Raw genomic sequence first — 44,808 nt, forward strand, 5'->3', positions numbered from 1 at the left:
GTGGTCTTCAGGCACCGGTTGGTGTGCGGCGAGGTGAGCGGTGGGGGTGAGTGGGCGTGGGGGTTGATGGGTCAGTGCGGGGCGGGGGGGGGAGGCACCAGCGTGGGCGTCGCCGACAACATCGGCAGGATCGATTTTGTACAACCAATCGGCGAATGCACATCACAAAATTGCGGAGGTTCTGTTAGCCACGGTGACTGCTTGGGGTGGAAGCCGGCTTGTCTGTTTACGAGCCAGAGCTGCTTAAAGCAGATGGCGTCATGCCGCCTCACGACAGGTACACACGTAGAACTATCCGAGGAAGTCAGTTCGGCCTTAAGTCGTGCCGCGCGGCCGGGCCGGATTTCCGACGACGGTCACTCCAGCGGGCACATCGTGGGTTACGACTGCCCCCGCACCGATGATGGCATCGTCCCCCACCGTGATCCCAGGCAGGATCAGTGCGCCACCTCCAATCCAGACGTTTGCCCCGATGGTGATTGGCCGTCCACTTTCGACCCCGGCGCGACGAAGTGCAGGATCACGCGGATGGTCGGCAGTGAGAAACTGCACGCCAGGTCCGACCTGCGTCAGCGCGCCTATCGTGACGGGCGCGACATCGAGGATCACACAGTTAAAGTTCAAGAACGCTCCGTCGCCGATGGAGATGTGCTGCCCATAGTCGCAGTGAAAAGGTGGACGCACCACCGCGTCCTCACCGACACAAGCGAAGAGTTCGCGCAACATCACCCGCCGCTCGGCCGGTGATGCCGCGAGGGTCGCGTTGTACCGAACCATCCATTCCCGAGCACGCTGAGCCTCCATCCTCAATTCCGGGTCGCCCGGCCGGTAAACTTCGCCTGCGAGCATCTTTTGCTTCTCGGTTCTCACGATCCTTCAATCTCCACGTTGGGTGCGATATCTGCCCACTCTCAGGCGGTGATATGTACACGCCAGCATGGCCGCTTTCGGGAAGCCCCGAGAACCTTCCGCATGCCCGGCATGGGTCGGAAGCGGGAAGGCCTTTCGGGGTAAATTTCTGTCAGGCCGCTTTCGCATGGCGGAAGCATCGAAGCGGGCATAGCCATTGGGACTGCTGCCAACTTATTGCGGAAGCGCGAAACATTCGCTTGCCGGTGTCTTGATGACACACAATCTTCGGCAGACTGAGGTGAATACGCGGCTGTCGCAGCCCCCTTGCAATCAGCGAGTTGTTTACCAATAAACTTCATTTGCTGTCACGAATTGAGCTGCATAATCCTTGCTGTTCGAGGATCGTGCAAGATGTTCAAGCGGCTCGCAGATCGCGTTTCTCTGCGGCGTCAGATCAGCCTGCTCGCGGGAACTATCAGCCTCGCGATTGTCGTCGCGACCACACTCGGATCTGCGCTGCTGGCGCGCGGGCAGGACACCGAGATGGCGCAGAATGCCCTCCTGCAGGTTGCCCGGTTGATGGCCGATCGGCTGGATCAGGATATGGCCGAGCGCCTGCGCGAAATCCGAAACGTCGGAGCGCTGCAGCCGCTGCAGTCCCACTGGCTGGAGAACAATGGCACCCTGCGCAAAGTGCTGGAGACGATGCAGAGGACTCTGCCTGATTACGCCTGGATTGGATTTGCCGATCGCGACGGCCAGGTACGCGCTGCAACAGGCGGCATTCTCGAAGGGGCGAGCGTCAGCCAGCGACCCTAGTTCAACGATGGCCTTCGGCAGGCTACGGTCGAGGATGTACACGCGGCAGCCCTGCTGGAAGCCAAGCTCCCTCCGTACAGCGACGGATCGCCGTTCCGCTTCGTTGATGTGGCCGTCCCGGTCAGCGATGCATCGGATCGGATCTTAGGTGTTCTCGGAGCGCACCTCAGTTGGCGATGGGCCGACATACTCCGGCGCGAACTCTTGTCCTCTCGAAGGTCTGAGTTGAACGAGGACTTCATCGTTCTCGATCGCTCCGGCCGGGTTCTGCTTGGATCCGACAATGGAGCGAGTCCGTACACAGCCGCGGAACTCGTGTCCGGGCATTTCATCGTTCACAGGGTTGAAGGCGATCAGCTCGCCGCTGCTGCCGTCACGCGCGGACGTGGCGACTATCGGGGCCTAGGTTGGACCGTCGTAGCACTGCAGCCCGTCGACACCGCCCTGGCCGGCGCTCATCGTTTGACCAGTCTGATTCTCTTGCTCGGGCTCGTCACGGCTGTCCTTGGTGTTATCGCGATCTGGTGGGTCGCGGCGCAGCTGACCCGGCCCTTGGCGCAACTCACCGAAGCCGTCGGCCGCATCGGACGCGAGCCGAATGCAAGGATGACACGTCATATGCACGGCTCTCCCGAGGTCCTGCGTTTGTCTGCTTCAATCAGGTCGCTGCTGAGGCGCATCGGCACGGCTGAGGCGGATGCACGCCATATTGAGGCGTAGGCTTCGCACGCAGCTGAAGCAGCGGAAAACCGAGTCAGAGGTCTCGGAGCCGATTTGAATGCGATGCAGGTTCTGGCCGACACCGATGCGCTGACCGGCCAGCTCAACCGCCGCGCATTCCTGCCCTTGGCCAACGACGCGATGAGCTACTTCAAGCGCTAGCGGCGTTCGATCTGCATTCTGATGATCGACATCGACCACTTCAAACATATCAATGACCTTTACGGCCATGCCACAGGCGACGCGGTCATTCGCCAAGTTGAGCAGATCCTTAGGGAGGCAGTCCGGACCACCGACAAAGTGGCACGCTTTGGTGGCGAGGAGTTCGTGGTCCTGCTCCGCGATACCGATCTGAATGGCGCGGCTGTTTTGGCAGACCAGATCCGTCAAACGGTGGCAAACACCGTGTTCGAGCCCGAGGGGAAATGCCTGAGAGCGACGATCAGCATCGGCATAGCTGAGACTGAGTTCATTGACGGTGACATCGATCACACGATCGAAAGAGCAGACCGCGCGCTTTATGCAGCCAAGTCGGGCGGGCGCAACTGCGTGCGATCGTTCGAGGTGACAGCATCGCAAGACCTACGAGCGGCCGCGTAGTGCGGCCACGAGAGTGAAATGCATCGCACCAGCAGTTCGGATCGATCGCTACAGGGATGGCCGCTATAAGATCGGAAAGCGGTAGCCTCCTATCCTGAGCCGAAGTTGCCTAACCACCAACGAACGTCTGCTTTGGGGGAACGCCGACAGCGTTTCAGCCGACTGGGTTGGTTCGAGTGCGGAATGACCGGGTCGGGTGGTTTGCCGCCCGTCCGCTTTAGGGCCGCAACTTAGAGCCTCTAACAAAACCGGGTTTGGCGCGTTGGGTGGAGATGGCGAGACCGCTCCTCCCCGATGGCCTGTGGGCCGAGATCGCACCGATGCTGCCGCCTGAACGGGCCAAGCCGAAGGGCAGTCGGCCTCGAACATCTGACCATGCGGCTCTGATGGGGATCCTGTTCGTGCTGCGTTCGGGCACGACCTGGGAGTTGCTGCCACGGGAGATGGGCTGCGGTTCGGGGATGACGTGCTGGCGGCGCATGCGGGATTGGCAGAGGGCTGGAGTGTGGGACCGCCTGCAAAACGCTCTGCTCGACCGGCTCAGTCGCCAGAACGGGATCGACTTCAGTCGAGCTACCCTCGACAGCGCCTCGATCGCCGCGAAAAAGGGGGCGCGGCTACGGGCCCGAACCCGACCGATCGGGGTAAGCCGGGCACGAAGCGCCACATCGTCACCGATGCGAAGGGCATCCCTCTCGCCCTGAAGCTGACGGTGGCGAACGTCCATGACAGCCGAATGTTGGAGGCGGTCGTGGATGCCGTCCCGCCGATCCGCTCATGCTGGGGACCACCGCGCAAGCGTCCCTCGAAGTTGCACGCTGATAAGGCCTACGACCACCGCCGCTGTCGTCAGGCGCTGACCCGCCGCCGCATCCAGCCCCGCATCGCCCCGGCGCGGGATCGAGAGCAGCCAGCGGCTGAGACGTCACAGGTGGGTCGGCGATCGGACCCTGTCGTGGTTCGCCTAGTTCCGTCGCCTCGCCATCCGCTACGAGCGGCGAGCCGACATCCATCTCGCCTTCTCCGCGCTGGCAGCCGCCCTCATCGTCTGGCGCCTCATCGAACAATGGTTTTGTTACGCGCTGTTAGCTGAGCGTTGTCCGTACGTGCGACAGGCGCGGCGACGAGGGCGGCATTGGAACCGTGCGTTCGGGGCAACCTCACTCGACCTCGGGCCGCGCCGCGGCGGTCGGGCGCAGCATCTTGAATTGCTCGATCATGGGCGGGTTTCTCGAGGCGTGCGCTGTAACGCCATTGGGACCCGGCGGCGACCAAAAGCGCATCGTCCCGCCGTCGCCGGCACGGTAGCCCCCGGTTCCGTTCCGACGGTTGGCGTCCGCCGAAAGAGGCGCTCTCGACCCAGTTCGGAGGCAACACTCCAGGCGATGCGCCTTCGTGGATTTCCCGCCGTAATGCCCGATCACCACGCCGGAGTCTCGTTCGCAGTACTCCTGCATGTCGGCCTTCGTGGTGATGCCGCGCATCGTGTCGTTGGCCGCGTCGATGCCCTTATGCTCGGTCGCCCTGCCGTTCCGGCCCTTGCAGGAGCTTGGAACAAATATCCCGCGACACAGGCGGGCGAGAGCGCGAGGACGAGTGCCGCCCTGGTTCTAGGCCGGAGCCCGATGCCCTCGATGGTGTGCAGGCAATCGACCAAGCCTTCCTAGGATCGCGTCTCGACGGAACTCAGGCGGAGTTCGCATGGCGGCTCACGCTCGATAGGGCCCTTCAGCCTTCAGCAAGACCGAGGATCGGATAACAGTTCATTATCAGGCTCTGGCGCATTTTAGGCTTCTCGCGTAGGAGACGCCCATGGCCGGAACGCTGATCGACCCTGCCGCCGAGGCCTACGAGGCCGCCGACGCCTTCGCGCGGCAGTCGCTCTCGCAGGCGACCCTGCGCGCCTATCGTGCCGACTGGCAGCACTTCCTGGCATGGTGCCGCAGCAAGCGCCTCGCGAGCCTGCCGGCGGAACCGCAGACGCTCGCTGCCTACCTCGCCTCTCAAGCAACCACACACAGCAGGTCCACGATCGAACGGCGCATCGTGGCGATTGGGCAGGCTCACAAGATCGCCGGGCACGACTGGCGCCCGTCGCATCCGATCGTCCGCGCGACGCTCAAGGGCATGTTCCGGACCCACGGCCGGCCGCAGGTGAAGGCCGCGGCGCTGGGACGCGAGGAGGTCGTGGCGCTTCTCTCCGCGTGCACGGGCTCGTTCGCCGCACGCCGGGACAGGACGATGTTCCTGCTGGCGTTCGCCGGTGCGCTCCGGCGCTCCGAGCTCGCCGCGATCCGCGTCGAGGATCTGCGCTTCACCCGCGAAGGCCTGCGCCTGTTCCTGCCACGCTCGAAGACCGACGGCGAGAACCGCGGTGCCGAGATCGGGATCGCGGCGGGCCGGAACCCGCAGACCTGTCCCGTGGTTGCGCTTCAAGCGTGGCTGGACGCGGCGGCGATCGATGCCGGCCCGGTGTTCCGGGCGATCCGCGCCGACGGTGCCTTGTCAGACACTGCGATCACACCGGACTCGATCGGCCGGATATTGCGTCGGCGCGCGTCGGCAGCCGGCCTAGACGCCGACGCCTACGAGCGGATCACGCCGCACGGCTTCCGGGCGGGCTTCATTACAGATGCCTACCGCGCCGGGGCGCGGGACGAGCACATCATGGGTCACTCCCGGCACAAGAGCCTAAAGACGATGCACGGCTACATCCGACGGGCCAAGCTAATGAGCGACAGCCCCTCGAAGCTCCTAGGTCTATAGCGTGCCCGCGCAAACGTGCCGCCCTTATAATTTTATCGGATGCGTCCAGCGAGGATCGCGCGACAAACCTATGCTGCTGTCCTTTTTTAGGCAACCAGCCATTCGGAAGCGTCCAGAGGCGCAACTGCTGTTGGCCGTGAGCAGAATGACCGCTTTGGAGAAGGTCCACCGGAAAAGCGGACGGCTTCCTATCGACCAACGCCAGCCGTACGGACCCAGGTCGGACCTTAACCGGACGAGGTTATTGATCGCCTTTGAGTAGCTGCCGCAATCACAGGCCACAATTTTGGTCAAAATGTTTCTCTTGAGCCGTATTGAGCCACCATTCGCCTACACATTACCATCTCATACGGATTGGATGACTATTTCGCTGCTACAAGAATTACATTTTTTTTTAAATTGCTACTTGATACGTATCCGTTGCGCTTAATCGAGCACATATCTATTGAGAGTCTGCGCCAATAAGCTGCCTAATCAATTCAATTAAGCGGAGCGGAGCGGGCGATAACGACTGCCCTCGGCTCGTGACTATACCGATGTTGCGGGAAAGCGACGGATTCACGATCCGAAGGCGGAAGGTGAGAGGGTCGTCGCCCTCGGGCAGGGCCACGCGGGGAAGGATCGCCGCACCGAGCCCGCTGCGGGCCATCGAGATCAGCGTCTGAGCCTGGGCGAACTCGTAGCGCGTGTCGAGCTTTACTCCTCGATCCTTCAGGGCTGCCTCGACCGTATGACGAAGCGCGGTCGCTTGGTTGAGTAGCAACAGGGGCATGCTGGCGAGCGTGGCAAAGCCGATCGTCGTGCGCCGGGTCGTGATAAGGCTGCGCGGCACCAAAGCGTAGAGCGGATCGACAAGGATCAGATCGAAGTCGAACTCATCCGTTTCCGGCTGTGGACCGATGCCGAAATCGGCCTCGCGCTGGCGAATGCTCTCGAAAAGTGCCTCCGAGGTCAGTTCCCGCACGCGGATCTCGACCCCCGGGTAATCCTGCCGGAATGCCGCCAGCACCTGGGCAAGCCGCGTCTCAGCAATGGTCGGCGAGCAGGCAAAGGAGACCCGGCCTTGCTTGATGTCGGCAGCCTCGCGGATCGTGCGCAGGCCGCCGTCGAGTTCGAGCAGGGCGCGTTCGGCGCAAGCCAGAAGTTCGTGGCCTTCGGCCGTCAACCGCACGTTGCGGGTGGTGCGGTGAAACAGGGCGACACCCAGCTGCGTCTCTAACTGGCGTATCTGCGCACTCACGGCCGAGGCAGAGCGAAAGGACTTTTCCGCCGCAATCCGGAAGCTGCTGTGCTCGCCCACCAGCAGGAAGGTGTGCAGTAGCTTCAAATTCACGCGCGGCAGCCGGCTGGCCTCGAACGCCACTCACTGTCCTCCCCGCCAATCGCTCACCCACCCTCATAGTGCAGCCGGACCGCACAATCGACAACATAAAGGCGTTTGTCGGTTCAGTCTGCGCAGGCGACAAGTCGGGCTTTCGCGGTGAGAGCGCCTGGGAACACAGCGATGAGCACGCCGAAGGGTTACATCTACGCCGAGCTCGACGTAACGGACCCGACGACGTTTTACGAAGAATACATGTCCGCCGTGCGGCCGATTTTGGCTGATTACGACGCAAGATTCTTGATTGCTACCAACGATGTAAAAGTGATTGAAGGCGGCCGCGACGTGAAGCGGATCATTTTGCTGGAGTTCGATTCGCCGGAGACGGCGCATGCCTTTTTTTACTCGAAGGCCTACCAGGACATCCTCGATCTCCGGCTCAAGTCATCCAGCGCACACCTCTATCATCTGGACGGCGTAACGAAGGAATGATTTCCGCTTCCGCTCGGCGGTTTCTCTCATGACCGAGAACTTCGACATCGTCATCGTCGGCGCGGGGACGGCGGGATGCGTGCTCGCCAACCGCCTGAGCGCCGATCCGGCGCGACGCGTGCTTCTGCTTGAGGCGGGACAGGCGAGCCGCAACCCTTGGATCCATATCCCAGCGGGCGTACCGCGCGTGGTGAACCATTCTCGTCTGACCTGGGGCTACCTATCCGATCCCGAGCCAGGGCTGAACGACCGTCGCATCATCTGGCCCCGCGGCAAGACTCTCGGCGGCAGCAGCGCCATTAACGGTCATGTCTACATGCGCGGAGTGCCGGACGATTACGATGCGTGGCGGCAGATGGGTAATCCCGGCTGGGCGTGGCGGGACGTGCTTCCCTATTTCAAGCGCGGCGAGCGGCATTTCCTCGGGGAATCCGAGTTGCACGGGGGCGTCGGCGAACTGGACGTCTCCCCACTGCACGAGCCTCACCCGGCCTCGGCGGCCTTTGTGGCGGCGGCGCAGGCCGTCGGCATCCCTGCCAACCCGGATTTCAACGGGCCGCAGCAGGAGGGCGTAGGCTATCTCCAGTTCATGATGCGCAACGGGGTGCGTGCTTCGGCGGCGGCGGCCTTCCTGAAGCCGGCCCGGCGGCGGCCGAACCTCGCGGTGCGGACGGGCGTCCTGGTCCAGCGCCTTCTCCTCGACGGACGGCGAGTCACGGGCGTGGAATACCGCCGCGACGGGGACATCCGCCAGGTGCACGCGCGCGAGGTCGTGCTGTCGGGGGGTACCATCAACTCGCCGCAGGTGCTGATGCTCTCAGGCATCGGCCCAGCCGCCGTCCTCCAGACCCTGGGTATCGCACCGGTGACCGACAACCCCGGCGTCGGCTCCAACCTGCAGGACCATGTTTACGCCCACTACTTGCGCGCGGTGAATCCCGCCTTCTCGGTCAATCGGACGATCGCCAGCAATCTGCGGCTCATCCCACATGTCCTGCGCTACGCAGCGACACGGCGGGGACTGCTCACCTCGGCCGCGGCTCAGGTCGGTCTGTTCGTAAGATCCTCGCCGAGCCTCGACGGGCCGGACCTGCAGATCCAGATGCGGCCCTTCAGCATGATCAGCAAGGGCGGGATGTATGCCGCGAGCCCCGATCCGGCGGTGACGGCCTCCTGTACGCTGCTGCGACCGCATTCCACCGGCAGGATCACCCTGCGTTCACGCGATCCCGGCGATGCGCCGGGCATGGTGGCGAACTACTTCGCCGACGAGCGGGACCTGCCGCCGATGATCGAGGGCCTGCGCCTGCTGCGGCGGATCTTCGCCGCGCCGCCCCTCGCTTCAGCGATCCGCGACGAATTGATGCCGGGCGACGGCCACGAGTCCGACGTGGAGCTGACCGAATACCTGCGCGCCAACGCCCAATCGATGTACCACCCCGTGGGCACCTGTCGGATGGGCAACGATTCGGATTGCGTCGTCGACAGCCGCCTGCGGGTGCACGGCGTCGGCGGGCTGCGAGTGGTCGATGCCTCGATCATGCCGCGCATCCCCTCGGGCAACACTAACGCGCCGACGATCATGGTCGCCGAGAAGGCTGCCGACATGATCCGGGAAGACACCTGAGATCCCTCGTCACCGCTGAGATCTGTCGTCGGAGGGCCGTTCGCGACCCTCCTCGACTCGTGCCCGCGTCGATTGTGCGGCCGGACTGCACAATCGACGAGATAATCGCGTTTGAGGCGGATGAGGATTCACCCTAGCGTTCATCCAAGTCTTGCGAAGCAGAGCGGCACGAGATCGCGGCGCGCAAGCAGTCAAAGCGGGGAGGAACGCGTGCCTGCAGGGGCTCACGGCCAGACCAATCAAGTCGAACTCACGCCCGGAGCCCTCGATGGCGTGCGGGTGCTCGACATCGCGACCTTCGTGGCGGCTCCGTTCTGCGGCACGATCCTCGCCGACTTCGGCGCCGAGGTCATCAAGATCGAGCAGCCGGTGTCCGGGGATTCCCTCCGGCGCTTCGGCACTCCGACCGAATGCGGCGATACGCTCGTGTGGCTGAGCGAGGCCCGCAACAAGCGCACGACCACACTCGACCTGCGCAAGCCGGCCGGCGCCGACCTGTTTCGGAAGCTCGTCGCGCAGTCCGACGTGGTCCTGGAGAACTTCCGCCCCGGCACGCTGGAGCGCTGGGGTCTCAGCTTCGAGGCCCTGCGCGAGATCAACCCGAAGCTCGTGATGCTGCGGGTGTCGGCCTACGGCCAGACGGGTCCGAAGAAGGGGGAGCCCGGCTTCGCCCGGATCGCCCACGGCTTCGGCGGCCTCGCCTACCTCGCCGGCACGCCCGACGGGCCGCCGGTGGTGCCGGGCTCCACCTCGATGGCCGATTACCTATCCGGCATGTGGGGGGCCATCGGGGTACTGATCGCCCTGCGCTCTGCCGAGGCGACCGGGCGCGGGCAGTTCATCGACATCGGGCTGTACGAATCCGTCTTCCGCCTGCTCGACGAGGCGGCGCCGGCCTTCGCCAAGTTCGGCATCGTGCGCGAGCGCATGGGGCCGGACACCGTCAATGTGGTGCCCCACAGCCATTACCAGACCGGCAGCGGCGAGTGGGTCGCCATCGCCTGCACCAACGACAAGATGTTCACCCGCCTCTGCGAGGTGATGGGGCAGCCGGACCTCGCGAGGACCTACGTCACCGCGCCCGACCGGGTCGCCCACCGCGCGGAGATTAACGCGAAAGTCGCGGCTTGGGTCGGCAACCATTCCTTCGATGAGGTGATGGAGCGGACGCGGGTGGGCGAGGTGCCCTGCGGTCCGGTCTACTCGATCAAGGATATCTTCTCCGACCCGCACTACGCGGAGCGGGAGAACCTGCTGCATGTGGAGGACGAGCGGGCCGGGGCCCTCGTCCTGCCGAGCGCCGTTCCGAAGCTCTCCGAGACCCCGGCGACGTTCCGGCACGCCGGGCGGGCGCTCGGCGCGGACAACGCCGACGTCCTCTCCGAGCTGCTTGGCCTTGGGCCCGACGAGATCGCGGCCCTGAGCCGGGACGGGGTGATCTGAGACCCCCGCCCGCGATCCATCGCCCGAACGGGAAGCCAGGCAGGACGACCGATGCACGACTACGAGATGTTCATCGACGGGCAGTGGGTCGCTGCGGCGTCCGGCGACGCCTTCGAGACCGTCAATCCGTTCGACGGCAAGCCCTGGGCGCGCATCCCGCGGGGTGGCGCGGCGGATGCCGAGGCTGCCGTGGAGGCCGCGCACCGGGCCTTCACCCAGGGCCCCTGGCGGAGGATGACAGCGACCGCCCGCGGGCAGGTCCTGCACCGGCTGGCGGACGCGATCGAGGCCCATGCGGATCGGCTGATCCGTGTCGAGGTCACGGATAACGGCAAGCTAATCAGCGAGATCTCGGCGCAGGTGCGATATCTGCCGCAGTACTTCCGCTACTTCGGCGGCCTCGCCGACAAGATCGAAGGCTCGGTCCTCCCCATCGATAAGGCGGAGACATTCAATTTCACCCGACACGAGCCGCTGGGCGTGTGCATCGCGATCACCGCCTGGAACTCGCCGCTGCTGCTCGCCGTCAACAAGCTGGCTCCCGGTCTGGCCGCCGGCAACACCTTCGTCGTCAAGCCTTCGGAATACACCTCGGCCTCGGTGCTCGAACTCGCCACCTTGTTCGAGGAGGCGGGCCTGCCACAGGGTGTGGTGAACGTCGTCACCGGCTATGCCGATGTCGGTGCGGCTTTGGTGGCGCATCCCAAGGTCGCCAAGGTCGCCTTCACCGGCAGCGAGGTGGGCGGTCAGCGGGTTGCCGAGGCGGCCGCCCGCGACTTTAAGCGCGCCACCCTCGAACTCGGCGGCAAGTCCGCCAACATCGTGTTCGCGGATGCCAACCTCGACAACGCCCTGAAGGGCGCCGTCTCTGGCATCTTCGCCGCCACGGGGCAGACTTGTGTCGCGGGTTCCCGGCTGCTGGTCCAGCGCTCGATCTACGACGCGTTCGTGAGCCGCCTCGTGGACTTCGCGGCGACGGCGCGGATGGGCGACCCGATGCGCAAGGAGACACAGGTCGGGCCGGTCACCACCCCACCCCAGTACGACAAAATCCTCGACTACATCGCCATCGCCAAGGCCGAGGGGGCCGAGTGCCGCCTTGGCGGACAGCCGGCCTCGCGCCCGGAGTGCGGTGCCGGGCAGTTCGTCGAGCCGACGATCTTCTCGGGCGTGAACAATGCGATGCGCATCGCGCGCGAGGAGGTGTTCGGGCCTGTCCTGTCCTGCATCCCCTTCGAGGACGAGGACGAGGCGGTCGCCATCGCCAACGACTCGCCCTACGGCCTTGCGGCCGGCGTGTGGACCTCGGATGTCCGCCGCATGCTGACGATGTCGGAGCGGCTGTCGGTCGGCATGGTCTGGGTGAACATGTACCGGGCCGTGAGCTTCATGTCCCCCTTCGGGGGGTACAAGCGTTCGGGGCTCGGGCGCGAGAACGGTATCGAGGCAATCCACGAGTACCTCCAGACGAAGAGCGTCTGGATCAGCACGGCGACCGAGGTCGCCGACCCGTTCGTGATCCGCTGAGGGGATGGTCGTGCCCTCCCCAGAAATTCTCACCCCGAGCTTCCGCCTCGACGGCCGGGTCGCGCTCATCACCGGGGCCGGCGCGGGGATCGGTGAGGCCATCGCCACCGGCTTCGCCGAGGCCGGAGCCGAGACCGTGCTCATCGGCCTGAGCCAGAGCCCGCTGGACGACCTCGCCGGACGGATCGAGGCCGCCGGTCTACCGAGGGCCCGGACCTTCGCCCTCGACGTCTGCGACACGCAGGGCGTCGCCGCCGCCATCGCCGGGCTGCCGAGGCTCGACATCCTCGTGAACAACGCCGGCACCAACGTGCCGGAGCCCTTCGTGGACGTCTCCGAGGAGAACCTCGACCGCATCCTCGGCCTGAACGTGCGGGCCGCCTTCTTCGTGGCGCAGGCCGCCGTCCGGAAGATGCTGGAGGACCCTCAGCGGGCCGAGCGGGGCGGCGCCGTCATCAACATCAGCTCGCAGATGGGGCACGTCGGCTCCCCCAACCGCACCGCCTACTGCATGAGCAAGCATGCGGTGGAGGGCCTGACCAAGGCCATGGCGGTCGAGCTGGCGCCCCAGCGGATCCGGGTGAACTCCATCGGCCCGACCTTCGTCGACACGCCGCTGATCCGGCGGATCGTGGACACCCCCGAGAAGCACGATTTCCTGGTCTCAAAGATCCCCCTCGGCAGCATGGCGAGCGTCCGGGACATGATTGGCGCCGCGATCTACCTCGCTTCGCCCGCCGCCGCGATGGTCACGGGCACATGTCTCCTCGTCGATGGCGGCTGGACCGCCCAATGACCTCTCCTTCAAACGCAGAGATGGACGCGATGAGCGCGACGGCCAAAAGGATCGTGGTGGAGCAGGCCGGACCGCCCGAGGCGATGCGCCTCGTGGAGGAGCCGGTGCCGAGCCCGGCGGCGGGTGAGGTCTTCATCCGGCAGCAGGCGATCGGCGTCGACTTCATCGACACGCAGTTGCGCTCCGGCCTATTGCCGGCGCCCCTGCCGACTGGGCTCGGGTTCTCGGCAGCCGGCACGGTGGAGGCTCTGGGCGAGGGTGTCACCGGGCTCGCCGTCGGGGACCGCGTCGCGTACCATTACCCCGTGGCCGGGGCCTATGTGGAGGCCCGCGCCGTGCCCGCGGAGCGGGTGATCCGCCTGCCCGACCAGGACATGTCCGCCGAGGCCGCCGCCGGCGCGCTCTTCCGGGGGCTCACGGCGTGGTACCTCGCCACGCGGATGCGCCCCATCGCGAAGGGAGATACCGTCCTCGTCCACGCCGCTGCCGGGGGCGTCGGGCTCATCCTCATCCAGTGGCTCGCCCATCTTGGGGCGGAGGTGATCGCCACCGTCGGCTCGGCCGACAAGCGGGCGGCCGTGAAGGCGCACGGGATCACCCACTGCATCGCCCTGGACGAGGAGGACTTCGTCACCCGGGTGCAGGAGATTACCGCCGGCAAGGGCGTCTCTATCGTCTACGAGTGCATCGGAAAAGAGACCTTCGAGCGGTCCCTCAGCTGCGCGGCGCGCTTCGGTCTGGTCGTCTCGTTCGGCTGGCCTTCCGGCGATGTCGATCCGGTGAAGCTCGCCGACATCCGCAACCGCGGCTCGCTGTTCGTCACGCGTCCGACCATCGCGCATTACGTGGCTGACCCGGCCGATCTGCGGGAGGGCGCCGGCGCTCTCTTCGACCTGATCGCGAAGGGCACTATCAAGGTGACGGTCGGCCAGTCCTATCCCCTCGCCGAGGCGGCCCGGGCGCATGCCGATCTCGCCGGCCGCCGGACCTCCGGCTCCACCATCCTGACGGTGTGAGGCGGCCATGCCGGGACTTCTGATGGGCAGAGTCGCGATCATCACCGGCGCGGCCTCCGTGCGAGGAATTGGCTGGGCCTGCGGCCGCCTCTTCGCCGGCGAGGGGGCGACTCTCGCCCTCCTCGATCTCGATGCCGGCGCGGCCCAGGCGGCGGCTGACGCCCTCGGTCCGGGCCATCGCGGCTTGGCCTGCGACGTGCGCGACGCAGCGCGTTGCGAGGCGGGGGTGGCGCAAGTTCTGGCGGAGTTCGGCCGGCTCGACATCCTCGTGAACAATGCCGGCGTCAGCCAGCCCCACCACCTGATGGACAGCACGCAGGACGATTACGACCTCGTCTTCGATTCGAGCGTGCGCGGCACCTACAACATGTCCAGGTCCGTGGTGCCGCATTTCCGGAGGCAGCGCTCCGGGGTCATCGTCTGCATGGGTTCGGTCGCCGCGCAGCGAGGCGGCGGCATCCTCGGTGGGCCCCATTACGCGGCGGCCAAGGGCGCGGTGCAGGCCATGGCCAAGGCGATGGCACGGGAGCTCGGGCCGGACAACGTGCGGGTCAACGCCCTCTCGCCCGGCCTCGTCGAGACGGACCTGCTCCTCGGCAAACTGACGGATGACGGTCGGGCCCGCGCCATCGCCAACACCCCGGCCGGCCGCCTCGCCCGGCCGGAGGATATCGCCGGGGCCTGCCTCTTCCTGGCAAGCGACCTGTCTAGCTTCGTCACCGGCACCGTCCTCGACGTGAACGGCGGCCTGCACATCCACTGACCTTCGGGGACACGCCAATGATGCTCGCAGGCAAATGCGCGGTCGTGACCGGGGGCGCCTCGCCACGGGGCATCGGCTGGGCCATCGCGAAGATCTTCGCGGAGCACGGTGCGCAGGTGGCGATCCTCGACCTGCGCGGGCCGGAAGCAGCCGAGTCGGCCGCGGCAATCGGGCCGATGCATCGCGGCTTCGCCTGTGATGTCCGTGACCCTGAAGCCTGCCGGGCGGCGACCGCCCAGGCTGCGGCGGCATTCGGTGGGCTCGACATCCTCGTCGCCAATGCCGGGGTGAGCGAACCGCGAAAGCTCTTGGATATCACCCAGGAGGGCTACGACCGTGTCGTCGATACCAGTCTGCGCGGCGCGCTGAACATGGCGCAGGCGGTCGTTCCTTACCTGCTCGAGCGGGGCGGCGGATCTATTGTCGCCATCGGCTCCGTCTCCGGCGAGCGGGGGGGCGGCGTCATGGGTGGGGCGCATTACTCGGCGGCCAAGGGAGGCGTGCATTCCCTCGTCAAGGCGATGGCCCGCGAGTTCGCCGCCGAGGGGATCCGCATCAACGCCGTCGCGCCGGGCCTGATCGAGACCGACCTGATCGCCGGGCGCCTCGACGCCGAGAGACGGGCCGCCGTGATCGCGGCGACACCGATGGGGCGGATTGGAACACCAGCCGAGGTGGCAGGTGCCTGCCTGTTTCTCACCTCCGACCTCGCTGCCTACGTCCACGGCATGACACTCGACGTAAATGGCGGCCTGCACATCCACTGACGGCGCCATCCGACGGATCGATTCAAAAATATAAGAAAAGGCAATCGTTTAACCCATGGAGGGAACTTTTCATGCCATGCCATCTCGACCGCCGTCACACCCTTGCCCTCGGCCTCGCCCTGCTGGCCGCACCGCTTTCCCTCGCCGTCCAGGCCGCTGAGCCAATCCGCATCGGTATGTCGGGGCCTTTCACAGGGGGGTCGGGGCCGATGGGTGTCTCGATGCGCGATGGCGCGCGCCTCGCGGTCTCCCAGATCAACGCCAAAGGCGGCGTTCTCGGCCGGCCCCTCGAACTGGTCGAGCGTGACGACGAGGCTAAGAACGAGGTCGGGGCGCAGGTCGCCCAAGAGCTGATCAGCAAGGAAAAGGTCGTCGCCAATGTCGGGATCATCAACACCGGCGTCGCGCTGGCGAGCGCCCGCTTCTATCAAGAAGCCCAGATCCCTCTGATTACCCCCGGCCCCTCGGGATCGAGCCTCACCGAACAGTTCGCACCGCCGAATACGGATGCGAGCTACATCTTCCGCGTGTCGCTGCGAGACCGGATCCAGGTCGACATGATCATCGATGAGATCATCCGTCGTAAGTTCGAGAAACCGGCGATCCTCGCAGATTCGACCAACTATGGACACCTTGGGCGCGATGATCTCGTCAGCGCCCTGAAGAAGAAGGACATCAAGCCCGTCGCGGTGGAGAAATTCAACGTCAAGGACGTCGACATGACCGCCCAACTGCTGCGGTCAAAGTCGGCCGGCGCAGACGTCATTCTTACCTACGGCGTCGGGCCGGAACTGGCGCAGATCGCCAACGGCATGGCCAAACTCGGATGGAAGGTGCCAATCGTCGGCTCCTGGACCCTATCGATGCCGAACTTCATCGAGAATGCCGGTGCCAACAGCGAGGGCGCGCGGATGCCCCAGACGATCATCCTCTCCAACCCGGATGCGAAAAAGAAGGCCTTTATCGACGGTTTCGCCAAGATCTCGGGGGGTACCCGGATTCCCGGTCCGGTCTGGGCGGCACAGGGTTATGATACGGTCTACATCCTGGCCGCTGCGATCACCCAAGCCGGCAGCACGGCCGGACCGAAGATCCAGCACGCGCTGGAGAATCTGAACACTAAGGTCGACGGCCTCATCATGACCTACGATAAGCCGTTCTCCGCCGCCGACCACGAGGCATTCAAGGACACCTCCGTGGCGGTGATGGGCGAGGTGCGCAGCGGCACGATCGTCGCCACGTCCGAGGACAAGAAGGGGACGAACTGATCCGGTTCTACATGAGGCGTGGCCCGGGCGTCGCGCCTCATGTTCCGTTCGGTCGATCCTCCCGGGCTGGCGGCTGGCCAGCCGGCTGAGCGGCGACGAGCGTCTGCAGGGCTGTCCCCATGACGATCATGCGCCCGATCATCAGCCGAGTGAACGCCTCGATCACCGGCAGGGCCCGCCCGGTGGCCTCCGTCTCCAGGGTTGGCACCCGGGCAGCGTGCCGGACGAGGCCCACGGCGTGGCGCTGCCCGGCCTCAATCAGACGCCTCTGCTCAGCGGCAAGGAAGCCCGACCGGTGAAGGGGCAGGAGCGCCGTCCGTGCCATCGCGAGATAGGGGGGCCAGTGGGCGAGGTGGCGATAGAGGCTGGCGATAGCCTCGTTGTCGCCGAGGCGGCCGAAGCCGTCGAGATCCTGCACTAGACGCAGGACAGGCGGCGATAGCTCGCTCATGGCGAGAAGCCTCGGCGTCGGTTCCGGCGGAGCGGGCGCCGCCGGCACGGCAGCTGAGGCCGGGGCGTCCTGTCCCTCCCCCTCGCCCCGCAGGACGGAGCGCGCCACCAGCATCGCCAGGAAGTTCAGACTGTTGGCGTGATTGTAGTTGGCGACCAAGCCCAGGATCGTGGTGCGGGCCTCCGCCTCGAGTCCCGCGGCGTCCCAGGCGTGTCCAGGTACCGGCTCGAGGTCGGGCAGGCGGACCATCCCACGCAGGTCGGCCGCCGCCGCCGCGAGGTCCTGCGATGCGTAGAGCGGCTTCACCAGGGTCCAGGTCCAGGCGAGACCACCGGGGATCGTGGCGAGGTTTCGCCAGATCAGGTTCACGAATGGGACGCCGAGGCTGGCTCGCAGATCCGCGAACATGGTCGCGGTCTCTCCCTGCGCGTCCTCCTCACGGATGGCGGGGATGGGATCGATGCCGGTCATCGGGTGCCCCGCCGCCCGTCGCGCTCGCGGATGGCCCGATGCCGGCCGAGGAGGATCGCGGCGAGCTTGGCATGGGCCATGTCGACCAGCAGGCCCCCGTGTCCCACCGCGCCCGCGCCCGCCGCAACGGAGCGGTTCAGGGCCTCCTCGATGCCCTCGGCGGCGGCCACCAGTTCGGGCGAGGGCGAGAACACCGCGTTGGCGATCGCCACCTGGGAGGGATGGATTGCCCACTTGCCCTCGAAGCCGAGTGCTGCTGCACGCTCGCAGGAATTCCGGTAGCCCTCCTCGTCCGCGAAGTTGGCGTAGGGGCCGTCGATCGGACGCAGGCCGTAGGCGCGGGCGGCGTTGGCGATGCGAGCGAGGGCGAAGTGCCACTGGTCGTTCCAGTGTCGCTGAGGCGGTCCCTCCCCCTGGGTGCGCACCGCGTAGCCGGGGTTCGGCTGACCGAAGGTGGTGTCGAACGTGCGCATCTCGATGGAGTAGTCGCCAACCCCGAAGATCAAGGCTTCCAGCCGGCCGGAGGCGGCGGCGATCTCCTCGACATGGGCCACGCCCTTGGTGGTCTCGATCAGCACCTCGATTCCGACGCGCTTCGCCCTGGCATGCTCCCGCTCCAGGCCGGTCAGGAGTTGATCCACGAAGCGTACGTCGAAGGCGGATTCAGCCTTGGGCAGGAGGATCAAGTCGAGGCGGGGACAAGCGGACACTACGTCGATGATGTCGCGGTGTGCCCAGGGGGTGTCGAGCCCATTGATCCGCACCGCAAGTGTCTTGTCACCCCAGTCGAGGTCGTTGAGAGCGAGGATCGCGGCGGCCCGCGCCGCGTCCTTACGCTCAGGGGCGACGGCGTCTTCCAGATCGAGAAACACCGCGTCGGCCGAGCCGGCAGCAGCTTTCGCGAAGAATTTCTCCGATGTCGCGGGGACCGCGAGTTCCGAGCGCTGCAGGCGGACGGGGTTCGAAGATTGGGGCATGGCAATCCGATTCAGGCGACGGCGTCGATCATGCGCTCCAGGTCCTCTGGCACCTCCCCGAGGAACAGGCGCTTGACGTTCTCGTCGGCGAGCAGCGAACCCGCTTCGCCCTCGTAGGCGACCCGGCCCCCGTGCATAACGTAGCCCCGGTGGGCGATGGCCAGGGCGCGGGACGCCTTTTGCTCGACCATGATGACGGTGAGGCCGCTCGCGCACACCTCCGCGAGCTTGTCGAACACGACGTCCACGAGCTTAGGGGAGAGGCCGAGGGAGGGCTCGTCCAGAATGATCAAGCGCGGCTCGGTGATTAGCGCACGGGCAATGGCGAGCATCTGCTGCTCGCCACCGGACATGGTGCCGGCCTGCTGGCGCAGCCGGGTCCCGAGGATCGGGAACAGGGCGACGAGGCGCTCGATTGCGTGGGCGATGCGCGTCCGGTCGCCTCCCAGGATGTGTGCCCCGAGTTCGAGGTTGTCCCGCACGCTCATCTCCGGGATGACGATCCGCCCCTGCGGGACGTAGGCGAGGCCCCGTCCCAGACGCAGGTGGGCCGCCTCACGGGTCACGTCGGTTCCATCGACGCGGACCGTCCCCGACCAGACCGGCAGCAGCCCCGCTGCCGCCTTGATGACCGTCGACTTGCCGGCCCCGTTGGAGCCGATGATCGCGCTCATCAGCCCCGTGGGGAAGCGCATCGAGACCTCGCGCACCACCGCCACGTCGCCGTAGCCCGTAGTGAGCGCCTCCAGTTCGAGGGGCGAGGCGGCGCTCATCGCTTGTCCCAGCCGGGCATGGGCAGCACTGCGTCGGCGGTCTTGAGATCGTCCGGCCAGACGATCTCGCGCTTGCCCCCGCGGATCTGGTCGAGGAGCCCCTTCAGCCCGATCTGCACGTAGGTTTTGGGATCGACCTTGTGGTGTCCCATGACGCCGTCGGTCTCGAAGGTCGTCAGGGTTTCGCGGATCTTGTCCTGATCGAAGCTGCCGGTCTTGGTCACCGCTCGCTCGAGCACTGTGGCACCTTGATAGGAGAAGGCGGCGTAGTAGCCGGGCTCCGATTTGTACTTGGCCTTGTGGGCGGCGACGAACTCGGCATTGCCCTCGGTCTTGAGCACCGGCTCGTAGAGCGAGATGGCGATCACGTACTCGCCATCCTTTCCAGTGGCGGCGGCGAAGTCGTCCTGCGCCGGGCCGTTGTGGATGAACATCTTGGGCAGGTAGTTCACCGCCCGGAACTGGCGGACCATCTCGATCGCCTCGTTGGGGTAGCCGATGCCGATCCAGATGTCGGAATTCGCTTGACGGACACGGGCGATGTTGGACGAGTAATCGGTAGTCCCGGCGGGGAAGTACTCGACGGAGTCTATCTTTAGGCCGTTCTCCGCCGCGATCTTCTCCAGCGCCTTGCTCATGTCGCGAGCGGCCGGGTAGTCCCGGGAAACGACGGCGATGGTTTTGAAGCCGTGCCGGGTCGCCATCGGCGCCACGCCGGAGACGTAGGCGCCGATGGCCGGCGCCGACTGGAATACGTACTTGAATCCGCGCAGGTGGATCGATTCCGAGGCGCCGCCCGCGTTGAGGAAAACGCGCTTGTGCTTCTCCGCCACTGCGCTCGCGGTGGCGCAGGAGGCCGAGCCCCACGGCGAGAGCAGAAGCTCGACCTTGTCGCCGGTGATCAGCCGCTCATAGAGTCGGGCGGCGGTCGCAGGGTCGCTGCGGTCGTCGTAGACCACAATCTCCACCGGGCGCCCGAGGAGGCCGCCCCTCGCGTTGATGCTATCCTTCCAGAGGTCGACGCCACGTTTGAACAACTCGCCTGAATCCGCGAGATTCCCACTCTGGGAGACCGCGAAGCCCATCCGCAGGGGCTCGGCCGCCCGGGCGCGTGCCGTCCATCCGGTTGCCGCGAGTCCAATCAGGCCGGCGGTCGCGCTCCGGCGCGTGGGTGTCACCATGGTGTTCCTCCCCTCTCGTCTTCGACCGCTTCAGACGGCCTTGGGCTCGTTCAGGATATCCCAGCGCGTCAGGCCGGCGGCCGCGCGGCTTCGGGGTGTGATGTCGAGGATGCGGGCCACGTCGCGGGCGGCGGCCTGCACGGCTTTCGGATCGAGGCCTGTCGCGACACCCATGGCGTCGAGCATCGCGACGAGGTCCTCGGTCGGGATGTTGCCCACCGACCCGAGTTGCCCCGGCATGGCGATGCCGCCGCCCAGTCCGCAGACCGCGCTTTCGATGAAGGCGGCGCCGGCATCCAGCGCCGCCAGGATGTTCGCCGACGCCATCCCGGCGAGGTCGTGGACGTGGTAGCCGAAGGTGCAATCGGGATGGGCGTCGGTGAGCCGGCCGAAGACGCGGCCAACCTGCCGGGGATCCTCTAGGCCGGCGGAGCCCGCGATGTAGAAGCGGCGGATGCCGGCGTTGCGGAGGCGCCCGACCAGCGCCACCGTCCGGTCGTCGGGGATCGCCCCTTCGTAGGTGCACCACAGGGCGACACCCACCGCCATGACGAAGCCAAGCCCCGCCGCATCGGCGATGCGGAAGGCGGAAGCCGCCTCGGAGACGGCCTCGTCCTGCGTCATGTTCTGGTTCTTGCGCAGGTAGGTCTCGCTCACCGTGACGAGGCCGAGGAGTTCATCGAGCCCTGCCCCCCGCGCACGCTCGGCACCTCGGGCGTTCGGGACGAGGGCGCGGTAGATGGTGCCGGGCCGACGGCGGATGCGGGCACAGACCTCCTCGGCATCCCGCAGCGCTGGAATGACGCGGGGATGGACGAAGCCCGTCACCTCGATCACCGGAAAACCCGCCTCGCTCAGGCGGTCGACCATCGCCACCTTGGCCTCCGTTTCGATCCACCGCCCAAGGCTCTGGAGACCGTCGCGCGGTGCCACTTCGGAAACGAGGACGCGGTCGGGGATCCGCATGGGCGCCACCTCAGAAATACGCTTCGGCGACGGCCGGATCGGCCCGCACGGCCTCCGGCGCACCGCGCGCGATCACCCGCCCCTCGGCGAGCACATAGAGTTCGTCGCAGACCTCCAGGACGATGCGCATCTCGTGGTCGATGAAGAACAGGGTCAGGCCATTGCGGCGCAGGGCGTCCAGATGCTCGACGATCCGGTTCTGCAGGCGCGGATTGATGCCGGCGAAGGGCTCGTCGAGGAGCATCAGGGTCGGTTCGAGCATCAGCGCCCGGGCGATCTCCACGAGCTTGCGCTGGCCGTAACTCAGCTCGGAGCCCCACTTGTCGCGTAGGCCGGCGATCTCGAGGAAATCGAGAAGCTCCCTCGCCCGCTCGACCGCCTCCACGTCGCTCTTGCCGTGGGCGATGGCGACGAGGTTCTCCAGCACCGTCATCTCGGAGAAGAGCCGGCTGATCTGGAAGGTCCGCCCGACCCCCTCTCGGCAGACCTGTGCCGGCCCGTGCCGGGTCGTGTCGCGGCCGTTGATGCGCACCCGGCCACCATCCGGCGGAAGCGCACCCGCCACGATGTTGAACAGGGTCGACTTGCCCGAGCCGTTGGGGCCGATCACCCCGGTGATCGAGCCGCGCCGGACTTCGAGGCTCGCCGCATCGAGGGCGATTCGGCCGCCGAAGCGTTTCGACACGCCCTCGACGACGAGGATGTCGTCCCGGAGGCCGGGGGCGGTACTCCGCGGGGCGGCCAGCGTCAGGGTACTCATCGCGGGCGGCCTCACTCTGCCGGGGTCCGGGCGGGGGAGGCCGCCGGGACGGGGCGGGCGGCATCCGCCAGCCGGCGCAGGCCGGCGCGGGGCGCTGAGACCCAGCGCCAGCGCCTTTTGGCGAAGGCGTTGACGATACCGCGGGGCATGAACAGCACCGCGCCGAGGATGATGATGCCGACGAGCCCGAGGTAGAGTTCAGGGAAGCGCGACCACAGCAGTTCGTTGACGACGGACAGCACCACCGCACCGACAAGCGGCCCGAGCACGGTGCCGAGCCCGCCGAGCAGCACCATCGCGATGGTGGTCAGCTCGGTCATCGGCGCGAAGGCGGTCGCGGGATCGATGAACGCGAGATAGCTGGCGTACAGCGCTCCGACCGCGCCGGGGGCGGCGGCGGAGATCATGAAGGCCGTGATCTTGAGCCGCGTCGTGCGCACGCCGAGCGCCTCGGCCGCCGTCTCGTCCTCGCGGATGGCGAGGAGTTGCAGGCCGAATCGGGCATTGTCGAGCCGGTGGGTGAAGGCGATGAGCGCCAGGGCGATGGCCGCCAGCACGGCATAGATCGGCGTCAGGTCCGTGGGCGTGAGGTAGAGGCCGGTGCCGCCCTGGGTGATACCGTCGAAGCCGAGAGCGAAATTCTCTCCGACGCGTGCCAATCCGTACATGCCGATGGCGAAGAACGAGCCCTTGAGCCGCAGCATCGCGCTGCCGAGCACCAGTGCGAGGGCGATGGCGGCGAGGCTTGCGGCGGCCGCCGCCGCCAGCCAGTGCCAGCCCGCGCCCACGAGCAGGGCGCCGACATAGGCGCCGAGCCCGAAGAAGGCGACCTGACCGAAATGGGTGTAGCCCGCGTAGCCGCCGATGATGTTCCACGAGTAGGCGAGCGACGTAAACATCAGGATCTGGATGGTGAAGGACAGGGCGTAGTCGCTGCCGACGAAGGGCAGGACGGCCAGAAGCGCGACGAGCGCCAGGAGGAGGGCGAGCGTCTTCATACGCGCACCTGCGCGCCGAACAGGCCGCGGGGCCGGATGAGGAGGACGGCGAGCATGACGAGGTAGAGCATCGCCGAGCCGATCACCTGCCCGAAGGCATAGCCGCCAAATACTTCGAGGATGCCGAGCAGCATGGCCGCCGCGATCGCGCCGGGATAGCTGCCCATGCCGCCCACGATGATCACCGCGAAGGCTTTGATCAGGAAGCGCGAGCCGAGTTGCGCGTCCGAGGCGAAGGTCGGGGCCATCAGCACGCCGGCGAGCCCTGCCATGGCCGAGCCCAGCGCGAAGGTGATGTTTCGGACCCGCTCGACCGAGATGCCGGAGATGATGGCGAGTTCCGGCGCCTGCGCGACGGAGCGGATCGCCCGGCCTGTGCGCGTGGCCCGAAGGAAGATCCACACGCCGAGGCTCGTGCCCACCGCTACCGCGAAGGCCACGAGACGGGACTGGGACACGTCGACCCCCGCCACCCGCACCGAACCGGCCAGGATGCCCGGCAGGCCCCGATACCCGCCGCCCCAGATCAGGATCGCGACGTTCACAAGCACCGTCGAGACGGCATAAGTGGCGAGCAGGGACATGATCAGAGGCGCATCCACCAGACGGCGGATCACCACCTTCTGCAGGACGAGACCCGCCAGCGCGGCTCCGGCCGGCACGATCAGCAGGGCGGCCCAGTAGGGCATCTGCGCCCCCGCCACGAGGGAGACCGTCACCAGCGCCCCGATCGCCAGGAATTCGCCATGGGCGAAGTTGATGACGCGCATCACCCCGAAGATCAGGTTCAGGCCGCCCGCCATCAGGGCATAGAGCCCCCCAAGCAGGATCCCGCCCACGAGGAGTTCGAGGACGGGGACGTTCACTGCACCGCCTCCGCCGCCGGGGCGGGACCGTCGAGGGCGATCCCCGCCTCGGCAAGCTCCGCTTCCGTGTAGCCGAGCTGGCCGACCAGCACCGCGCGGTTGTGCTCGCCGAGCCGTGGGCCGGGCGCCGCGATCTCGCCCGGCGTGCGCGAGAACTTGCCGACCACGTTCTGCATCCGCAGCCGGCCTCCGAGTTCGGGATCGTCGAGGGAAACGATGTTTTCCCGCGCCTGGACGTGCGGGTCGTCCACGATGTCGGCCACCGTGTTCACCGGGGCGGCCGTGGCGCCGATCTCGATGAAGGTGGACAGCAGATCGTCCCGGTCGAAGCGTTCGATCGCCGCCTGGAGATGCTCGTCGAGGACGGCCGCGTTCACGAGCCGGGCGCGGTTGGTCGCGAAGCGAGGATCCTCCACGAGGGCCGGTAGGCCGAGCGCCGCGCAGATGCGCACGAAGGTCGACTGTGCGCTGCCCGCGATGGCGACGTAATGCCCGTCCTTGGTACGGTAGGTGTTGCGCGGCGCCGTGAAGGGCAGCCGCGAGCCCGAGCGCTGCTGCACGAGGCCGAGCTGGTCGTAGTTCACGACCTGCGGGCCGAGCAGTGTCAGCAGGGTCTCGTAGATCGCGAGATCGATCACTTGGCCTCGCCCACTGCGCTTGGCCTCGTGCAGGGCGGTGACGGTAAGGAAGGCGGCCATCAGGCCGGTAGTGGAATCGGCGAGCCCGAAGCCCGGCAGGAGTGGCGGCCGGTCCGGTTCGCCGTTGATCGCCACGAATCCGGCATAGGCCTCGGCAAGCGTTCCGAAGCCCGGCCGCGGGCTGTGCGGCCCCGTCTGGCCCCAGCCGGTAACGCGGACCATGACGAGGCGCGGGTTGATCGCGCTGAGCACGTCATAGCCGAGCCCCCACTTCTCCAGGGTGCCGGTGCGGTAGTTCTCGACGATCACGTCGGCGTCGCGCACGAGGCGCTTGACCGTCTCGGCGCCGAAGGGCGTGCGCAGGTCGAGGGTGATCGAGCGCTTCCCCCGGTTCAGGACCTTGTAATACAGCCCGACCCCGTCCCGGTTCTCGCCCCAGTGACGGACCTCGTCGCCGTGCTCGGGGCGCTCGACTTTCAGGACATCCGCCCCGAAATCGGCGAGGAACATTGAGCACATGGGTGCCGCGAGGAAATTCGAGATATCCAGGATCTTGAAGCCGGCAAGCGGCTTTACGACGTCGGGATTGCCCCCGGCGGCTTTGATCTCGCTCATGCGCTTCCTCTACGCGCTCCCGTTATATTTGCGGAATACACGACGTCTACTTGATTTAGCTACGCAATTGACCGTATGATAGTCTTTTATATCATTCAAGCGCCTCCTCATTGCCGGCGCTGATTTTGGGAGGATGCGGATGGGCGGGACCAGCGCGGCGCAGGGCGAGGCGGCCGGCTTCGAGGTCGTGGTCCGGGCGATCGAGGGACGTATGAGCGTACGCGGCTTCCTCGACCGCCCAGTCGACCGGGGCATTGTCGAGCGGCTGCTGGCACTGGCCGCGAGGGCCCCGAGCGGCAGCAACATCCAGCCGTGGAAGGCCCATGTCGTGACAGGCGCGGCCCTCGCCCGCCTGACCATCGCCCTGTCGGTCGCCCATTTCGCGGGGGAGCCGGAGGCGCGGGAATACGAGTACTACCCGTTGACGTGGCGCGCCCCCTACCTCGACCGCCGCCGCCGGGTCGGCTGGCAGCTTTACGAACTGACCGGCGTCGCCCGGGGCGACCGGGAGGCGTCGCTGCGGCAGCGCGGACGCAACTACAGCTTCTTCGGTGCGCCCGTGGGTCTCGTCTTCACCATCGACCGGGACTTGGAGCAGGGCAGCTGGATCGATTACGGCATGTTCCTGCAGACCCTGATGATCGCTGCGCGGGCTGCGGGCCTCGACACTTGCCCCCAAGCGGCCATCGCGAGCTATCCGGGCATCGTGCGCCGGGAACTCGGCGTCGGCGGGGACGAGATGGTGGTCTGCGGCATGGCGCTCGGCCACCGGGACCCGGACGAGCCCGCCAACGCCCTGCGCTCGGAGCGTGCCCCGGTCGCGGAATTCACGACCTTCCACGGGGAGTGAGCGCAGGGCCCGATTCATTCGGCGGCCCCCGCCAGGTCCTGGGTCGGCCCGTGCGCCGGATGGAGGGAGGTGAGGATGTCCTCGCCGGCCTCGAAGACGTGCTCGCGCATCAGGAACTCGGCCCGCGTGCCCTGCCGGGCGAGGATGCACTCGCCGATGCGCCGATGGTGGCCATTGTACTTGCGCAGCAACACCGGGTCGTAGGAGGCGAGGACCGGCGGGTAGACGCCGGGGATCCGCTGCACGGTCTGGAGCGCCGGACCGATGAACCGGTTGTCGGCGGCCTCGATGATCGTTTTGTGGAACACGGCGTTGTTGGCCCGCCACGCCTCCCTGGCCCCGTCGTCGAGGGGGGCGTCGCCGGAGAGGACCCGGGCATCCGTGTCGATCGTCTCGGCGATGCGGCGGGCGGCCTCCGGAGAGAGCCCGCGCTCGGCGGCCTTGCGGGCAGCGAGACCTTCGATCTGCGCCCGCATCTCGAAGGCGGCGGCGATGTCCTCCCCGGCGAAGGGCCGCACCACGTAGCCGCGGTTGGGGCTGTATTCGAGGAGCCCGTCCTTCTCGTTGGCGGCCAGCGCCAGCCGGACGGGAGTGCGCGAGGCGCCGAACAGCTGGGCGAGCTGCACCTCGCGCAGGTGCTGGCCCGCTTGGAATTCCCCCGCGAGGATCATGTCGCGCAGCCGCGCGCTCAGCGCCTGTGCGATGGGCTGGGTCATCGCGCCCGCACCTAGACGACGCCGCGGCTGCGCAGGTCGGCGACCTGTTCAGGCGTCAGACCGAGCCACTCGCCGTAGGCCGTCTCGGTGTGCTCACCGAGCGTCGGCCCGAGCCAGCGCACCGCGCCGGGCGTGCCGGTCAGGGTCGGAACGACGTTCGGGATCGCGATTTCCCCGATGCGGGGATCCTCGACCCGCAGGATGTTGCCGCGGGCAGCGTAGTGCGGGTCCTCAAAGATCTCGTCGATGCCGTAGACCGGGCCGCAGGGCACCTCGGCCTCGGAGCAGCGCGACAGCGCCTCGTCGCGTGTCATGGTCGAGGTCCAGTCGGCGATCATGCCGTTGACCGCGCCCCGGCTCTTCAGGCGCGCCGCGTTGGTGGCGTAGCGCGGGTCCTCCATGAGGTCGGGCCGCTCCATCAGCGTGGCGAGGCGACCGAAGATGCGGTCGTTGGTGCAGGCGATGGCGATCCAGCGGTCGTCGCTGGTCGGGAAGTGGCTGTGAGGCACGACGATGGGCGTCTCGGCCCCGTCCCGGCGGCGGACGTAGCCGCCCTTCTGGTAGGCGGGGGCGACCTCGTCGAGGATGCGGAAGATGCCGTCGTAGAGGGCGACGTCGATCACTTGGCCTTTCCCGTCCCGGTCGCGGGCGCGCAGCGCCAGCTGCACCGCGTAGGCACCGAACAGCCCAGCCATGTAATCCGAGAGGGTGGCTGAACCCGGCTGGGCCGGCGGCCGGTCGGCCTCGCCCGAGAGGAAGGAGATCCCGCCGAAGGCATTGGCGATGCGGCCGAAGCAGGGGCGGTTGGCATAGGGACCGTTCTGCCCGTAGCCGGAAATGCGCAGCAGGATGATTTTCGGGTTCACCGCCCTCAGCTCGTCCCAGCCGATCCCCCACTTCTCCAGTGTGCCGGCCTGGAAGTTCTCGCAAACCACGTCGGCCTGGGCGACGAGGCGCTTGAACAGGTCGACGCCCTCGGGCTTGCGCAGATCGAGGGTGACGGAACGCTTGTTGCGAGCCTCGCTCAGCCACACGAAGGTGTCGCCGGCCTCGCTCGGGGTGCCGAGGCGGCGGGCATGATCGCCGACATTCGGCAACTCGACCTTCAGCACGTCGGCCCCGTGCTCGGCCATCAGGGTCGCGGCGAAGGGCGCGGCGATGAAGGTGCCAATGTCGAGCACCTTCAGACCGGTCAGAGCGCCGTCGCGGGACGTGGTGACCTTAGCCTCGCTCATATCCTGTCCTCAAACCTGTTCGTGGATGGGTTCAGCGCGGGTCGAGCCCGAGGATGCGGCGGGCCTCGTCCGGGGTGGCGACCGTCCGACCGCAGGCGCGGGCGATTTCTACGATCCGCGTGACCAGCTCCGCGTTCGTCGGGGTGCCGAGTTCGGCATAGGTATGGTCGCCGATGCCGATCGAGACGTGGCCGCCGAGCTGGATCGCCTGCGCCGCAGTGGCGAACAAGTTGCCGGGCTTGGCCGAGACCGACCAGACGATGTTTCGCGGCGGGAGGCAGTCGAGATAGGCCCGCAGCCCCGCGGGCGTCGGCGGGTGGGCACCGAATTGTCCGCCGCCGCTGTGAATCAGCAGGGCGAAGACCGGCTCCGGCAGCAGGCCCATATCGACGAACGCGTCGATGGTGCGCACGAACGGTACGCTCCAGCAGGCGATCACCGGGCGGACCCCGACCTCCTGGAAGGCTTTCAGAAGGAAGGTCAGCGTGCGGGTGGAGTTGACGTAGGCCTTATCCTGCGAGGTAAAGCTCTTCGTCTCGTAATCGTAGATGTCGATGTTGGTGCTGCCGAGATCGACCGAGCCGAATTCCGGCTTCAGCCCGTCGGCCACGAGGCGCGGGATGTGCGCCACCCGGGCCTCGTCGCCCTTGATCGTGATCTGGCCGAGTGTCGGGTGGACGATGAGCCGGCTCGCCTCGCGGATCGCTCGGATCGAGTCCCGGTAGCGCTCGTAGGCATGGGCGGGGGCGCCGTCGTCGTCCCGGGCATGGAAATGGATTATCGAGGCGCCGGCCGCCTCGACCGCGGCGGCGTCGCGGGCGAGTTCCGCGGGCGTGAACGGCACATTCGGGTTCACGTCCCGGGGCATGTACTCGTTGGCGCGCACCTCGATGATGAGCTTGTCCATCGCCGCTCCGCGTTCCCTCCGCCGCGCGGCTCGTATCGGCCGCGTCGGTCAGGTTGTATGCAATCTCATTATCAGGCGGCTATGACAAGCTGGTCCGAGTGTCAAAATCGGTGATTTGATCTCCTGTTGCATGCAAACAGAGGGCGTGTCAGGTTTCTTGCCGACGGTAGGCATCAGACCCGCCGCACAGCCGCGCGGACGCGGCACGGCCCCGAATCGTCGGCCGGACATGGGAGGAAGCGATGCTCGCAGGCTGGCGCCGTATGGCTGCCGTTACGCTCGCGCTCGGCACGGGCCTCGCCGCCCGTGCCGCCCCCGCGGCCGAGATCACCGTGACCCATTACGGCGTGTCGATGTACGGCGTGCCCTACGCGGTCGCGAAGGCGAAGGATGCCTTCAAGGCCGCCGGCATAGAAACACCAGGCTTCCTCACCTCTCAGGGCGGCGGCACCAGTGTGCGCAATGCGCTGGCCTCTGACCTTCCCTACGGTGAAGTCGCCACCTCGGCGGCCATCGCGGCGATCAAGCAGGGCCTGCCGATCCGGATCGTCAATTCCGCCGTGAACACGGTGGGCGACATCCTCTGGATCGCCCGGAAGGATGACGACCGGGTCAAGCGCCCCGAAGACCTCAACGGCCTCGCTGTCGGCTACTCCTCACCCAAGGGAGGGACCGACACGGTGCTCTCCGAGATCATCCGAGTGACGGGGGTGAAGGTCGACAAGCGCGCGGTCGGCGGTGTGGGCCCGAGCCTCACCGCCCTGCGGGAGAAGGGGGTCGACGTAGCCTGGACCCAGGAGCCGATCTGGAGCCGGGAGAAGGGCAATTACCGCCTGCTGTTCAACTCAGCCGATTTCATTCCGAAGATCTCGCAGACGGTCGGCATCGTGCGCACCGACTTCCTCGAAAAGCATCCTGACCTCGTCCGCGCGATCATCGAGGCCCGCCGCCGCGGGGTCGATGCCATTTACGCCGATCCGAACGCCGCAGCCGCTATCGCGGCGAAGGAGTTCCGGATGGAGCCTGAGATCTTTCGCGAGGCGGTCCAGAACGTCCTGACCGTGAAGGGCGTGAACTACTGGAGCCGGGGCGACATCGATTACGAGGGCCTCGAGACCTCCCTGCGGACGTTGCAGAGCGTCGGGGCGGTCGACGACAAGCCGATCGACTGGGCGAAGGTGGTCTCGGAGGTCGCCCTGCCCGACGACCTAAAGCGCAAGTGAGGCGGCGATGGGCCTGCATGCGCAGATCCCCCTCGGCGAGCCCGTGACGGCGCAGGCGGCGCACGTGGCCGTTCGCGGCCTGACGCGGATCTTCCCGGGTGCCAACGGACGGCCTCCGCTTCAGGCGCTGGGCCCCTTGGATCTCGACCTCGCGCCGGGCGAGTTCTTCTCCGTGGTCGGGCCTTCGGGTTGCGGCAAGTCCACCCTCCTCGACATCCTAGCCGGGCTCTCCCCGGCTAGCGCGGGCAGCGTCACCTTCGAGGGAAAGCCGGTCGCGGGCACGGTCCCGGATGGGGTCGGGGTCGTGTTCCAGGAGGATTCGAGCTTCCCCTGGCTCAGCGTGTTCGACAACGCTGCCTTCGGGCTGCGCCGGCTGAAGACGCCCGAGGCCCAACTGCGCCCGCGCGTGGAAGAGGCGCTCGCCCTCATCGGCCTGTCGGACTTCGCGAGCGCCTTCCCAGCGCAGCTCTCCGGCGGAATGCGACAGCGGGTCTGCATCGCCCGCACCCTGGTGATGCGCCCCCGTCTGATCCTTCTCGATGAGCCCTTCGGCGCCCTCGATCAGCAGACGAAGCTCCTCATGGGCGACGAGTTGCTTCGCCTGTGGCGCGAGACTGGCGCTACGATCCTCCTCATCACCCATTCTCTCGACGAGGCGGCGTTGCTCTCCGATCGGATCGGCGTGATGTCCGCCCGGCCCGGCCGGTTCATCGACGTGATCGAGACCGGCTGGGCCCGCGATCGCGACAGCCGCCTCGCCGCCGATCCTGGCTTCGGCGCGATCACCGCGCGGATCTGGCGGCAATTGCGCGAGGAATCCCTCAAGGCGATGCGGGCCGCGCCGTGACCCGGGCCGGGCTCCTTCGTACCGGCATCATCGCCGCCGCGCTCGGCGCCCTGGAGGCGGCCTGCCGCCTGGGCGCCATCGACCGGTTCAGTCTCTCGCCTCCGAGCGAGATGGCCACCTCCGCGCTGCGCATCCTCACCTCCGGCGAGTACACCCGCGACATCCTCGTCACCTTCGCGACGGTGGCGGGCGCGGCCCTTCTCTCCGTCGTCGCAGGCTTCGCGCTAGGCGTGCTGCTCTACCGGCTGCCCCGGCTCAAGCGGGCCGCCGACCCGTTCCTGGCGAGCTACTACGCAGTGCCGTCCTTCATCTTCTATCCTCTGTTCATCGTGCTGTTCGGGCTGAACCGTTGGCCCCTCGTAGCGGTAGCCTTCGTGTTCGCGTTCGTGGCGATGGCCATCGCCTCCGTCGACGGCTTCCTGAGCGTGCGCCCGATCCTGCTGCGCACGGCGGCAAGCCTGCGCTTGACGCGCATGGAGACGCTGCGCCTCGTCATCCTGCCGGCCGCCGCGCCCTACCTCTTCACAGGCGTCAAGCTCACGATCGTCTACGCCTTCATCGGCGTCGTTGCTGGGGAGTTCATCCTCTCGGGCTCCGGTCTCGGCTACCGGATCGCTTTTGCCTACCAGAGCTTCGAGACGGCCACGATGTACGGCCTGATGCTGATTCTGATCTGCGCGGTCGTCACCGTGAACATGCTGCTGTGGTCGCACGAGAAGCGGCTCCACGCGCGCCTGACCCGCTGAGGAGGTTCCCCGTGACGCCCGCGGCCAAGCCTCTCAAGACCGGTCGCATCGCCGGGCCTCTGGATACCGTCGTCCTCGTGGGCGCCTCCGCCGCGCTCTGGGCACTGGCCGCGCGCTGGGTCGGCCCGCAGGTCCTCACCGGCCCCGTCGATACGATCGGCTATCTCGGCGGGCTCTTCGCGGATCCCGAGTTCCGGGCGAGTGTCTGGGAGACGACTAGGGCCTTCTCGCTGGCGCTGGCCATCGCCTGGGCGAGCGGACTGGCGATCGGCATGATGCTGGGTGCCCACCGCCTGACCGGCGAGGTCGCGGAACCTATCCTGACGGCGCTCTACTCAATCCCGAAGATCACCCTTTACCCGGTGATCCTGCTGTTCTTCGGCCTCGGCATGCCCGCGCGGGTCGCCTTCGGCGCCATCCACGGGATCGTGCCGGTCGCCCTGTTCACCATGGCCGCGGTCCGGGGCGTGCGGCCGGTCTATTTCCGGACCGCGCGTTCGCTCCGGCTCGGCCCCTTGGCGACCGCCCGCCACATCATTCTGCCCGCCTGCCTGCCCGGCATCGTCTCCGGCCTGCGGGTAGGCTTCTCCCTGACCCTCCTCGGCACGCTGATCGGCGAGATGTTCGCCTCGCAACGAGGTCTCGGACACATGGTGATCCGGGCAATGGAGACGAACGACGTCCGTCTGCTGATCGCCCTCGCCCTGTTCCTCGTCACTGTCGCGACCGGGGCGGGCGCGCTGCTCCTGGCCGTCGACAGGCGCGTGGCCCGGCTCGGTGCGGGCCGAGGCTGACAGACTAACCATCAAGGACTACCGGCATGTCCCTCTACCGCTCGTTCCTGTTCGCCCCCGGCAACCATGCGAGGCGCACGGAGAAGGCGCTCTCCCTAGGCGCCGACGCCGTCATCCTCGATCTCGAGGATGCCTGTCCCGCTGCGGAGAAGATCGCCACTCGGGCCGTCGTGGTGGAGGCGCTCCAGCGGCCGCGGAAGGCCCGGGGCTATGTCCGGGTGAACCCTCTCTCCACGGAGTACGGCTACGGCGACATCGTCGCGACGGTGCGGGCCGGCGTCGACGGGCTCGTGATCCCAAAGATCGAGCGGGCCGACGAGTTGCGCACCGCGGTCTGGCTCGTGGAGCAGATCGAGCGGGAGCAAGGACTGGAACCTGGGGCCCTCGACCTCCTGCCGATCATCGAGACTGGCATCGGGCTCGCCAATGTCCGCGCCATCGCCGAGGCCGGTACCCGGGTGCACCGCCTCGCCTTCGGGGCGGGCGACTTCACCCTCGACCTGGACATCGCATGGTCGGCTGACGAGGCCGAATTCGCCCCCTACCGCGCCGCCATGGTGCTGGCCTCGCGGGCGGCGGGCCTCGAGCCGCCGATCGATACGGTCTGGGTCAACCTGCCGGACACGGACGGCTTCGCACGCTCGGCTGCCAGGGCGCGGGCCATGGGCTTCCAGGGTAAGCTTTGTATCCACCCGGATCAGATCACCATGGTGCACGCAGCCTTCTCGCCGTCCGCCGATCAGATCACCTGGGCGACTAAAGTCGTCGCGGCCTTCGAGGAGGCGGAACGTACGGGCTCGGCGGCGATCCGCGTCGACGGCCAGTTCATCGATTATCCGTTCGTCTACAAAGCTCGGCGCATCCTGGTCGCGGCTCAGGCCTCAGACGTCGCATACTGACACATGCCATTTACAGGTCTTCGCGGCTCGCCCGTGCCAAGTGCGAGGTGATGAGATTGAGAACGGGCACTTCGGCAGGTTTGCGCAATCGTAGAACAGTCACGGCACCGCGCCTGAGCGGTACCGTTTAGCTTGTGCAGATCGAGCCAGATGTCATGCCGATGCTTGGGCACGACCGCTAATGCCATTGTGTCAACGGCTCGAATGCGCTTCCCCCCCAAACTCGCCTATGGGTCGTCCGGGAGGAACTTAGTCCAACGAACGACCCTATCGTCCACATTCATGAACCCCGAGAGTCGACCTTGGTCGATGCTGAGGCCGAAGCACTCCACCGACTGAAAAGATGGCGTCGTGCCTGCAGCTCATCGTGATCGCATCTGGGTCGTTCGTAGGGAAACGGCCCTCCCGCTTCCGACCCAACCCGGTCGCGTCCGCGCGGACATGAGCATCCCGAAAGCGGTCACCCTACCCGCCCCCGAACCTCTTGGCGGAGCGCGGCCAACGCGTCTTCCGGCGTGGCATTGCATCCGGCGGATATGATCCGCTTCACCGCGGGGTATCCTGCAAGCCGACGCCGTTCCGTTGCAGGACTGATGCGCCTCGCCAGACGAGGGGCAGGACGGTCAACTCCGTCGCGGCGACGCGGCTACTCGGTACCCGACCGCGGTAGACATAGATCACGCGGTCGCCCGTGTTCCTCGGACCGGCGAGCAATGCATCGGCCCAACGCGGCTACACTTTAACGAACGAGACGGGTGTCGCGGGCTAGCACGTGCCGATCGGCAGGCCGCGGGGTGCAGCGGTACGAGGAAGGACAACTCCTCCCCCAAGGTCCACTACCGCTGCCCGACAGGCGAGGTCGCTTCGCCAAAATTCGTTCCAGCTGGTCGTCCCGATCGAAACGAGACGCATCACGGACGCTCCTCGGTCGAGCAAACGCCGTAAACCCAATTCTCAGGTGGTATCTGGACCATTCGAATTCTGTTGGATAGATCGGCGCCATGATCGGAAACGAAGTCGATATAGCTTTCCGAAAAATTTGGTCCGAATGCATGTCGGGCCAACCATTCTCGGATGATGTCACTCTGCTTGAGGCGGGCGTCAGCTCCCTTAAGGCAATGGAGATCTTCTTCAAGGTCGAAATGGCCCTGAATATCAGCGTAAACTTAAGCAAAATCGGCGCAGCGAACAAAATATCAGAAATTATTCAAGGCTTATCACGCGATGCCGGGAAATCGGCGTCCGGTGCAACGGGAGGCGATACGCGCATCATCTTATCCGGCTTGTTCGGCGAAGAGCTCCATTTTCTGTCATTCCTCGATGCCATTGCCGATACCGAGCCGTTTCATTCCGAACCGCTCCCCGGTATCGAGGCGCCCTGCGAATTGCAGACCGAGATCGGTGCCGTTGCCAAACATTTGGCGCAACGGATCCTGGAAAGTGGGATTCGCGGCAATCTCGTCCTGGCGGGCGTCAGCTACGGGGCGGTCGTGGCCCACGAGATCGCGCGGCATCTCGGCGAACAGGGCCATGAGGTTCAATCCCTTGTCCTGATCGATCCCCTGCTGTCCCCATCGAAGCTCGCCTTGTTCAAGCGGACGGTCAGGCGTGCCCTTCACGCCGTCGGTCGGCGCGGAGCCACATCCGGCGGGGCGGATCCGGCCCGGGCCACGCTCTTCCTCGAGCGGTGTGCGACCCTCTGGGTCCTTGGCCTGCTGTTCGTCGGCGCCTTTCGCACCGCGCGGGACTTCATCGTGGCGTCCCGCGCCACGCGCGATCCGGCCTGGGTCGTTCAGAGGACACGCGAATATTGTGCGGTCACGCGCGGTCGGGCGATTCAGCGCTGGAGCGGCGGAACCTGTGCCGTGCCCACCACGATCATTGCCGGAACGGATTTCGACTCCCAGTCTTCCCTCCACCGGTGGCGCGCCCTCTGTCCCGATCTCACGGTGGAGCGCATCGAGGCCGATCACTTCACCATCTTCGCCCCGGAGCATTCCGCAGCCTTGAGGTCGCTGTTCCTCAAGGCCGCGCGGCACCGCGACCGTGTCGGCGAAGCCTAGGCCATGGCGGGGCCGAAATTCCTGCGCCGCCCCCGGATGCGGCCGATAACGGCCACTCTGGCCATGATCGCAGCCGCCTATGTGGACCGGACGCTTCGGTTCCTCTTGCTCATCGCCGCGGGGTGGGCTGCTGGGCCGTCCGAGCTCGGGGTAGCCCTCCTCGCGCTGCTGGTCACGGAACTGATCCAGACGCTCACCGATCTCGGGGTCCAGCGCAGCCTGCTGCAAGAGAAGCGGTTGCGCCGTCCCACCGTCGATACGGCCTTCGCCCTCGCCATGTGCAACGGGGCGGTCATCGCCGCGGCCATGCTCGCCCTTGCGGGACCGATGGCCGCCGTGATGGGCGAGCCGAGGATCGAGCCCCTGCTCCGGCTGCTCGCGGTCGGTCCGCTGGCGAACGGCTTGGGTCAGGTGCCGGATGCGCTGCTTCAGCGTCGGAAGCGCTTTCGTCCTATCGCGCTCCGGACCATCGTCGCCACCGTCCTCGCCTCGGGTGCCGGCTTCGGCGCGATTGCCGGCGGCAGCCCCGGCGATCCCCTCATCCTCGCCGCCATCGTCCAGGCCTGCACGGTCGCTCTCCTCTCCTGGGCGATGACCCCGTATCGCCCCCGCCCCCGTCTGATCCGGACCGAATGGCAGGCGATTGGGCCGCGATCCCTGCGGCTTTGGATGAGTGGCGTGATCGGCTTTCTCAACAACCGCGGCTTCGATTTCATCGCCGGCCTCAGCCTCGGCCCGGCGGCGCTGGCGTCTCTACGGATCGGCGGCCAGATCATCCTACTCCTGATCCAGATCACCATCGGCCCGATCCTCGCGATCGCCTACGCAGTCCTCCCACGCCTACGCAGTCAACCGCAGCGCTTCCGCGCGGAATTGATGATTGCCGCATTCCTCTGTTCATCCCTCCTGTTCCCAGCCTTCGCCGGTCTGTTCGCGCTGGCGGATATCGTCCTACCCGTCATGCTCGGCGCGAAATGGAACGACCTCGCGGGGATCTTGCCCTTCATGTGCTGGATCGCGCCGGCACTGTATTTTCAGGCCATCGTCTCCACAGCCTTGTTCGGCGCGGACCGCAATGATCTGCTGCTGAAACTCTCTCTGTTCGAATTTTCCGCCACCATTATCCTCGGATTTTTGGGCTCCAGGCTGGGAATTGTTGGAATTGCCGCGGCTGGCTCCCTACGACTGTACATGCTCATTCCCGTGACTTGGAGATGGATGCGCCGCACGATCGGCTTCGACCCGAAGATCTTGCTTTGGATGGCGTTGCCGGCATCAATCTCGACGATGGTCATGCTCGGCAGCATCATGCTGGTGAAAGAAAACCTCGTGCTTCTCACAGCCTCGTACTGGGCCATTGCCGGCGGAGTCTGTGCCCTCGGGATACTGATCTATTCGGTCGTGATAGTGACAATCACCAGCGCCTTCGCATTCTTTCGGATCTACTTTATCGGCGTTGTTAATAATGAGATCGCTAAGGACCTCCTAGTATTCATGGAAGTCTTGACAGAAAAAATTGGTTTCCTTAAGCGAATACGTGATCGCGATGGGCGGGTGCAGGTCTAAGGGCAATTGGTCGAAATGAGTTCGGAGGCCATGACCGAAGTCGCTTGGCATCGGAATGCGGTGAGATCGGTCAAGTATCTCATCATGCTGATGGTAAGCCCGAAGCGCAGGCTGTTGAACGGCGTGCGGTTTCTCCTAGCCACAGAGGGCCGCACCTTCGCTGCGATCTACAGGGCTTTCGCGGCGACCTCCGAAGGGCGCAACCTTCTGCGCACGCAGCCGCCCAGCGCGCGCCTGCTGGCGGACCGGGATGTGCTGGCGGCCCAGCCGAAGGACGCCCTGGGACGCTGCTATTTGGAGTTCATGGAGAAGCATTCCTTCAACGAGGGTGTGTATCTCAATCTCATCGCGAAGCTCGGCCGCCCGGTGGAGACCGGGGACAGGGCGTGGTTCCGAGAACGCTGGGACTGCTGCCACGACCTGAGGCACGTCCTGACGGGTTACGGTCCTGACCACCTCGGGGAAATCTGCCTCCTCGCATTCCGCTATGCCCAGACCGGCCATCGGGGGATGTTGGCGCTCGTCCTGCTCGGCCTTCTCCACCCACACCGAAACGGCGAGGCCGCCGCCCTGCCGGCCATCCGCGAGGCTTACCGAAGGGGCAAGGCGGCAGAACTCCTCGATCTGCTTCCATGGGAGACCGGCCTTGATCAACCGCTCTCTGCCCACCGGGCGCGGCTGAACCTCACGGCGCCCCGGCATTACACCTTCGCCGAGTTCGCGGGCGATTATCGGCCGGCGCCGCAGCCTGAAGCCAATCTCCCGAGGGGCTGAGGGTCATCGCCATGGCCAAGCCGCCTCTCTTCCCTTGGGCCCCAGGCGAACCGGCCCAGACAGGCGACATTGGCCTGCTTGAAGCACTGGGGCCCCTGGCGGCGATGCATGCAGCCCTCGATGCCGTGGGCGCGGGCATCCCGTGCGGGATCATGGCCCGCCTCGAAGGACGCAATGTCGCCGAGGTCGAGGATGCTCTCCACCGGGCGGCCCTGCGCTTCCCCCTGCTGCGGCAGCGCTTGGTCTGGCGGCACGGCAAGCCCCGCTCGGTGTGCGATGCCACCGCTCCGTTGGGGCCCCATCACGACCCGGCCTTCTCGCTGGCGTTCAGGGTCGGCCCCCAGGGAAGGCCCTGGTCCTACGACCTGAAACAGGCCGGTCGGGACGTCTGGTTGCGGGCGGTGTTCGCCCACGCCATCGCCGACGGCTACTCGATGCTTCATTTCCTCGGCACCGTAGTGGCCGAGGTGGAAGCCACGGACTACCACCCTCCCAAGCTCGATCCGCGCCCCGCGACCTCGCCGCGCAGCTTCCGATCATGGTTGCCGGGGTTTCTCGCTCTGCAAGGCCGGAGCTTCGCTTCGATCGCCACTCACGATTCCGAGCCGGGGGTCGTCTGGACCACAGTTCCCCTGGCGGAGGTGATGCCGCTTCTGAGCAGGGTCCAGTCGGAGCTCGGCGGCTTCGGCAGCCTGCTGGCCGCGTCCGCCAGCTTGGCGGTCGCCCGCGCGGCTCGCGCACCCTTCGCTCATCCCGTCCTCCTGAATCTGCAGGTGATGCGAAGCCGCCTTGCAGCCTTTAACGGCTTCGGTTTCGGCGCGGGATCGGTCATGCTGCCGGTCCATGTGGGCGCGGGGGACGAGCCCACCTCGACCGCGAGGTCCATTGCGACCCGGGCGAGGCGGCTGGTGGATGAGGATTGGGATGGCAACCTGAACAAGATGATCGGGCAGAGCCCCGTGAGGCATCGCCTGATGGCGCGACTGAAGTCCCGCCAATCTTGCGACCCGACGCTCACGGTGTCGTGGAAGCCGCGGCCGGTCTCCTTCGGGCGGGAAGGCAGCGTGCAGGACGTGGCCTGCTTCGCTTCTTCCTCCGGGACCCACGTCTCGGCCCATCTGGATCAGAACGGCCTCTCGCTCAGTCTGACGAATTGGCAGGCCGAGACCGCCCGCGTCGCGATGTTCGACGATCTGCTGCGCGGTCTCGGCGTCCGGTCCACCACCCGGTACCTCCACTGCGCCGATCCGGTGGCGGCCGGTGAAACGGCAGCGGCGCGCGGCCGTCCGGCCTGGACCCGCCGGGAGCCTGCGGCCGGTGCCCACGGCGGGATCGGGCCGTCCCATGGTCCGGCGATCCCCGATCCGATGCCGTCAGGCACGGCGTAGGCCTCGATGAAGCCCAGGACGCAATCGCCCATGCCAGTCCATGATCCCCGTTCGGCGGACGCCCTTTCCTGGTTGCAGGGCGGAGCGGTGCCCCTCGACCGCGCAGGCCCTCAGGACTGGCCCTACGACGCCGCACTGGCTGCCGCCTTTCGGGAGACCGGCGGTATCGCCGTGATCGAAACGATCGCAGCCCGCCATCCGGACAAGGTCGCCGTCGACGACGGGGCGCGCTCCCTCACCTACAGCGTCTTCCTGCGCAACGTGTTCGCCCTGTGCGAACGAATTCTGGACCGGACCAGCCCCGGAGACGTGATCACCTCCGTCTGCGGCCATACCTGCGAATCGACCGTGATCATCATGGCGGCGGCGATGTCCGGGCGCATCGTGGTGCCCATCGATTCTGGCCATCCGATCGAGCGGCAAAAGGCGATCTTCGATCAATCCGGCGCGGCCCTGATCCTGACCCCGCGATCGGAGAGTCTCGACGACCTCTACACGTCGTCCGGCCTCCCGGTGATCCCCGTCGATCTGACGGCGCCCGCCGACACGGCGAGACCACCGCACAGGCACGATCCTGATGCCCCGCTGTTCGTGAGCTTCACCTCCGGCAGTACTGGTCGACCGAAGGGCATCGTGAGCGGAGGCCGGTACGGCGGTCAGGCTCTGCAACACTTCGTCGACATGTTCCACATCAACCAGCACGACGTGATCCTCGGTCTGGCCTCCCTGAGCACCGGTGGATCGCGGGATGCTTTCGCGGCGCTGGGAACCGGCGCGAAGATCCGGCTCCTCGATGTTCGCGGCAGCGGCATATCTCAGCTTGTCGGTATCATCGCGCGCGAGCAGGTGACGATCCTCAGCTTCGTCCCCTCCGCCCTGCGGATGATCCTGGCGATCGACGGCATCGAGCAGGCCTTCCGCTCCCTCCGCGTGCTCGACCTGCACGGGGAACGGATCCTGGCGAGCGACATCGCCCTGTTCCGCGCCAAGCTGCCACCGACCTGTCATATCAGCGTGACGATGGGGTCGGTCGAGGCGGGGGCGGTGTTCAGCTGGTTCGTCGAAGACGACAAGATCGAAGGCGAGACGGTTCCCGTCGGCTATCTCCTGCCCGGCCGCAGGGTCACGCTCCTGCCGTTCGAACAGGGGAGCGAGGAGAATGTCGGGCAGCTCGTCGTCCGGGGTGCCATGGCCCTCGGCGCTTGGCAGAACGGCCGAATCGCCGGCGGACCTTTCATTGAAGACCCAGAGGATGCAGCCTCACGCATCTATTCGATGGGCGATCTGGTCCGGCTGCGGCCGGATGGGCTCTTCGAATACGCTGGACGGGTCGACAGACGGGTCAAGATCCGAGGTCTCTGGGCAGATCTCGGCGACATCGAGCTGGCGATGCAAGCCATTCAAGGCATCGACGAGGCCGTCGCCGTCGCCACGGCGGCGGACGGCGAAGCCGACACCATCGCCGTCTACGTCAAGGCCACTGGTGCCCACCGCCCTTCGCAGGCGTTCATCAGGGCCGAGATCGCAGCTTTGACGGCAGATCACATGGTTCCCACCCAGATCTTCTACGTGAGCGAGATCCCACGGCTGGCCAACTTTAAGGTCGATCTGATGCGCCTCACGCGCTTGTCCGAAGAGTTCCCGCACAATTGAAGCCTCCCATAAATGCGGTTGGCGGGATGAGAGGCGCTGGCGAGACCGCTCCTTCTCGATCGCCTCGGGACCGCGATGGCACCGCTGCTTTCGCCTGAACGGACCAAGCCGGAGGGCGATCGGTCTCGAACGTCCGACCGTGCTGCGCTCGAGCACGTTCTGGGAGTTGCCGCCCAGGAAATAAGCCGCGACCTAATGGTGTGGGACCGCCTGCGACAAGCGCTGCTCAACCGGCCCGGCCGCCACGGGTCGGGTGCGGGCTCGGTGATAATGTCCGCTTCTATGTCTTTCTGCTCAGAAGCGGACCAGTCGATATTCACCCCGAGCAGCCCTTCTGATCCCGACCCTCATCGGATCTTGCATCTCCGGGGCCATCGCCTCGAAAGCAGACCAACCTGGTGCCTCCAACGCTCAACGAACGAACGAGGCGGCCGATATCACGACATGCGTCACGCGACGCGGCTGCGCCGTTCGTCGAAGCCAACGATCCCCGCGAATGTTTGGCCGCCATCACCGCCACATTGCGAGCTTTGCAGGAGCAGGGCAAATCGTCCGGCTCAATTGTCGCTGCGCTTACGATAGCCACGGTCGAAGTAATGGACGCCAACCGCTGCAAATAAAATTACCTGCAACTGCTATCGGCCGACCTGATAGGAATATGAGGCGCAGGATGACGTCTCCTGCGTGGGCTTCCCCTTCCCATCATAGACGCTCAGATCTCTGCCTGTTCCTTCCTGTCCGACGATCAGCAAGTATTTCACCGTCGATCGCCCACACAGCATGTTACCTTGTAGGAGCACCGGGTCAGCCGGCTTTAGCACCTTAAACAACTGCCCATCGATCCCGTCCTCGGATGCTGCCTCAATCGGGAGGGATTGGCCATTCTGGAAGGTGATCTTGTGTTTCGTGAAAATCACCTTCCCGGTGATCGACATCGCTGTCTTGCTGACCGGCTGCCAGGTTTCGGCGTGAGCCGCGGCTGAAATGGTCATACCTATTGTTGCGGCCACGAGGAGCATGCGCATTGAGGCACCCGGTTGCTAATCTCCATCTCGGATGATGTAATGCATACGAGCACCCAAGTCTTCCTGGTCTTCGCAGAAACAATGCCCATATCGCTATGATTTGATCGCCCTCGGCAATATCAAGGATAATCATATGACAAATAAAGTGTATATGACCGTTATTATCTGCACTGTGATGCTTTCGGTCCCAGCATATGCAGCCGCGCAAGCAAATGTGGAGTGCTGGAAGCGCCTCAGAGACGGAGATATTCATGCAGATACCAGTAAGTATCCGCAGTTCAGTTCTGGCTTTAAGGTGCTCAGCTTTAAGGAAAACCGAAAAGATGCCGAATGGAGCTATGGAACCTGTGTCCTAGCTCCTCGGAAATGAGCAGGTGGCGGGCGTTCCTGTGGGATCAAGCACCATCGTTAAAGGGCGACGGAGCTACGCGAGAGGGCGCATCTCCGCCTTATTCGGGTGATGTCCCCTCTCCCAGATGTTGCGGGCGGTCGTCCCCTGCCGTGAACGGCGCAACGGCGGTGTCTTTTTTCATTCAATCGCCCGAAAGCAGATAGGCAGAAAACCACCCTGAGCGGTCCTTCCGACCCCGACCCAACCCGGTCGCTTCTGCTCCTCCCAGCCCTTCCCGAAAGCAGCAGTACAGCCGCTCTTCAAGCCGCGAGGCAGGCTTTCGCTACGCGCAGGTAGTTGCCCCCTAGAATGCCGGCTGTCTCGTCGAGCGAGAAACGTGTGAGGAGGATGGCTGCCAGATCCGGCAGGCTCGTGTAGTCTGGTAGCGCGCTCGGGCCGACCAGTCCCATCATGTCCGAGCCGATCCCGACATGGGCTGGACCGACCACATCCGCCATGCGGGTGATGCCCTCCGCCAGTGCGTCGAGATCAGGAAACAGGCTCGCCGGTGGCCAGATGCCGATAACGCCTCCTGTCCCCGCGACGATCCGGGCATGCTCCGGTGTGATACGGCGGGTGCGAGGCGTGGGCATGGTTGTGAGCGACGTATGCGACAGGACGAGCGGCTTGCGCGCCACCTCGGCCGCCTGACGCACGAGAGCCTCGGTGCCGTGCGCCACGTCCACGATGACGCCAAGCGCCTCGCAACGCCGGATCACCTCAGCCCCGAAGGCGCTCAGGCCCCCGTGTACCGGCGGCTCGGTCTGTATGTCGCCGAGGGCGTTCACCCGGTAGTGGGTCAGTTGCAGATGGCGCAGGACGGCTCTTCGGTAGGCCACCTCCAGGCCGCCGAGGTCGCCTTCGAGAAAATCGGCTCCCTCTGCTGCAACCAGCACCATCGGGGCCTCGGAGCGCGCAGCGTCGAGGTCGGCCGCGGTGCGGACGATCCTGAGCCCCTGCTCGCGCACAAGCGCGTGCAACCGGATGAAACCGCGCTCGGCATAGGCCGCGAGTTCCCCGGGCTCGGGATCGCGAAACGCCTTGATCCGCCCCTCCCATGTGATCCGGTGCGTCGGGCTGTCGGACACGATGGCGATACATGCCGTGGCGAGCCCGCCGCGACGCATCGGTTCGGCCAGCGGCGTGAAGGGTGAATGGCCCTCATCCTGGCGCACTCGAAGGATGCGGCCGGCATTGACCCTGACCCAGCAAACTGGTCCAGGCCGAGCGCAAGTTTTTCGGGCATCCTGAAACCTGAAGGAGGGTGGATGCCATGCCTCGCAAACGCTTCACGAACGAGCAGATCGCCTTTGCCCTACGGCAGGCGGAGAACGGCGCGACGGTGGACGAAGTCTGCCGGAAGATGGGCGTGTCCGAGCCGACGTTCTACCGCTGGAAGAAGCAGTTCGTCGGGATGGGCGTGCCGGAGATCCGTCGGCTGAAGCAGCTGGAGGACGAGAACAGCAAGCTCAAGCGGCTGGTTGCTGACCTGACGCTGGACCGCTCGATGCTGCAGGACGTGCTCAAACGAAAGTGGTGAGGCCCGTCGTTCGCCGTGAAGTCGCCGGTCACTTGCAGGTGGCCTACGACATCAGCGAGCGTCGGGCCTGTCAGGCCACCGGCTTCGGCCGTTCGTCCCAGCGTTACAGGAAGCGGTCGGATCCGCAGGTGGCGCTGCGCATGCGGCTGAAGGAGCTGGCCGCCGCGCGGGTCCGTTACGGCTATCGCCGGCTACACATCCTGCTGCGACGGGAGGGCTGGAAGGTGAACCACAAGCGCACCTACCGGATCTACCGAGACGAAGGGCTGTCGATCCGGGTCAAGCTACCAAAGCGCAAGCCGGCTTGGCGATATCGCCAGGGACGGCCTGCGATCGGTGGACCCAACGAGGTCTGGGCGATGGACTTCATGTCCGACCGCATCTTCGATGGGCGTCCATTCCGGATCCTGACCGTCGTCGATTGCCACACGCGAGAGGCGCTCTCACTCACGCCGAGAGCCAACTTCCGCGCCTACCAAGTGACCGAGGCACTCGACGCCTTGGTCAAGCTGAGGGGACGGCCCAAGAGCTTGCGGGTCGATAATGGGCCGGAGTTCGCCGGTCGCATGCTCGACCAGTGGGCCTACCTGAACGGGGTCGAGATCGACTTCTCCCGCCCGGGCAAGCCGACCGACAACGCGTATATCGAGTCGTTCAACGGCCGCCTCCGGGCGGAATGTCTGAACGCCTCGTGGTTCCTGTCGCTGACCGATGCCCG

At 66.2% G+C, this 44,808-nt stretch carries 41 protein-coding genes and 2 pseudogenes; 26 read left to right on the forward strand and 17 right to left on the reverse strand.

Translation table 11 applies throughout. The features are described 5' to 3' along the window. Nucleotides 1–315: 315 nt before the first annotated feature. On the reverse strand, nucleotides 316–870 hold the full coding sequence (locus tag MKK52_RS07110) for a sugar O-acetyltransferase (RefSeq protein WP_313898731.1): 555 nt from the start codon (nucleotides 868–870) through the stop codon (nucleotides 316–318). A gap of 393 nt (nucleotides 871–1,263) precedes the next feature. On the opposite strand from MKK52_RS07110, the gene MKK52_RS07115 reads away from it, so the two are divergent. From MKK52_RS07115 to MKK52_RS07130, 4 genes and pseudogenes are all read left to right on the forward strand, one after another. Continuing rightward, nucleotides 1,264–1,671 carry a hypothetical protein gene (locus MKK52_RS07115; protein WP_243953125.1) on the forward strand — a complete coding sequence of 136 codons (408 nt, stop codon included), beginning with the start codon at nucleotides 1,264–1,266 and terminating at the stop codon, nucleotides 1,669–1,671. A 225-nt stretch (nucleotides 1,672–1,896) separates the two neighbouring features. Then, nucleotides 1,897–2,391, forward strand: a complete 495-nt coding sequence (locus tag MKK52_RS07120; RefSeq protein WP_243953126.1) for a hypothetical protein — start codon at nucleotides 1,897–1,899, stop codon at nucleotides 2,389–2,391. Between the two features lie 177 nt (nucleotides 2,392–2,568). Beyond that, on the forward strand, nucleotides 2,569–2,991 hold the full coding sequence (locus MKK52_RS07125; protein ID WP_313898732.1) for a GGDEF domain-containing protein: 423 nt from the start codon (nucleotides 2,569–2,571) through the stop codon (nucleotides 2,989–2,991). A 272-nt stretch (nucleotides 2,992–3,263) separates the two neighbouring features. Next, a pseudogene (locus MKK52_RS07130) lies at nucleotides 3,264–4,067 on the forward strand (IS5 family transposase); the annotation flags it as partial. Nucleotides 4,068–4,151: 84 nt separating this feature from the next. Here MKK52_RS07130 and MKK52_RS07135 read toward each other — a convergent pair. Further along, entirely contained in the window at nucleotides 4,152–4,475 is a 324-nt protein-coding gene (locus tag MKK52_RS07135) for a hypothetical protein (RefSeq protein WP_243953164.1), read from the reverse strand. A gap of 328 nt (nucleotides 4,476–4,803) precedes the next feature. On the opposite strand from MKK52_RS07135, the gene MKK52_RS07140 reads away from it, so the two are divergent. Further along, a complete protein-coding gene (locus MKK52_RS07140; protein WP_243953128.1) occupies nucleotides 4,804–5,757 on the forward strand; it encodes a site-specific integrase in 954 nt (317 codons plus the stop codon). A gap of 442 nt (nucleotides 5,758–6,199) precedes the next feature. Here MKK52_RS07140 and MKK52_RS07145 read toward each other — a convergent pair whose 3' ends face one another. Continuing rightward, nucleotides 6,200–7,120 (reverse strand): LysR family transcriptional regulator, encoded by a 921-nt coding sequence (locus tag MKK52_RS07145; RefSeq protein ID WP_243953129.1) that lies wholly within the window; start codon nucleotides 7,118–7,120, stop codon nucleotides 6,200–6,202. 141 nt (nucleotides 7,121–7,261) lie between these two features. On the opposite strand from MKK52_RS07145, the gene MKK52_RS07150 reads away from it, so the two are divergent. The 9 genes from MKK52_RS07150 (at nucleotide 7,262) to MKK52_RS07190 (ending at nucleotide 16,777) form a co-directional block, all read left to right on the forward strand. Further along, nucleotides 7,262–7,570 (forward strand): DUF1330 domain-containing protein, encoded by a 309-nt coding sequence (locus tag MKK52_RS07150; protein ID WP_243953130.1) that lies wholly within the window; start codon nucleotides 7,262–7,264, stop codon nucleotides 7,568–7,570. A gap of 28 nt (nucleotides 7,571–7,598) precedes the next feature. Then, nucleotides 7,599–9,197, forward strand: coding sequence for a GMC family oxidoreductase (locus MKK52_RS07155; protein WP_243953131.1), 1,599 nt, complete (start codon nucleotides 7,599–7,601; stop codon nucleotides 9,195–9,197). Between the two features lie 210 nt (nucleotides 9,198–9,407). Then, a complete protein-coding gene (locus MKK52_RS07160; RefSeq protein ID WP_243953132.1) occupies nucleotides 9,408–10,640 on the forward strand; it encodes a CaiB/BaiF CoA transferase family protein in 1,233 nt (410 codons plus the stop codon). A 51-nt stretch (nucleotides 10,641–10,691) separates the two neighbouring features. Then, nucleotides 10,692–12,167 carry an aldehyde dehydrogenase gene (locus tag MKK52_RS07165; RefSeq protein ID WP_243953133.1) on the forward strand — a complete coding sequence of 492 codons (1,476 nt, stop codon included), beginning with the start codon at nucleotides 10,692–10,694 and terminating at the stop codon, nucleotides 12,165–12,167. Nucleotides 12,168–12,171: 4 nt separating this feature from the next. Further along, the gene (locus MKK52_RS07170; protein ID WP_243953134.1) at nucleotides 12,172–12,963 is read left to right on the forward strand and encodes an SDR family NAD(P)-dependent oxidoreductase; all 792 of its coding nucleotides are present in this window, start codon (nucleotides 12,172–12,174) and stop codon (nucleotides 12,961–12,963) included. A 29-nt stretch (nucleotides 12,964–12,992) separates the two neighbouring features. After that, nucleotides 12,993–13,979, forward strand: a complete 987-nt coding sequence (locus MKK52_RS07175; protein ID WP_243953135.1) for a quinone oxidoreductase family protein — start codon at nucleotides 12,993–12,995, stop codon at nucleotides 13,977–13,979. A gap of 22 nt (nucleotides 13,980–14,001) precedes the next feature. After that, on the forward strand, nucleotides 14,002–14,742 hold the full coding sequence (locus MKK52_RS07180) for an SDR family NAD(P)-dependent oxidoreductase (RefSeq protein ID WP_243953136.1): 741 nt from the start codon (nucleotides 14,002–14,004) through the stop codon (nucleotides 14,740–14,742). 17 nt (nucleotides 14,743–14,759) lie between these two features. After that, nucleotides 14,760–15,509: an SDR family NAD(P)-dependent oxidoreductase gene (locus MKK52_RS07185; protein ID WP_243953137.1), complete on the forward strand. Its 750-nt coding sequence runs from the start codon at nucleotides 14,760–14,762 to the stop codon at nucleotides 15,507–15,509. 71 nt (nucleotides 15,510–15,580) lie between these two features. Then, nucleotides 15,581–16,777, forward strand: a complete 1,197-nt coding sequence (locus MKK52_RS07190; RefSeq protein WP_243953138.1) for an ABC transporter substrate-binding protein — start codon at nucleotides 15,581–15,583, stop codon at nucleotides 16,775–16,777. A gap of 37 nt (nucleotides 16,778–16,814) precedes the next feature. Here the strand turns inward: MKK52_RS07190 and MKK52_RS07195 are convergent, their stop codons facing one another. From MKK52_RS07195 to MKK52_RS07235, 9 genes are read right to left on the reverse strand one after another with little or no spacing between them, the layout of a single operon-like run. Beyond that, entirely contained in the window at nucleotides 16,815–17,699 is an 885-nt protein-coding gene (locus MKK52_RS07195; RefSeq protein ID WP_243953139.1) for a hypothetical protein, read from the reverse strand. Then, nucleotides 17,696–18,676, reverse strand: coding sequence for an HpcH/HpaI aldolase/citrate lyase family protein (locus MKK52_RS07200; protein WP_243953140.1), 981 nt, complete (start codon nucleotides 18,674–18,676; stop codon nucleotides 17,696–17,698). Before MKK52_RS07200 ends, MKK52_RS07195 begins: the two co-directional genes overlap by 4 nt. Nucleotides 18,677–18,687: 11 nt before the next feature. After that, nucleotides 18,688–19,449, reverse strand: a complete 762-nt coding sequence (locus tag MKK52_RS07205) for an ABC transporter ATP-binding protein (protein ID WP_243953141.1) — start codon at nucleotides 19,447–19,449, stop codon at nucleotides 18,688–18,690. Next, nucleotides 19,446–20,630 carry an amino acid ABC transporter substrate-binding protein gene (locus MKK52_RS07210; protein WP_243953142.1) on the reverse strand — a complete coding sequence of 395 codons (1,185 nt, stop codon included), beginning with the start codon at nucleotides 20,628–20,630 and terminating at the stop codon, nucleotides 19,446–19,448. The genes MKK52_RS07205 and MKK52_RS07210 overlap by 4 nt, the downstream gene beginning before the upstream one ends. A 30-nt stretch (nucleotides 20,631–20,660) precedes the next feature. Further along, on the reverse strand, nucleotides 20,661–21,596 hold the full coding sequence (locus MKK52_RS07215) for a hydroxymethylglutaryl-CoA lyase (protein WP_243953143.1): 936 nt from the start codon (nucleotides 21,594–21,596) through the stop codon (nucleotides 20,661–20,663). 10 nt (nucleotides 21,597–21,606) lie between these two features. Continuing rightward, nucleotides 21,607–22,356 (reverse strand): ABC transporter ATP-binding protein, encoded by a 750-nt coding sequence (locus MKK52_RS07220; RefSeq protein ID WP_243928178.1) that lies wholly within the window; start codon nucleotides 22,354–22,356, stop codon nucleotides 21,607–21,609. Between the two features lie 11 nt (nucleotides 22,357–22,367). After that, nucleotides 22,368–23,354 carry a branched-chain amino acid ABC transporter permease gene (locus MKK52_RS07225; RefSeq protein WP_243953144.1) on the reverse strand — a complete coding sequence of 329 codons (987 nt, stop codon included), beginning with the start codon at nucleotides 23,352–23,354 and terminating at the stop codon, nucleotides 22,368–22,370. After that, entirely contained in the window at nucleotides 23,351–24,220 is an 870-nt protein-coding gene (locus tag MKK52_RS07230; protein ID WP_243953145.1) for a branched-chain amino acid ABC transporter permease, read from the reverse strand. Before MKK52_RS07230 ends, MKK52_RS07225 begins: the two co-directional genes overlap by 4 nt. Beyond that, on the reverse strand, nucleotides 24,217–25,473 hold the full coding sequence (locus MKK52_RS07235) for a CaiB/BaiF CoA transferase family protein (protein ID WP_243953146.1): 1,257 nt from the start codon (nucleotides 25,471–25,473) through the stop codon (nucleotides 24,217–24,219). Before MKK52_RS07235 ends, MKK52_RS07230 begins: the two co-directional genes overlap by 4 nt. Before the next feature lie 139 nt (nucleotides 25,474–25,612). Between MKK52_RS07235 and MKK52_RS07240 the strand changes: the two genes are divergently transcribed. Then, nucleotides 25,613–26,323 carry a nitroreductase gene (locus MKK52_RS07240; protein WP_243953147.1) on the forward strand — a complete coding sequence of 237 codons (711 nt, stop codon included), beginning with the start codon at nucleotides 25,613–25,615 and terminating at the stop codon, nucleotides 26,321–26,323. Between the two features lie 14 nt (nucleotides 26,324–26,337). Here the strand turns inward: MKK52_RS07240 and MKK52_RS07245 are convergent, their stop codons facing one another. The 3 genes from MKK52_RS07245 to MKK52_RS07255 are packed head-to-tail and all read right to left on the reverse strand — an operon-like array spanning nucleotide 26,338 to nucleotide 29,181. After that, entirely contained in the window at nucleotides 26,338–27,039 is a 702-nt protein-coding gene (locus MKK52_RS07245; protein ID WP_243953148.1) for a GntR family transcriptional regulator, read from the reverse strand. Between the two features lie 11 nt (nucleotides 27,040–27,050). Beyond that, nucleotides 27,051–28,274, reverse strand: coding sequence for a CaiB/BaiF CoA transferase family protein (locus MKK52_RS07250; RefSeq protein WP_243953149.1), 1,224 nt, complete (start codon nucleotides 28,272–28,274; stop codon nucleotides 27,051–27,053). 31 nt (nucleotides 28,275–28,305) lie between these two features. Next, a complete protein-coding gene (locus tag MKK52_RS07255) occupies nucleotides 28,306–29,181 on the reverse strand; it encodes a 3-keto-5-aminohexanoate cleavage protein (protein ID WP_243953150.1) in 876 nt (291 codons plus the stop codon). Between the two features lie 263 nt (nucleotides 29,182–29,444). On the opposite strand from MKK52_RS07255, the gene MKK52_RS07260 reads away from it, so the two are divergent. The 10 genes from MKK52_RS07260 (at nucleotide 29,445) to MKK52_RS07305 (ending at nucleotide 41,134) form a co-directional block, all read left to right on the forward strand. Next, nucleotides 29,445–30,404, forward strand: coding sequence for an ABC transporter substrate-binding protein (locus MKK52_RS07260; protein WP_243953151.1), 960 nt, complete (start codon nucleotides 29,445–29,447; stop codon nucleotides 30,402–30,404). 7 nt (nucleotides 30,405–30,411) lie between these two features. Next, nucleotides 30,412–31,251, forward strand: a complete 840-nt coding sequence (locus MKK52_RS07265) for an ABC transporter ATP-binding protein (RefSeq protein ID WP_243953152.1) — start codon at nucleotides 30,412–30,414, stop codon at nucleotides 31,249–31,251. Continuing rightward, nucleotides 31,248–31,997, forward strand: a complete 750-nt coding sequence (locus MKK52_RS07270) for an ABC transporter permease (protein ID WP_243953153.1) — start codon at nucleotides 31,248–31,250, stop codon at nucleotides 31,995–31,997. Before MKK52_RS07265 ends, MKK52_RS07270 begins: the two co-directional genes overlap by 4 nt. A gap of 11 nt (nucleotides 31,998–32,008) precedes the next feature. Then, nucleotides 32,009–32,791 (forward strand): ABC transporter permease, encoded by a 783-nt coding sequence (locus MKK52_RS07275; RefSeq protein ID WP_243953154.1) that lies wholly within the window; start codon nucleotides 32,009–32,011, stop codon nucleotides 32,789–32,791. A 26-nt stretch (nucleotides 32,792–32,817) separates the two neighbouring features. Continuing rightward, nucleotides 32,818–33,690, forward strand: coding sequence for an HpcH/HpaI aldolase/citrate lyase family protein (locus MKK52_RS07280; protein WP_243953155.1), 873 nt, complete (start codon nucleotides 32,818–32,820; stop codon nucleotides 33,688–33,690). Nucleotides 33,691–34,691: 1,001 nt separating this feature from the next. Continuing rightward, nucleotides 34,692–35,753 carry a non-ribosomal peptide synthetase gene (locus MKK52_RS07285; RefSeq protein ID WP_243953156.1) on the forward strand — a complete coding sequence of 354 codons (1,062 nt, stop codon included), beginning with the start codon at nucleotides 34,692–34,694 and terminating at the stop codon, nucleotides 35,751–35,753. Nucleotides 35,754–35,756: 3 nt separating this feature from the next. Continuing rightward, nucleotides 35,757–37,319 carry an oligosaccharide flippase family protein gene (locus MKK52_RS07290; protein WP_243953157.1) on the forward strand — a complete coding sequence of 521 codons (1,563 nt, stop codon included), beginning with the start codon at nucleotides 35,757–35,759 and terminating at the stop codon, nucleotides 37,317–37,319. Between the two features lie 30 nt (nucleotides 37,320–37,349). Beyond that, a complete protein-coding gene (locus MKK52_RS07295; protein WP_243953158.1) occupies nucleotides 37,350–38,093 on the forward strand; it encodes a Coq4 family protein in 744 nt (247 codons plus the stop codon). Nucleotides 38,094–38,104: 11 nt separating this feature from the next. Beyond that, entirely contained in the window at nucleotides 38,105–39,481 is a 1,377-nt protein-coding gene (locus MKK52_RS07300) for a hypothetical protein (protein WP_243953159.1), read from the forward strand. A gap of 30 nt (nucleotides 39,482–39,511) precedes the next feature. After that, nucleotides 39,512–41,134, forward strand: coding sequence for an AMP-binding protein (locus tag MKK52_RS07305; protein WP_243953160.1), 1,623 nt, complete (start codon nucleotides 39,512–39,514; stop codon nucleotides 41,132–41,134). A gap of 635 nt (nucleotides 41,135–41,769) precedes the next feature. Here MKK52_RS07305 and MKK52_RS07310 read toward each other — a convergent pair. Beyond that, entirely contained in the window at nucleotides 41,770–42,159 is a 390-nt protein-coding gene (locus MKK52_RS07310; RefSeq protein ID WP_243953161.1) for a hypothetical protein, read from the reverse strand. Nucleotides 42,160–42,810: 651 nt separating this feature from the next. Continuing rightward, the gene (locus MKK52_RS07315) at nucleotides 42,811–43,725 is read right to left on the reverse strand and encodes a dipeptidase (RefSeq protein ID WP_243953162.1); all 915 of its coding nucleotides are present in this window, start codon (nucleotides 43,723–43,725) and stop codon (nucleotides 42,811–42,813) included. Between the two features lie 98 nt (nucleotides 43,726–43,823). Here MKK52_RS07315 and MKK52_RS07320 point away from each other — a divergent pair. Next, nucleotides 43,824–44,808, forward strand: a pseudogene (locus tag MKK52_RS07320) (IS3 family transposase); the annotation flags it as partial.

The organism is Methylobacterium sp. J-067 (assembly GCF_022829465.1).
GTDB lineage: Bacteria > Pseudomonadota > Alphaproteobacteria > Rhizobiales > Beijerinckiaceae > Methylobacterium > Methylobacterium litchii.

What these genes read in the sequence shown, in the direction of transcription:
- MKK52_RS07305 (WP_243953160.1), top strand. Translation starts at nt 39,512, where the DNA reads ATGCCAGTCCATGATCCCCGTTCGGCGGACGCCCTTTCCTGGTTGCAG.
- MKK52_RS07180 (WP_243953136.1), top strand. Translation starts at nt 14,002, where the DNA reads ATGGGCAGAGTCGCGATCATCACCGGCGCGGCCTCCGTGCGAGGAATT.
- MKK52_RS07195 (WP_243953139.1), bottom strand. Translation starts at nt 17,699, where the DNA reads ATGACCGGCATCGATCCCATCCCCGCCATCCGTGAGGAGGACGCGCAG.
- MKK52_RS07280 (WP_243953155.1), top strand. Translation starts at nt 32,818, where the DNA reads ATGTCCCTCTACCGCTCGTTCCTGTTCGCCCCCGGCAACCATGCGAGG.
- MKK52_RS07225 (WP_243953144.1), bottom strand. Translation starts at nt 23,354, where the DNA reads ATGAAGACGCTCGCCCTCCTCCTGGCGCTCGTCGCGCTTCTGGCCGTC.
- MKK52_RS07150 (WP_243953130.1), top strand. Translation starts at nt 7,262, where the DNA reads ATGAGCACGCCGAAGGGTTACATCTACGCCGAGCTCGACGTAACGGAC.
- MKK52_RS07205 (WP_243953141.1), bottom strand. Translation starts at nt 19,449, where the DNA reads ATGAGCGCCGCCTCGCCCCTCGAACTGGAGGCGCTCACTACGGGCTAC.
- MKK52_RS07295 (WP_243953158.1), top strand. Translation starts at nt 37,350, where the DNA reads ATGACCGAAGTCGCTTGGCATCGGAATGCGGTGAGATCGGTCAAGTAT.
- MKK52_RS07215 (WP_243953143.1), bottom strand. Translation starts at nt 21,596, where the DNA reads ATGCGGATCCCCGACCGCGTCCTCGTTTCCGAAGTGGCACCGCGCGAC.
- MKK52_RS07240 (WP_243953147.1), top strand. Translation starts at nt 25,613, where the DNA reads ATGGGCGGGACCAGCGCGGCGCAGGGCGAGGCGGCCGGCTTCGAGGTC.
- MKK52_RS07175 (WP_243953135.1), top strand. Translation starts at nt 12,993, where the DNA reads ATGAGCGCGACGGCCAAAAGGATCGTGGTGGAGCAGGCCGGACCGCCC.
- MKK52_RS07210 (WP_243953142.1), bottom strand. Translation starts at nt 20,630, where the DNA reads ATGGTGACACCCACGCGCCGGAGCGCGACCGCCGGCCTGATTGGACTC.
- MKK52_RS07290 (WP_243953157.1), top strand. Translation starts at nt 35,757, where the DNA reads ATGGCGGGGCCGAAATTCCTGCGCCGCCCCCGGATGCGGCCGATAACG.
- MKK52_RS07185 (WP_243953137.1), top strand. Translation starts at nt 14,760, where the DNA reads ATGATGCTCGCAGGCAAATGCGCGGTCGTGACCGGGGGCGCCTCGCCA.
- MKK52_RS07255 (WP_243953150.1), bottom strand. Translation starts at nt 29,181, where the DNA reads ATGGACAAGCTCATCATCGAGGTGCGCGCCAACGAGTACATGCCCCGG.
- MKK52_RS07165 (WP_243953133.1), top strand. Translation starts at nt 10,692, where the DNA reads ATGCACGACTACGAGATGTTCATCGACGGGCAGTGGGTCGCTGCGGCG.
- MKK52_RS07310 (WP_243953161.1), bottom strand. Translation starts at nt 42,159, where the DNA reads ATGCGCATGCTCCTCGTGGCCGCAACAATAGGTATGACCATTTCAGCC.
- MKK52_RS07265 (WP_243953152.1), top strand. Translation starts at nt 30,412, where the DNA reads ATGGGCCTGCATGCGCAGATCCCCCTCGGCGAGCCCGTGACGGCGCAG.
- MKK52_RS07235 (WP_243953146.1), bottom strand. Translation starts at nt 25,473, where the DNA reads ATGAGCGAGATCAAAGCCGCCGGGGGCAATCCCGACGTCGTAAAGCCG.
- MKK52_RS07140 (WP_243953128.1), top strand. Translation starts at nt 4,804, where the DNA reads ATGGCCGGAACGCTGATCGACCCTGCCGCCGAGGCCTACGAGGCCGCC.
- MKK52_RS07260 (WP_243953151.1), top strand. Translation starts at nt 29,445, where the DNA reads ATGGCTGCCGTTACGCTCGCGCTCGGCACGGGCCTCGCCGCCCGTGCC.
- MKK52_RS07155 (WP_243953131.1), top strand. Translation starts at nt 7,599, where the DNA reads ATGACCGAGAACTTCGACATCGTCATCGTCGGCGCGGGGACGGCGGGA.
- MKK52_RS07220 (WP_243928178.1), bottom strand. Translation starts at nt 22,356, where the DNA reads ATGAGTACCCTGACGCTGGCCGCCCCGCGGAGTACCGCCCCCGGCCTC.
- MKK52_RS07115 (WP_243953125.1), top strand. Translation starts at nt 1,264, where the DNA reads ATGTTCAAGCGGCTCGCAGATCGCGTTTCTCTGCGGCGTCAGATCAGC.
- MKK52_RS07135 (WP_243953164.1), bottom strand. Translation starts at nt 4,475, where the DNA reads ATGCGCGGCATCACCACGAAGGCCGACATGCAGGAGTACTGCGAACGA.
- MKK52_RS07245 (WP_243953148.1), bottom strand. Translation starts at nt 27,039, where the DNA reads ATGACCCAGCCCATCGCACAGGCGCTGAGCGCGCGGCTGCGCGACATG.
- MKK52_RS07300 (WP_243953159.1), top strand. Translation starts at nt 38,105, where the DNA reads ATGGCCAAGCCGCCTCTCTTCCCTTGGGCCCCAGGCGAACCGGCCCAG.
- MKK52_RS07190 (WP_243953138.1), top strand. Translation starts at nt 15,581, where the DNA reads ATGCCATGCCATCTCGACCGCCGTCACACCCTTGCCCTCGGCCTCGCC.
- MKK52_RS07170 (WP_243953134.1), top strand. Translation starts at nt 12,172, where the DNA reads ATGGTCGTGCCCTCCCCAGAAATTCTCACCCCGAGCTTCCGCCTCGAC.
- MKK52_RS07250 (WP_243953149.1), bottom strand. Translation starts at nt 28,274, where the DNA reads ATGAGCGAGGCTAAGGTCACCACGTCCCGCGACGGCGCTCTGACCGGT.
- MKK52_RS07200 (WP_243953140.1), bottom strand. Translation starts at nt 18,676, where the DNA reads ATGCCCCAATCTTCGAACCCCGTCCGCCTGCAGCGCTCGGAACTCGCG.
- MKK52_RS07285 (WP_243953156.1), top strand. Translation starts at nt 34,692, where the DNA reads ATGATCGGAAACGAAGTCGATATAGCTTTCCGAAAAATTTGGTCCGAA.